Annotated in this window: 38 protein-coding genes and 5 pseudogenes (1 of these 43 running past the window's edge); 17 read left to right on the forward strand and 26 right to left on the reverse strand. The window is 41.7% G+C overall.

Annotation, left to right across the window (positions count from 1 at the left end):
• Positions 1 to 48: 48 nt before the first annotated feature.
• Positions 49 to 174, reverse strand: a complete 126-nt coding sequence (locus RMY00_RS28820) for a hypothetical protein (RefSeq protein WP_322650818.1) — start codon at positions 172 to 174, stop codon at positions 49 to 51.
• An 11-nt stretch (positions 175 to 185) separates the two neighbouring features.
• Here RMY00_RS28820 and RMY00_RS28825 point away from each other — a divergent pair, with 11 nt between their 5' ends.
• Together RMY00_RS28825 and RMY00_RS28830 are read left to right on the forward strand one after the other, a co-directional pair.
• Complete coding sequence (locus RMY00_RS28825) at positions 186 to 881, forward strand: hypothetical protein (RefSeq protein WP_416212113.1); 696 nt, start codon at positions 186 to 188, stop codon at positions 879 to 881.
• A gap of 187 nt (positions 882 to 1,068) precedes the next feature.
• The gene (locus RMY00_RS28830) at positions 1,069 to 4,923 is read left to right on the forward strand and encodes a CHAT domain-containing protein (RefSeq protein WP_322650820.1); all 3,855 of its coding nucleotides are present in this window, start codon (positions 1,069 to 1,071) and stop codon (positions 4,921 to 4,923) included.
• A gap of 242 nt (positions 4,924 to 5,165) precedes the next feature.
• Here the strand turns inward: RMY00_RS28830 and recR are convergent, their stop codons facing one another.
• Together recR and RMY00_RS28840 are read right to left on the reverse strand one after the other, a co-directional pair.
• Positions 5,166 to 5,723, reverse strand: a complete 558-nt coding sequence (gene recR, locus RMY00_RS28835; RefSeq protein ID WP_244919309.1) for a recombination mediator RecR — start codon at positions 5,721 to 5,723, stop codon at positions 5,166 to 5,168.
• Positions 5,724 to 5,888: 165 nt separating this feature from the next.
• Positions 5,889 to 6,239 (reverse strand): histidine triad nucleotide-binding protein, encoded by a 351-nt coding sequence (locus tag RMY00_RS28840; RefSeq protein WP_229497609.1) that lies wholly within the window; start codon positions 6,237 to 6,239, stop codon positions 5,889 to 5,891.
• Between the two features lie 210 nt (positions 6,240 to 6,449).
• On the opposite strand from RMY00_RS28840, the pseudogene RMY00_RS28845 reads away from it, so the two are divergent.
• Positions 6,450 to 6,920, forward strand: a pseudogene (locus tag RMY00_RS28845) (Uma2 family endonuclease); the annotation flags it as partial.
• A gap of 101 nt (positions 6,921 to 7,021) precedes the next feature.
• Positions 7,022 to 7,450, forward strand: a pseudogene (locus tag RMY00_RS28850) (ISKra4 family transposase); the annotation flags it as partial.
• Positions 7,451 to 7,474: 24 nt separating this feature from the next.
• Here RMY00_RS28850 and RMY00_RS28855 read toward each other — a convergent pair.
• A pseudogene (locus RMY00_RS28855) lies at positions 7,475 to 8,102 on the reverse strand (ISKra4 family transposase); the annotation flags it as partial.
• Between the two features lie 98 nt (positions 8,103 to 8,200).
• On the opposite strand from RMY00_RS28855, the pseudogene RMY00_RS28860 reads away from it, so the two are divergent.
• The 5 genes and pseudogenes from RMY00_RS28860 to RMY00_RS28880 all read left to right on the forward strand — a co-directional run.
• Positions 8,201 to 8,311: pseudogene (locus RMY00_RS28860) on the forward strand (Uma2 family endonuclease); the annotation flags it as partial.
• A gap of 581 nt (positions 8,312 to 8,892) precedes the next feature.
• Complete coding sequence (locus RMY00_RS28865) at positions 8,893 to 10,839, forward strand: amino acid transporter (protein ID WP_322650821.1); 1,947 nt, start codon at positions 8,893 to 8,895, stop codon at positions 10,837 to 10,839.
• Positions 10,840 to 11,398: 559 nt separating this feature from the next.
• The gene (locus RMY00_RS28870) at positions 11,399 to 11,569 is read left to right on the forward strand and encodes a CopG family transcriptional regulator (RefSeq protein ID WP_322650877.1); all 171 of its coding nucleotides are present in this window, start codon (positions 11,399 to 11,401) and stop codon (positions 11,567 to 11,569) included.
• Between the two features lie 359 nt (positions 11,570 to 11,928).
• Entirely contained in the window at positions 11,929 to 13,041 is a 1,113-nt protein-coding gene (locus tag RMY00_RS28875) for a histidine decarboxylase (protein WP_322650822.1), read from the forward strand.
• A 250-nt stretch (positions 13,042 to 13,291) separates the two neighbouring features.
• The gene (locus RMY00_RS28880) at positions 13,292 to 16,114 is read left to right on the forward strand and encodes an ATP-binding protein (protein WP_322650823.1); all 2,823 of its coding nucleotides are present in this window, start codon (positions 13,292 to 13,294) and stop codon (positions 16,112 to 16,114) included.
• Positions 16,115 to 16,626: 512 nt separating this feature from the next.
• On the opposite strand, the gene RMY00_RS28885 is transcribed toward RMY00_RS28880, so the two are convergent.
• The 3 genes from RMY00_RS28885 to RMY00_RS28895 all read right to left on the reverse strand — a co-directional run bounded on the left by RMY00_RS28885 (position 16,627) and on the right by RMY00_RS28895 (position 19,792).
• The gene (locus RMY00_RS28885; protein WP_322650824.1) at positions 16,627 to 17,511 is read right to left on the reverse strand and encodes a hypothetical protein; all 885 of its coding nucleotides are present in this window, start codon (positions 17,509 to 17,511) and stop codon (positions 16,627 to 16,629) included.
• Positions 17,512 to 17,581: 70 nt separating this feature from the next.
• Complete coding sequence (locus RMY00_RS28890) at positions 17,582 to 18,172, reverse strand: DUF1517 domain-containing protein (protein ID WP_322650825.1); 591 nt, start codon at positions 18,170 to 18,172, stop codon at positions 17,582 to 17,584.
• A gap of 45 nt (positions 18,173 to 18,217) precedes the next feature.
• Positions 18,218 to 19,792 carry a pentapeptide repeat-containing protein gene (locus RMY00_RS28895; protein ID WP_322650878.1) on the reverse strand — a complete coding sequence of 525 codons (1,575 nt, stop codon included), beginning with the start codon at positions 19,790 to 19,792 and terminating at the stop codon, positions 18,218 to 18,220.
• 67 nt (positions 19,793 to 19,859) lie between these two features.
• Between RMY00_RS28895 and RMY00_RS28900 the strand changes: the two genes are divergently transcribed.
• Positions 19,860 to 20,699, forward strand: coding sequence for a prephenate/arogenate dehydrogenase (locus RMY00_RS28900; protein ID WP_322650879.1), 840 nt, complete (start codon positions 19,860 to 19,862; stop codon positions 20,697 to 20,699).
• 119 nt (positions 20,700 to 20,818) lie between these two features.
• Positions 20,819 to 21,109 carry a hypothetical protein gene (locus tag RMY00_RS28905; protein ID WP_322650826.1) on the forward strand — a complete coding sequence of 97 codons (291 nt, stop codon included), beginning with the start codon at positions 20,819 to 20,821 and terminating at the stop codon, positions 21,107 to 21,109.
• Positions 21,110 to 21,257: 148 nt separating this feature from the next.
• On the opposite strand, the gene RMY00_RS28910 is transcribed toward RMY00_RS28905, so the two are convergent.
• The gene (locus RMY00_RS28910; protein ID WP_322650827.1) at positions 21,258 to 21,770 is read right to left on the reverse strand and encodes a DUF3122 domain-containing protein; all 513 of its coding nucleotides are present in this window, start codon (positions 21,768 to 21,770) and stop codon (positions 21,258 to 21,260) included.
• Positions 21,771 to 22,247: 477 nt separating this feature from the next.
• Here RMY00_RS28910 and RMY00_RS28915 point away from each other — a divergent pair, with 477 nt between their 5' ends.
• Positions 22,248 to 23,165, forward strand: coding sequence for a polysaccharide deacetylase family protein (locus tag RMY00_RS28915; RefSeq protein ID WP_322650828.1), 918 nt, complete (start codon positions 22,248 to 22,250; stop codon positions 23,163 to 23,165).
• A 209-nt stretch (positions 23,166 to 23,374) separates the two neighbouring features.
• Here the strand turns inward: RMY00_RS28915 and RMY00_RS28920 are convergent, their stop codons facing one another.
• Positions 23,375 to 23,962 (reverse strand): 2OG-Fe(II) oxygenase, encoded by a 588-nt coding sequence (locus tag RMY00_RS28920; protein WP_322650829.1) that lies wholly within the window; start codon positions 23,960 to 23,962, stop codon positions 23,375 to 23,377.
• Positions 23,963 to 24,480: 518 nt separating this feature from the next.
• Between RMY00_RS28920 and RMY00_RS28925 the strand changes: the two genes are divergently transcribed.
• Both RMY00_RS28925 and RMY00_RS28930 read left to right on the forward strand, forming a co-directional pair.
• A complete protein-coding gene (locus tag RMY00_RS28925) occupies positions 24,481 to 25,389 on the forward strand; it encodes a nucleotidyl transferase AbiEii/AbiGii toxin family protein (RefSeq protein ID WP_322650830.1) in 909 nt (302 codons plus the stop codon).
• A gap of 102 nt (positions 25,390 to 25,491) precedes the next feature.
• Positions 25,492 to 25,653 carry a hypothetical protein gene (locus RMY00_RS28930; RefSeq protein WP_322650831.1) on the forward strand — a complete coding sequence of 54 codons (162 nt, stop codon included), beginning with the start codon at positions 25,492 to 25,494 and terminating at the stop codon, positions 25,651 to 25,653.
• Here the strand turns inward: RMY00_RS28930 and RMY00_RS28935 are convergent.
• The 6 genes from RMY00_RS28935 to RMY00_RS28960 form a co-directional block, all read right to left on the reverse strand.
• Positions 25,643 to 31,045 carry a translocation/assembly module TamB domain-containing protein gene (locus RMY00_RS28935; protein WP_416212111.1) on the reverse strand — a complete coding sequence of 1,801 codons (5,403 nt, stop codon included), beginning with the start codon at positions 31,043 to 31,045 and terminating at the stop codon, positions 25,643 to 25,645. The two genes, RMY00_RS28930 and RMY00_RS28935, sit on opposite strands and share 11 nt — an antisense overlap.
• Positions 31,046 to 31,750: 705 nt before the next feature.
• On the reverse strand, positions 31,751 to 32,587 hold the full coding sequence (locus RMY00_RS28940) for a carbohydrate ABC transporter permease (protein ID WP_322650832.1): 837 nt from the start codon (positions 32,585 to 32,587) through the stop codon (positions 31,751 to 31,753).
• The gene (locus tag RMY00_RS28945; RefSeq protein ID WP_322650833.1) at positions 32,584 to 33,492 is read right to left on the reverse strand and encodes a sugar ABC transporter permease; all 909 of its coding nucleotides are present in this window, start codon (positions 33,490 to 33,492) and stop codon (positions 32,584 to 32,586) included. Before RMY00_RS28945 ends, RMY00_RS28940 begins: the two co-directional genes overlap by 4 nt.
• 180 nt (positions 33,493 to 33,672) lie before the next feature.
• Positions 33,673 to 34,539, reverse strand: a complete 867-nt coding sequence (locus RMY00_RS28950; protein ID WP_322650834.1) for a proline iminopeptidase-family hydrolase — start codon at positions 34,537 to 34,539, stop codon at positions 33,673 to 33,675.
• A 41-nt stretch (positions 34,540 to 34,580) separates the two neighbouring features.
• Positions 34,581 to 35,801: an ABC transporter substrate-binding protein gene (locus RMY00_RS28955; RefSeq protein ID WP_322650881.1), complete on the reverse strand. Its 1,221-nt coding sequence runs from the start codon at positions 35,799 to 35,801 to the stop codon at positions 34,581 to 34,583.
• A gap of 263 nt (positions 35,802 to 36,064) precedes the next feature.
• On the reverse strand, positions 36,065 to 36,262 hold the full coding sequence (locus RMY00_RS28960; protein ID WP_118166258.1) for a hypothetical protein: 198 nt from the start codon (positions 36,260 to 36,262) through the stop codon (positions 36,065 to 36,067).
• A 202-nt stretch (positions 36,263 to 36,464) separates the two neighbouring features.
• Between RMY00_RS28960 and RMY00_RS28965 the strand changes: the two genes are divergently transcribed.
• The gene (locus RMY00_RS28965) at positions 36,465 to 37,760 is read left to right on the forward strand and encodes a chloride channel protein (protein ID WP_322650835.1); all 1,296 of its coding nucleotides are present in this window, start codon (positions 36,465 to 36,467) and stop codon (positions 37,758 to 37,760) included.
• A 185-nt stretch (positions 37,761 to 37,945) separates the two neighbouring features.
• On the opposite strand, the gene uvsE is transcribed toward RMY00_RS28965, so the two are convergent.
• The 9 genes and pseudogenes from uvsE to glf all read right to left on the reverse strand — a co-directional run bounded on the left by uvsE (position 37,946) and on the right by glf (position 51,573).
• Positions 37,946 to 38,902: a UV DNA damage repair endonuclease UvsE gene (gene uvsE / locus RMY00_RS28970; RefSeq protein ID WP_322650836.1), complete on the reverse strand. Its 957-nt coding sequence runs from the start codon at positions 38,900 to 38,902 to the stop codon at positions 37,946 to 37,948.
• Between the two features lie 179 nt (positions 38,903 to 39,081).
• Positions 39,082 to 39,726, reverse strand: coding sequence for a hypothetical protein (locus RMY00_RS28975; protein WP_322650837.1), 645 nt, complete (start codon positions 39,724 to 39,726; stop codon positions 39,082 to 39,084).
• Positions 39,727 to 40,485: 759 nt separating this feature from the next.
• Positions 40,486 to 43,026 (reverse strand): calcium-binding protein, encoded by a 2,541-nt coding sequence (locus tag RMY00_RS28980; RefSeq protein ID WP_322650838.1) that lies wholly within the window; start codon positions 43,024 to 43,026, stop codon positions 40,486 to 40,488.
• A gap of 677 nt (positions 43,027 to 43,703) precedes the next feature.
• Positions 43,704 to 44,108: pseudogene (locus tag RMY00_RS28985) on the reverse strand (GDP-mannose 4,6-dehydratase); the annotation flags it as partial.
• A gap of 131 nt (positions 44,109 to 44,239) precedes the next feature.
• Positions 44,240 to 44,515 carry a hypothetical protein gene (locus tag RMY00_RS28990; protein ID WP_322650883.1) on the reverse strand — a complete coding sequence of 92 codons (276 nt, stop codon included), beginning with the start codon at positions 44,513 to 44,515 and terminating at the stop codon, positions 44,240 to 44,242.
• 162 nt (positions 44,516 to 44,677) lie between these two features.
• Positions 44,678 to 45,268: a transposase gene (locus tag RMY00_RS28995; protein ID WP_322650839.1), complete on the reverse strand. Its 591-nt coding sequence runs from the start codon at positions 45,266 to 45,268 to the stop codon at positions 44,678 to 44,680.
• A 44-nt stretch (positions 45,269 to 45,312) separates the two neighbouring features.
• Positions 45,313 to 45,963: a hypothetical protein gene (locus tag RMY00_RS29000; protein ID WP_322650840.1), complete on the reverse strand. Its 651-nt coding sequence runs from the start codon at positions 45,961 to 45,963 to the stop codon at positions 45,313 to 45,315.
• Between the two features lie 350 nt (positions 45,964 to 46,313).
• Complete coding sequence (locus tag RMY00_RS29005) at positions 46,314 to 48,578, reverse strand: family 1 glycosylhydrolase (RefSeq protein WP_416212112.1); 2,265 nt, start codon at positions 48,576 to 48,578, stop codon at positions 46,314 to 46,316.
• 517 nt (positions 48,579 to 49,095) lie between these two features.
• Positions 49,096 to 51,573 (reverse strand): UDP-galactopyranose mutase, encoded by a 2,478-nt coding sequence (gene glf / locus RMY00_RS29010; protein WP_322650842.1) that lies wholly within the window; start codon positions 51,571 to 51,573, stop codon positions 49,096 to 49,098.
• A gap of 813 nt (positions 51,574 to 52,386) precedes the next feature.
• Between glf and RMY00_RS29015 the strand changes: the two genes are divergently transcribed.
• A complete protein-coding gene (locus tag RMY00_RS29015) occupies positions 52,387 to 52,608 on the forward strand; it encodes a hypothetical protein (RefSeq protein WP_322650843.1) in 222 nt (73 codons plus the stop codon).
• 127 nt (positions 52,609 to 52,735) lie between these two features.
• Here RMY00_RS29015 and RMY00_RS29020 read toward each other — a convergent pair whose 3' ends face one another.
• Positions 52,736 to 53,731 carry a glycoside hydrolase family 43 protein gene (locus RMY00_RS29020; RefSeq protein WP_322650844.1) on the reverse strand — a complete coding sequence of 332 codons (996 nt, stop codon included), beginning with the start codon at positions 53,729 to 53,731 and terminating at the stop codon, positions 52,736 to 52,738.
• Positions 53,732 to 54,099: 368 nt separating this feature from the next.
• Entirely contained in the window at positions 54,100 to 54,909 is an 810-nt protein-coding gene (locus RMY00_RS29025) for a phytanoyl-CoA dioxygenase family protein (protein WP_322650845.1), read from the reverse strand.
• A gap of 932 nt (positions 54,910 to 55,841) precedes the next feature.
• On the opposite strand from RMY00_RS29025, the gene RMY00_RS29030 reads away from it, so the two are divergent.
• Positions 55,842 to 57,671, forward strand: partial view of a glycoside hydrolase family 2 protein gene (locus RMY00_RS29030; RefSeq protein ID WP_322650846.1) — the 5' portion only. It continues 30 nt past the right edge of the window; 1,830 of the gene's 1,860 nt are visible here — the first part of the coding sequence; it begins with the start codon at positions 55,842 to 55,844; the stop codon falls past the right edge of the window.

Raw genomic sequence — 57,671 nt, forward strand, 5'->3', positions numbered from 1 at the left:
TATTGAATTCGGGCAGTCGTTTATTGAATTCGGGCAACCTCCAATAATTTACATACAACCATTCAAGATATTTGTAATAATTAAGTCAATGCCCAATGCCCAAAGAATTTTAATGACTAAACTAGCGCCATAGTCCAGTGCGATCGCTACAATCTTAGGATAAGCAAAACTCAATGGTGCAGCAGATGCTCAAGCGGCTATTTCAATGGCTCAAAAAGCTTTTTCAGAGCTTGTTCGGTGGAAAACAGACTGCCTCAAAATCTAGAGGAAATGTGCCAAAAGAACCAGCCCCACCCCTAACCGATACGGATCTGGAATTTCTTTTCAACGAACTGTTGCAAGGAGTACATCAAGCACGAGGGGAAGCATGGGCGCAAAAGTGGCTGCATAATATTGAACATCGGATTTCAACTGAAGACTGGGTTGGGTGGTTAAGGCGTTTTGGCGACAGATTACTAGCATCACCTACACCTAATAATGAAATAGCTGCACGCTTAGTGCAATTGGGTGAGTTGAACATCGGAGAAATCGGAGATGTTGCCTATAGTATCGGAATGCAGTTGTTGACACGCAATCAAGGCGAACCGATTTGGGAATATGAAGGGCCAGATGCTTTTAGCACAACGATACCATCTGAGCCAACTAACTTCATATCAGAGTCAGTAGATACCCCAGAGAACCCCCCAGAGGCCCCAGAGGGAGAATACCAAACTGTCACCTTAGAAGAGTTGTTTGTGATGTTGCAGCAGGATGAAAACTTACGCCAGCAGATTGCTCAACAGCTTGGCGTCGAAACAGACGAGCCAGAACTGCTTGTCCAGGCATTAATCAATCAATTATATCCTGCTGGTCAATCGACTACAGAGCAAACAGAAAATTAACTAGTTGGCATCAAGGTCGAATCAGGGAATTGTAACGTTGTAATACTCTACTCTTGAAGTTTTGTATATTTTTTGCTAGCCTGCGACGGAAGCCCTGTCCCGATCTAATGGATTTTTACGTAATTGATGATTTTTTTAACACAACGATGGCTACAATCTAGAAAAACAAAATCCAATAGTGTGGCAGATGCTCAGGCGGATATCGCAGTCGCTTAGAAGGTTTTTAAAGCGCCTCATTGCAAGTAAGCAGGCTAGTTCTCTCAAGGGTACGAGAGAACAAAATCTGGTGGAGATGCTACCAGAACTAACCAATGCGGATCTGGAACAATTGTTTATCCAATTGTTAGAAGGCGTGCATCAAGCACGAGGACGACAGTGGGCATTGAGGTATCTGCAACGGGTAGAAAATCGCATTCCGGCTGAACGCTGGATAGACTGGTTGGTGATGTTTGGCGAAAGCTTGCTAGCTTCACCAGCACCAAATCCGCTTTTAGCAACAAAGATGGTGCAATTGGGAGAACTTGGTGTTGGCAGAATTGGAGATGTTGCTTATGACATTGGCATCCGGCTGATGCAAAACTCACCTACACAGATAGAGTATGAGGAGAATTATCCAGAAGAGGATTTAGAAATCACTCCTGGGCAAGAACTGATCCGCAATTTAGGCGAACAGTTATGGGAGTATGATGAGCCAAATGTAATAGAAACTACTCCAGGTCTTGAACTAATCCGCAGTTTAGGCGAGCAGTTATGGGAGTATGATGAGCCAGATGTGGTAGAAATCACAACCAATGAAGAAATTATCCCAACTTCGCCTGGGCAAGAGTTAATCCGCAGTTTAGGTGAGCAATTATGGGAGTATGATGAACCAGATGTTGAACCAATAACGTCAGCACCTGAAAATACCTCTTTTGAGGAAACATTCACTGAAAATTTAGAGGAACTGGTATTGGAGTATGAAAGGGATGATGCCCAAACCACAATACCCGAAAATTTCCCTCTCCCGGCAGCAGAAGATTCAATCACCTCATTAACCCAACTGAGGTTCGATAATCGTGATGAAGTTGCTCAAAATACAACACAAGCAAATCTCCTCTCTACTAGACAAAGAAGTGAATTAATAACTTCTCCCTCAGTAGAAACCTGGGATAACACTTTGACCAATTTAGAGCCAAATGTGGCTAATACATTAGATGAATTGTGGGTGAAATTGGATCAAAGTACCAATTTAGTCCAGCAACTTGCTTCTAACTTGGCAGTTCAAAGCAGTAATTCCCCTGGTATAATTGAGCAACATGGCAATGATCCTGTTACCCAGGCTCAAGGGTGGTTTTATCAAGGTCTAAGCCAAGCGAAAACAGGCGATTTGTTAGGCGCGATCGCATCTTATGACCAAGCCATTGAACTTCAACCAGAATTTTCAGAATATTGGTTTAACCGAGGCTTGACGCTGTTCCATTTAGAACGTTTTGATGAAGCGATCGCATCTTACGAAACCGCTACACAACTCAAACCCGACTTCTACAAAGCTTGGTACAATCGGGGTGGGACTCTCGGAGAATTAGGATATTTTGAAGAAGCGATCGCTTCTTTTGACAAAGCCATAGAAATCAAAGCAGATTACCAAGAAGCGTGGTCTAGCAAAGGTTTGGCACTGCTGAAATTAGGTTGGCTACCCGAAGCTATTTCTAGTTATGATCAAGCCCTATATTTGGAACCAGAAGACCAAGAAAACTGGTATCACCGTGGTATAGCTCTAGCTGTAAGCGAACAATTTACAGAAGCGATTATATCTTACGACAAAGCCCTAGAAATTAACCCAGAGTATCACGAAGTTTGGATAGACCGGGGTGTAGTGCTGTTTAATTTAGGAAGATGGTCAGAAGCGATCGCCTCCTGGGATAAAGCACTGTCAGTTCAATCCGACTTCTACTTAGCTTGGTACAACCGGGGTATAGCGTTAGACAACTTAGGACGTAGACAAGAAGCGATCGCCTCCTATCAACAAACGATCGCCATTAAACCCGACTTTCACTTAGCTTGGTATAATCAGGCAGTAGCATTGTTTTATTTAGAACAATATGCCGAAGCGATCGCCTGTTATGACAAAGCTTTGCAAATAAAACAAGATTATTGGGAAGCTTGGATAGGTCGGGGAACTGCGATCGGTCATTTAGTCAACTCTGAAGCATTGCAGATTTCGAGTAGTATAACAGCGACAAATCCCGCCTTACAACAGGGCGGCTACGAAGGAAAACTAGCCAGCTACGAAGAAGGGTTAAAGCATCTGCGGACAGATACCCATCCAGAAGGTTGGGGTAGATTGCATTTTGCGATCGCTAATACTTACTATGACCAAGGCAAAAAAAATACTAATCCCCGTGATTATTGGCGCAAAGCCGCATCTGAGTATCATCAAGCGCTGTTAACCCTCACACTAGAATATTTTCCTCTATTGCACCTAGAGGTTTTACAATCTTTAAGTAAAGTGCTGATGGGTTTAGGACAAACAACACAAGTTCAAGAATTACTACAACGTGGTACAGATTTACTGCGGCAATTGCTGAGTGAAGAAACTCGTTCAGACGAAAGTAAAAAACAGTTAGCCCTGAAATTTACAGGCTTTGATCAATTAGCAGTTGATTTAGCCGTAGAGTCCGGTGATTTAGTTGAAGCCTGGGAAATTGCCGAACAAGGCAAAAATGCTTGTTTAAACTGGCTGCTTTATGGCTGGAATGATAATATTTACTCGCCTTATTATGGCGCAATTCAACAACTATTTAATCCTACAACAGCAATTATTTACTGGCATATTAGTCCAGTCGCCTTACATACATTTATTCTCAAAGACCAAGCGCCATCACCGATTCTTCTATTTACACCCATGCAAGATACTGGGGCAATACCTTTAGGAGAAGACGCTATTCGTCTCAATGAATTACCTTTACCCGAAGCAGTACAACGCCTAATTGAATTTGAAACTTGGCTAGAAGATTGGCATCAACAATACCAGGAATATCACACCACGGCCCAAGATAAAGAAAGTAAAAGCCAGCATTCTTGGCGAGTTGATATGGAACAGAAGCTGTTTCAATTATATGAAATTCTGAATATTTCCACAATTGCACAGGAACTTGAAGGTATCACCCAACTGGTTTTAATTCCTCACCGTGACTTGTACAGATTGCCCATTCATACCCTTTTCCATCTTCCTTCCCCATCACCGGAAGCATTGCCGAATGTGGAGTCAAATTTCAGCGTTACTTATCTACCTAGTGCCCAAATCGGTTTATCAATAAGAACTGAAGATATCTGGCAGTGGCAAAACCAATTATTGCTCAGTGTTGAACATCCAGAAAATACAGCTTACCCCCCGTTGAAATTTGCCAAACTTGAGTCGGAAGTTATTAGCCAGATGTTCAATAATATCCAACGAATTCAAGGTTTAGAAGCCACAAAAGATATTGTTGAAAATGCCTTATTTAATAATTACAATATCTTTCATTTTACAGGTAATGTAATTAATAATCTGGCTGAACCCAAAAAATCAGAATTAGCATTAGCAGGTAAAGACAAACTTACTCTAGATGAAATCTGCCAACAAAACCTGGCAAGTTACAACTTGATTACCCTCTCTGCCTGTGAAAACTTAACTACTAGCAACCACACTATCAGCAGCGAATATGTAAGTTTAGTTACTGGTTTTGTGAGTCAAGGCGTTCCTCATGTAGTAAGTACTCTCTGGAGTGTAGAATCTTCAGCTAGTGCCTTGGTAATGATAGAGTTTTACCGACGATTACAGCCCAATAAATCAGCAGTTACAGCCTTAGCTGAAGCAACCAGATGGCTGAAAGAATTAACTGCTGGAGAACTGACAAAATGGTATGAAGATGTCTTGAATAATCTGCATCCTGAAGAAGTACGAATTCAAACTTATTTAGCGACACAACTATATAGAAATAGTAAAATGGCATCAGATAAAAATCTTTATAATCATCCTTACTACTGGGCAGCATTCACGATTACAGGTAAGCTGAATTAGAATAATTCGTAATTCGTAATTCGTAATTCGTAATTCGCAATTAAGTTTTGCAACGGGGATTTAGCGCAAAGTGCGGTCTTGGGATCTCCCCAAGAGGAGCAACTTTGCAAGATAGACCCCGCTACAAAACTTACCGCTTGTTAGAAGGGCGCATTAGTTATGAGGGGTGAAAAAGTTTGTAGTAAGGACTTTAGTCCTAGATTTTTAACCCAAGCGTGTTAGTTTATAATCTTTAGTTAAGCCTAATCTAACTCCCTGCGTCCTTCCAATGCCCTTGCCAGAGTCACCTCATCGGCGTACTCCAAATCACCACCTACAGGCAAACCAAAAGCAATCCGTGTCACCTTGGTAAATGGTTTCAATAGCTGACCGATATACAGTGTTGTTGTCTCACCTTCTACACTTGGACTAATTGCCAGAATTACTTCTTGAGGTTTTTGCTGACTCACCCGGCGCTGCAAAGCCAGTATAGTCAACTGTTCTGGGCCAATTCCATCAATTGGCGAAATCACCCCACCCAAAACGTGATATTTGCCTTTGTACTCGCGGGTTTTTTCCAACGCAATCACATCGCGGGGATCTGACACGACACAAATAGTTTTGTTGTCACGATTGGCATTGCGGCAGATTTCACAAACAGGTTCAGCAGATAGGTGAAAGCAAACAGAACATAAGCCTATCTGTTTTTTTGCCTCAATCAGCGCATGTGCTAAAGCTTCTACTTCTGCTTCTGGTCGCTTCAAAATATGCAAAGCCAATCGTTGGGCAGATTTGGGGCCAACTCCTGGTAGGCGTTGCAATTGCTCAATTAACCGTGCTAAAGGGCGTGCGTAAACCGTTGTCTTATCTCCAGAGTGTGATTACCTTAACTATGATGACATTCCTACAGAATTTTGGAAGGAAACGTTTTTGATTTAGTGATGAATCGCGTCTAGAAACACAATTCATCTGGTTTTATAGCTTTATCAACCAGGCGGCCAGTTCAACTGCCGTCCTCCTAAAATATGCAGATGTAAGTGGTAGACTGTCTGGCCACCATCATCACCAGTGTTGATAACAACTCGATAACCATTTTCCAGTCCAGCTTCTTTAGCAACACGTTTGGCGGTTAACAAAAGATGCCCCAACAAAGCATGATCCTGAGATTCAGCATCAGCTAGTGTGGGAATGGGTTTTTTGGGAATGACGAGGATGTGAACAGGGGCTTGGGGATGGATATCTTTGAATGCCAAGGCTAAATCATCCTCATAAACAATATCAACAGGAATTTCCCGACGAATAATTTTGCTGAAAATCGTTTCTGTAGTTTCACTCATACCAATCTACCTAATCATCTGCTAGAGATTTTAAAGGTTTACTGTAGCGACTAGATCATTTACACAAAAAACTTTTGCAAGAGTTTTTGTCATTAGAAGTACATATAACCAAAGCGGTGATGGGGTCGCAGTTTTCTTTTAAAGGGAGACACTAAGAGCGATCGCGGTTAACTTGTAATCAAAACAACTTGCCTTTAGGAGATTGACTTCATAACATATATCTCCCCGAAAAGCCTCACTTTTGAAAATTTTCTTTCCCAATATCGAGATAATCCCCGCTATGAATTAGCAGACGGAGAACTAATTGATATGGAACCCACTGGGCCACACGAAACGGTAAGTGGCATTGCAACCCAAGTTGGCATCTACCTTGTTGCAGAACAACTCCCCTGGTTTATTCCTCGCACTTGTTTAATTTATCCTTTTGCAGATACAGCTACAGCTCGCCGTCCTGATGTTGTAGTTCTTGATGAAACTGTTCTTGACGGTTAACCGCTTTGAGAGCGAGAACCCGTAATTACAATGGGACGCTCAATTAAATTGGTGGTGGAAGTTGTTAGCACCAACTGGGAAACCGACTATGCACGGAAAGTTGAAGAATATGCACTTTTAGACATTCCTGAATATTGGATTGTAGATTATCGGGGATTGGGCGGTGTAGCATTTATTGGTAAGCCTAAAGGGAGCATCCATTTTCGGCGGATTTACTTTTTTAGATAAACCATATAGTAGGGTTTTCGGAGTATCAAAATTATGTTTCTTCCAAAAGTGGATGTTCCCGTCATGATGGCGTGTGGAATCTGGTCAAAGAGTTTGGTCAAGGAGAGCATTTTCAGCGTTGGGAAATATTAGATTGGTATCATCTCAAGGAAAATCTTTATAAAGTTGGTAGTTCTCTAAAGCGGCTCAAAGCTGCTAAAACTTTTTTATGGCATGGTCAACTAGAAAAAGCTAAAGCTTTATGTGAACATTGTCGGGGCAAACAAGTTAAGAACTTTATTGCCTATCTTGAAAAACATTGCTCCCGCATTGTCAACTATAGCTATTACCAAGCTGAACAACTTTGTTCTATTGGTTCTGGTGCGGTTAAGTCTGCGATTAAACAGATTGGCGCTAGGATTAAAATTTCTGGCGCACAGTGGAATGTTGAGAGTGTCAACCAAATTCTTTCTGTTCGTTGTGCTTATCTCAATGGTTTGCTTGCTATTTAAGTATTTCTGCCAAAAGTGGATGCTCCCATCATGACCATCTCCCAAACAAACTAACGGGTTAACCAGACGCTGACTATTAACATAATCTAACTAATGATTGATTGTCATCAAAAAATGCACCACAGTAAATTCCTTGCAATCGAACGGTTTTATAGTCTCGCCAGTGACAGCCTACTTTAGGTTTACCTCTGAGTCGGACTTTTCCACCATCTACACTCACTTCTGAAACTACTTGCAATGCTAGCGGTAGTTGAAAATCTTGTTCGAGAACTAGTTTTTGTTGCGTTGAGTGACCAACTTTCACTCCTGTTAATGCCTCAATCTCAATTTCTGCTTTTTGATATGAAACATTAGCTGATAGCCTCAAACAACACTTTTGAAGTAATGGACTTAACCTACTTCTTGCTTTTAAACCTAGTCTTTGTAGCTGTTTGGTTTTAAGAGTCAATTCCCCTACTAGACTTTTTATTTTCCTGGTTTTACCAAATGATTGTTCCAGTTTCTTGTTCGATAAAAAAAGGGCTATTTCTGGGCTGACTAGTTCTAATACTTGACTGCGAACTGTTTTTTCTATGCCTTCGAGGTCTGTCAGCTTACTTTTGTCTGCTTCTTCATACAGGAGTGTTGACAATTCTTGTAAGCAGGCTTTGATCTGTTCTTCTTTGTCTTAGTTCATTGTCAGCGATCGCACAGGGTTATTTCCCTTTACATTTTCGCATAAGTGGTAAATCTTCCAAAACTGGATGCTCCCAGCCTAAACAACCTACATTCACCATTTGTCAATTAGTTGAAGACACCTATATTCAACAACAATACCGACTAAATCAAGCAATTAATTCGCCGCTTTTACCTGGCTTATAACTTCGCTTAGATGATATTCTCCCTCTTTAAATACATGATAAAGTTGAGGTGCGTAGGCGTAGCCCGTTGTAGACATCGCATCAAGCTAGAGTATGATTATTAAGGGTGAGTCACCTGCTTGAACCCTATCATTAGAGGTGCGTAGAAGCTCTGCTTCTTGTCGCCAGACATCGACCATAGTAAATTATTAGATGCATAGACCCTGGTTTTACAAGACCTAGATGTTACCAAAAAAACTGACTTTTTAAATATTCTTTTAGAACAATCTCTTAGGACAAATTTACTAATTGCGTAAGTGCCTTATTTAGCAATGACCTTTTTTTATAACTGATGTAGCTTGAAGATACAAAGGGTACGAAAGGGTTAAACCGAAAATATACGGTTACAGTATTGATTATTTATATACTTAAATCTGCAATTTAACTTGATACCCTAGACGGCTACGAACATCCACGATATATTTTGCAAATCGGACAGGATGCTTAACATACAATAATAATGCTATACCTTTGTAGTTGAAAATTTTAATAAACCACAAAGGCTTAAAAATCACAAAGCCGATTGCAACACAACCGTATTTGATGGCTAAATCAATTCTTTCAACAAAACGGCTCGGTAGCCAGTTAATCGACTGGTTGCTTGAAGAACATCGACCAGAGAAAAAAGGGTCTTACCGCAAGGAAGAACTACATCGCCAGCATCCTTGGTGGCAGGTCATGTGCTTGACTGGTGTAGATTATTTCTCAACCCTTGGCTATCAACCTGGGATTGCAGCACTGGCTGCTGGCGCTCTTTCTCCTGTAGCTACCCTAATTCTAGTTTTACTGACGCTCTTTGGAGCATTGCCAATCTATCGGCGCATTGCTGCCGAAAGCCCTCATGGTGAAGGGTCGATCGCAATGTTAGAGCGTTTGCTCCCTTGGTGGCAAGGCAAATTACTTGTACTGTGCTTACTCGGCTTTGTAGCAACTGACTTTATTATTACCATTACTTTGTCAGCTGCTGATGCTACAGCCCATATTATCGAAAATCCGCTAACGCCAAATTTGCTTCATAATCAGACGATCGCAATTACCCTAATATTAGTTGCATTACTAGGCGCAGTTTTCTTGAGAGGTTTCCGAGAAGCGATAGGTATTGCAGTCTTTTTAGTGGGAGTTTATCTGCTGTTAAACTTCATTATCGTTGGCCTTGGCCTGTATCAGATTTTAACTCACCCAAATGCGATCGCTAACTGGCAAACTGCACTTTTTGCCCGCCATTCCAACCCTTTGATATTATTTGGCATAGCTCTCCTTATATTCCCCAAGCTAGCACTGGGATTATCAGGGTTTGAGACTGGTGTAACCGTTATGCCCCTGGTAAAAGGTAGCAACAACAACACTCCGCACCATCCCAAAGGGCGGATTCGGAATACACGCAAGCTGCTTACCAGTGCTGCTCTAATTATGAGCTTCTTTTTGCTTACTACCAGCTTCATAACCACTTTACTAATTCCAACCGCAGAATTTGCTTCTGGGGGGAAAGCCAATGGACGGGCCCTAGCTTACCTGGCACATCTATATCTAGGCAATGGCTTTGGCACAATTTACGATTTAAGTACTATTTCGATTTTGTGGTTTGCAGGTGCATCCGCAATGGCAGGGTTACTGAATATTGTGCCTCGCTACCTACCGCGCTATGGCATGGCACCCAATTGGGCACGAGTAACGCGACCTTTGGTATTAGTCTACACAGCGATCGCCTTTGTTGTCACAATTATCTTCAGAGCAAATGTGGAAGCCCAAGGTGGAGCTTATGCAACTGGTGTGCTTGTGTTAATTACCTCAGCCGCCTTTGCCGTAACCTTATCAGCCCACCGTCACAGACAGAAGCGAGCAAGACTAGTATTTGCCATTATCACACTGTTATTTTTATATACCACTGTTGTTAATATCATCGAAAGACCAGAAGGTATTAGGATTGCTGGGTTTTTCATTGGTGCAATCATTTTTACTTCGTTGGTTTCTCGTGTTTGGCGTTCAACAGAACTACGAGCAGAGCGGATTGAAGTTGATGAACTTGCTGGTCAATTCATTGCCGAAGAGAGCCAGGGAGCAATACGCTTAATTGCTAATCGATTTAATACGGGTGATGTCCTAGAGTATTTTATGAAAGAGAAAGAAGTGCGCGAGGACAATCATATTCCACCCAACGATCCAATTCTTTTTCTAGAGATTCAGGTATCAGATGCTTCAGAATTTGCAGATATCATAAAAGTAAGAGGGGTGCAAGTTGGTGATTACCGCATCCTCCGGGCTGAGAGTGCAGCAGTACCTAATGCGATCGCGGCTTTACTACTTTATATTCGTGACCAAACAGGTAAAATTCCCCATGCTTACTTCGGCTGGGTTGAGGGCAACCCCATACAATATTTACTGCGTTTTATCTTGTTTGGGGAAGGTGATATTGCTGTAGTCACCCGTGAAGTACTCCGTCGGGCTGAAAAAGATCCCCATAAACGTCCTGGCGTTCATGTCGGGGGGTGAGGAAGAAAGGAGAGCAGGAGAGGGGGAGGCAGGGCAGGGCAAACGCATCTAAAGTACTCTTGATCACGATAAGACCCAACGAAAAATCAGTATTTCTGGCTTGATTTATTTTCCAAGGCTCAAAGTGATCCCTAAAATCTTTGTCAATAAGTAGGGATTAATGAGATTATTTTTGAGTTTATTCTCATTTATTCTCATAGACTAGTCTTATTGACATGATGCGTCCGCCCTGTTGGTTTGGCGGTATCGTGATTGAAATTATGATAGATGATGATTTGGCTAATTAGTAGAAACGCGGTGGCTATTACCCTCTACTGTAGTTACCGAGTATTTCCACTGAATGCTTAATTATAGAAAAACTTTTAGCTTATGCTCTATTCATAATTGTTATTTATAAAATACTTAAATTTTATAATTTAAACTATATTTGAACTCTTCACTACGGCTTCAAAGTTAGTAGTGTTTCCTTTACAGCTTCTTAAAGCTAATATCATTAATTTTATCATTGTGATAACAGCTCGAATGATTGATATTAGAGAAATAGTTTCAAGTAGAGTCAATTGAATCAGTGAATAAGAAATGGGCTATCAAACGCCTGACAATCAATCTTACATCAAGCGAAGCAGAGACGTTAGAGAAATACTGCTCAATAACAGGACGACCAGCAACGGATGTAATTCGAGAGTTAATCCGTTCTTTAACTGTTGAATCAACACCAAATACAAATTGAAAAGCATAGTTATAGAGCGTAGTTACTCATACCATTTCTTTGTGAGGCTGCGCCAAACCCTCTTAAATTGTTTCTTTCTTTGTGTCCTACCCTGCGGGAAGCCACTTCGTGTCTATGCGTCCTTTGTGGTTCGTTTTTCTTCCTTGTACTTAAATATGGTTGAGCGCATCTTCATACAGAATTGGTATCAGTAATTAAATGTACAAGTAAATGTTAACTTTCAAGAAGTAAATGTCCAAGCTGGTGGTTTTGGCACAGAAGCTGCTGATGCAGAAATGCGCTTGGTGGTTCTACAGCTACTTTAGATTATTTGAACGCGTTTAAAAGAATTACTTAACAACAAGATTTGGAACAATAAAATGAATGTTGACTTTCTTTCTGAGTATCAGCTAATTCTTAATGAAGCATCTGAGTTTCATTTAGGGTATCCCTATAACTTAAAACACGATCATACATTTTTATTACCTTTTCTTAAATACTCAATTAATAACCTTGGAGGAGATTGCTTTACTAAATCGCATTATCGAATTGATTCCCGAGATTTTGAAAAAGAGGTGTTGCAATTTTTTGCAAATTTATACCACCTTCAAGATTGGTGGGGATACGTAACTACCAGTGGAACCGAAGGTAACTTATACGGAATACTCTTAGGGAGAGAAAACTATCCTAATGCTATTTTGTATGCATCAGATGCTTCACATTACTCTGTGACTAAAGCAGCTAGGTTTTTTAGAGTTCCGTATCGCAAGATTGGTGTACAAACACCTTCGGAAGAAATGGACTATAGTGATTTCTATAAGCAACTTGTACCTAATCTGCCTGCGATTATTTGCCTTAATCTAGGTACTACTTTTACAGGGGCAATAGACGATATTGAGCAGATTCTCAATGTTTTGGAGATGAAACAGGTCAGCCAATTCTATATTCATGTTGATGGCGCTTTAGGGGGAATGCTTCTTCCCTACTTGCGTTTGAACTGGATTGATTTCAACAGACCTATCAGTTCGCTGTCAATCTCAGGACATAAATTTATTGGTAGTCCTTTCCCTTGTGGCATTATTATTACTAAAAAACATTTGGTTGAAGCTCTCACATCTGATATCGAGTATATCGGCGCTCAGGATATGACGATTGGAGGTAGCCGCAACGGCCATACTTCACTTTGTTTATGGCATGAAATCTCCAAAAGGCGTTCAAACTTTGGATTAGAAGTAGCTGATTGTGTAGCCAAAGCAGAGCATTTGTATACACAACTAAAGTTAAGAGACTTCAATCCATTTCTCAACCCTTATTCAAATACAGTTGTCTTCAATAAACCCTCCGATAATCTGGTGAAAAAGTATCAACTCGCAGCTAGAGGAGATTATGCACATGCAATTATCATGCAAAATCACTACATTGAATTTCTAGATTATTTTGTTGAAGAACTTGTTACAGAAAATTTTGATTTGGCAAAAATAGGTAAAGAGTAAAGTAATTCGCCAGTAGTCAGAGTAGAATTAGCATACGATGCTGTTGGCAAAGTTGACTTTTTTCTAAATATTTATGAGAGCCTATATCCGCTAATTATAAAAAGTTATTTATCAAATAAATCTTTAGATAAACCGGAATTTATTATTGATTCGCGGATAATTCATCTTCAATAAAAGTCTGCCTTCAGAACAATTATGAGGTGGAAACTCTAGCTAATAAGGTTAACCAAAAAGCTTTGCATTGCCTATCATGCTCAAACAAGACAATACATCTGTAAGTCAATCTTCATACCCTCGCTTAACTAGAAGCCTAAATGCTGTTGAAAGCTGGGGCTTCGGTTTGACAGCTCATATTTCATGGGTAGCATTAGTTCCTGCAATTCATGCTGCTCTTGGTTCACAAGCTATTTTTGTTTGGATACCTGCTGTAATTGTCGGGATGCTGATTAACTATCAGGTCAAGCGTTTAGGAATGTATTCTATTAATGTGGCAGGAGGAACGCCCAACTATGTGAGCCATCTGCTCAAACGCTACCCTGGACTAGCTCGCTATGCTGCTATTGGATACCTTCTTAACTGGGTTTCTTACTTATCAGTTAATACTCTCGTTCTCACTGATTTAATTAGAGTGAATTTAGAATCACTAGGCATTGCCTGTCCTAAATTATTTTTAGACATTGCCTTTACGCTACTGCCGTTTGTAGTGGCGTTTAGTGGTACTCGTGCGCTGAGTATTTTGCATTTATTTTTTGCGATTCCAGCTTTTGGGCTACTAACTACCTTTTGTGTACAAGGTCTTGGCTGGTTAACTTTCTCTAGTGCTAGCCCTGGGTTTTTTCCTAACAGTTGGTCATCTTTGAGCTTTGTGGATTGGGCAAAGTGGTTCTTTTTCGTTTCCTACGCTACTTACAGTTGTGAAACGGCTTCTTCCTTTGTCGCAGATAGCCGTCATCCCAAGCAAACGCTGCGCTTTCTGGATATTGCTGCTTGGATGATGCCACTTATTTTTATCGGCGGGTCTTGGGTGATGATGCGGTTAGCAACAGCGCCAGGTCTGGATGATAATGCTTTTTTGAATCTTGTGGCGGCTTCTAAACCCTTTTGGGGAAGCTGGGCGCCAATTAACATCACCTTTCTATTGGTGTCTGCTTCTCTGTTAGGTTCTGCAACAGTAGTTTCTAATTGCCCTAGAATTTTGTATCAACTTGCCTTAGATAACCATATCTCACCAGTCTTTTCTGCTGTGTCACGTCGGGGCGTATTTGTGCCTGCTCTGAGCTTAACTTTGGTGCTTTGCTCCCTTTATCTGATTTGGGCAAATGTAACCCAAATTGTAGCAGTGGGAAATATCGGTTGGTTTGCCTCCTTTATGTTGTTGCATTTAGGGCTTTGGTTGGGGCGCAATCGTCCAGAAGTTTTGTTTCCCCGAATATCCTTGGGCATTCTGCTGTTAGAAATTGTGGTTTTATTGGTGGGGGGGATTGCTTGGGGTTGGATAAATTTTCTGATTGGTCTAGTGTTTCCAATTGGGATTATCGGAATTGATGCGCTAATCCGCCACGTTAACTTCCCGCCTTTTCATTTAAGTTGGTGGAGGCGACATTACCGCGCACGCTCTTCGGTAATTATTAAGGATTCTGTTATACTCCAGGTAAGCATCCTAATTATCTTAATATGCAGTGCAGTCACAACGGGCTGGTTATTTGGTGCTAACCTTAACACGGCGACAAAGGCTACAGATGAAAATCTATTCGTTGTGTTGTTGATGACAGCTGCATTTATAGGAGTAGCTATAGCCTGTTGGACAACCTTACCCCAAGTAGTAGCCATTACAGAGGCACGAGAAGCTGCCGAACACCTGTTTACTGTTGCCCAGGATGGTATTTTGGTCTTGGATGAGCAGGGTACTATCAGGCAGGCAAACCCAGCAACTGAATCTATTTTTGATATCAAACCATTTGAGTTACTAGGAAATCACCTCAGCAAATGGATATTTGGATTTCCTGACTATCCAGAGCAATGGACAAAGCGAAGTGAACACACTCTGTTCCACAAAGCTGGTGTCCAAACTTTGGAAATTTCTATTTCCGACCGACCGCATCAAGATTTTCAAGAATATGTCGTTATTCTCCACGACATTACTAAACGCAAACAAGCAGAGGAAAGATTACGACAATCACAAGCACAATTACAACAAGAAGCAAGGCTGCTGGCATCTCAATTAGTGCAGAGTGAAAAAATGTCTAGTTTGGGGCAGTTAGTGGCAGGTGTAGCTCACGAAATCAATAACCCCGTGAATTTTATCTATGGTAATTTAACCCCTGCCAATGAATACACCCAAGATTTACTTGAACTGCTGCAACTATACCAGCAATACTATCCTAACCCAGTAGCCCAAATCCAAAAGCAAGCACAAGCCATAGATATTGATTTCTTAATAGAAGACCTACCAAAGTTACTAACTTCTATGAGAATTGGTGCTGAAAGAATTACAGAAATTGTACAATCTTTACGTAATTTTTCCCGCCTAGATCAGGCAGAGATGAAGACGGTAAACATTCACGAGGGTATTGATAGTACCTTGATGCTTTTAGAGCATCGCCTCAAAGCTACAGCTAATTATCCAGCGATTAAACTCATCAAGGAATACAGCAATTTACCGTTGGTAGAATGTTACCCTGGACAACTCAATCAGGTGTTTATGAATATTCTTGCAAATGCAATCGATGCTTTAGAAGAATCGATAGTCAGTGAAAAAACTATTAATATTCCCCAGATTTGCATTTCTACTAGTTTTATTCCTGACCAGCAGTTAGTAGTTATTTCTATTGCTGATAATGGTTGTGGTATCCCGGAAAATATTCAAAAGCAACTATTTGACCCTTTTTTTACCACAAAACCAGTCGGGAAAGGCACAGGCTTAGGCTTATCTATTAGTTACCAAATAATTACTCAAAAACATGAGGGAACATTAGAATGTATTTCCTCTCTTAATAAAGGTACAGAATTTATAATTACAATTCCCCTAAGAGGCAGGGGGAGCAGGGGAGGCAGGGGAAGAGAAAATTTATAGGGATATTTCATTTGAATGGGTACTGGTTAAGGACACGCCATTACCGTGTACTTACGAGTATCTGTCTTATCTGAATTGGGCTATATTAAAGCTCACATAACTTCAGAAGTACTCACAATGAATCAGATACAACTGACTTTAAGTATTGTTTACCTGTTTATGACATGCTATTTTCTAGGCAATTGGTTAATATTTTCCTTACGTCATCCTACTTCTAATCCAGAATATAAATTTTTATCAGGTGTGATGTTTTTGGTAACAACTATCTTCTGGCCTCTAATGATTCCGATGTCTTGTTTAGAAATGCTTCAAAAAAAGCAAATAGACTTTAATAAAATGGTTCCTGTTCTTTTAGCAATATTTGTATTTAGCATTTCATATTATTTAACCGAATAAGTCATAATTAATCCTCACAATTTGTATATATATAAAGAGAAGCCGGAGGCTCATAGGTCAACTCTCCGACTTCTTTACACACCAGACTACCTTTACTTCTTAGGCAGTCTATTTATTTAACGGCGTCTGCTACCAAAACCAGTTGAGCGGCGGGGTGCTGAACTACGCCCACTACCAAAACTACTACCAGAATTGCGTCTGGGTGAAGTAGCTCTACCAGAAGGTCGTAAAGTACTACCACCGAAGCCAGAACCAGAAGGACGGTTATTACCTGTAGTGCTACGCGGTGTGTTACGTATAGTTGAATTTCCCGGATACGATCTTCTAATTGTTCCCGTACTACGGAATGCAGTGCGATTTCTCACAGCTGCGGGTGGAGCATTATAGCGACTTTGGTAGCTTTCAACTGCTTGGCCATAACTTCCGCCATATCCACCGAAGCCAGTTAATCCTCGACCTGATTGATAGACAGGCGGTACATAATATTGAGGTCTAAACAACATACTACCAATTGCCTGACCAGCCAAGCTACCAGCTACAGATCCAGCAAATGGTGCCCAGAAGCTATTTTCTCGACGGACTACAACTGTCTCTTGCTGTCCTGTTTGAGGATTGGTTTTATTCTCGGTAACGTTGTGGACATACTCAATTTTAAAGTCTTCTGTCAAATATAAAATTGGTTGGCCTTTATCTACCTTTAGATAGGTTTTTTTACCTTGTTTGATTTCATCATCAGTTAACCGTGCCATTTGCAAATTTTCGGTTGCAAAGGTTGGGGGATTATTGTTAAGTAAAAACAAGCTGTATTCACCAGTTGCATCGTCATAAGTAGCTTGTTGTATTTGATACTCTCCGTCACTCAGCTTTGTGTTAGTAGAGGTTTGACTAACGTTCCTACCTGGGGGATTAGCTTCGTTTCCTCCACCACAAGCAACAGTTGTCATACACAAACTCAGAGCTAAAAAAACGGCTGTAAATTTACGTACTATGGTCATGATCATTGGATTATTGTCCTATCTCTGAGCTTAACAATTTATCGATGCGAGTAGTAAGTACGGACTACCCAACATATTATAAAGGAATCAATTCTGGGTAATATTGCAACAATTGGTCGCTAGTGAGTTCATCGCCTAACTGTGCTGGCGAAAAATGTACTTGGATTGCTTGGAATTTATGTTTATAATGCAAATTTATCAATGCTTTCAAGCCTTCCTTGAGTGCTTGAATATTAGAAAGATCAGTTTCCAACTCTGGTACTTCTCCTTCATAAGCTGCTGTAATCATCACAATGATATTCTGGGTTACAGGTATAGATAAAGGTTCATTTGATCTATCAGAACTGTAACTTGGTTCACTGAGATATCTTTGGGCAGAGTCAGTAAATAATTCATTCACGTAATCTCCTGCCTCACCTTCATCAAAAAATACGTCACCTTCGTTAGCAGCAGAAAGCCAATATTCATCGTATTGGAGTAGGGTTTGGCTAATTTCTACCAATCCTTCTCCCAAAACTTCTAAATCGCCATCGGCATCGATCGCATCTCGTCCAACACTATTTAATACTCCTAAAATTGGGGCTACCTCGCCTCCCCCTAAGTGCAGAAATAGGCGTAAGACTACATAGCGAGTTCGACCGATCATTTTATTAAAGGTATCGCGCATTCTTTCCTCCAAATTTTATTTTCTCATTACTTATAAGTTTAATAATTAATGAGCAATATAGTGAAATCCTTTGACAAAATCTATAACCATATTTAACGAAGGCAATATATATTTTGTTGCTTCATTAGATGTATCATTATAAGCTGAAGCATTCAGAACAGAGCGATTAATAAATCTTTTTCCAAACTGGGGATTGTCCTGAGCAATTAAAGTCTGGGCGCTAGAATTGGTTAAAACTATTTGGGTTGGTGCTTTACAAAAATTTAACTTCGCAGCTACTTCGAGATTTTTTTTCATCTGTTTAATTGTTGTAGCCTGACTCATTGCTTGCTCTATAAGAATATTTAATTCTTTTACGATATGGGGTGATTTTAGCGATTTTAAATTTTGGTTTGCAATAATTTCATTGTTAATCATTTCTACCATCCTGGAAATATTCTTTTGGGTAGATACCGCATCTAGAAAGGGAAGAATCGCAATGTAAGCAGTGGGGAATAATGCTTCGTCCCTATCTACATGAAATGTAAAAACAGTTCGACGAGGCCCACTTTCCATGCTTGGGGGTTGTTTCAGCGCCCGGTATTCCTGAGCAATTTGATAATAAGCGCCAGCAAGAGCAAAATTGGCTTCGTGTTCTATGGCTGCATCAACAATAATTCGGATTGTTGGCGGTGTTTCGTTAAAAAAATCTCGTGAATCTTGGGAATGGAAGTTTTGAATAATGGAGCGATCGCCTGCCGGGCTAAGATCAACCCATTCACAAATCATGCTTTCGGTTTTTAAACCAAACCTAGAGGTAGCATAAAGCTTTGCCCCAGTTAAAGTTGATCCTGTTAAGTCAGCACCAATCCATTCCGCCCTGATTAATTTTGCCTGAGTTAAATCGGCGTGGATGAAAATTGTATTCGTTAAATTGGCATTGCTTAAATCTGCGCCAATTAAAGTAGCCCCGCTCAATTTTGCGCCGCTCAAATCTGCCCATCGGAGATTTGCACCGCTTAAATCTGCCCACCGGAGGTTCGCCCCGCTCAAATCTGATCCGCTCAAGTTAGTATGTCTGAGATTCGCTTGTCTGAGTTCGGCATCTCGCAAATTTGCGCCGCTAATGTCACAACGACTGAGATCACTGGCATTTAAGTTAGCCATCTCCAAGTTGGCTCCCGTCAAGGAAGCGCCTTTTAATAGGGCTTCACTCAAGTTAGCGTGGCGGAGATTAGCTAGGCGGAGTGTCGCCTCTCGCAGATCGGCACTGGTGAGGTTAGCCTCCAACAGATCGGCGCGACTGAGATCAGCACGAACTAATTCGGCGCGGATCAATGAGGTTCCTTTAAGTTGAGCGCGACTAAGATCCGCTCGAATCAGATTAGCGACGTTGAGACTGGCATTATTTAAGATGGCGCTAGATAAATTTGCGCCACTGAGTCTTGCTACATTTAGCTTGGCATTGCTCAAGTTAGCTTCACTCAGATTCGCGCCGCTCAGGTTGACTATACTCAAATTGGCATCGCTAAGATTTATGCTACTGAGTTTCGCCCCACTCAGGTTAGCTTCCGAGAGGTCAACACCATTAAAGTTTAAGACTCCTGCCGCGTATTGTTCCAGTAATTCCTCTACAGTCATTGATGCTACCCCTTGGATGCCAACTTTAATAGTTGGTATCATAAAAAACGAAATGTCAAAATCAAAAATGAATATTGGGATTTTAGGACTGGGATTGATAGGCGGATCTTTGGGTTTTGATTTGCGATCGCAAGGACATCATATCTTAGGAGTTAGTCGCCGTGAATCCACTTGTCAAAAGGCAGTTGCTCTCGGCAGTGTTGATCAAGCATCCGTTGATCTGAGCCTATTGGCAGCCGCAGAGGTTGTATTTATTTGTACACCTCTAGGGCTTATTGTGCCCCAATTTAAGGAAATGATCGCTCATTTGTCTGCTTCTTGCGTTGTAACTGATGTGGGTTCAGCGAAAGCACAGATAGTCAAGGCAATTTCTCCCCTTTGGGATAATTTTATCGGCGGTCATCCAATGGCGGGAAGGACAGACAGTGGCATAGAAGCTGCACAGCGAGATTTATTTGTTGATAAACCTTATGTACTAACACCGATAGCTACAACCAAAACTAGTGCAATTACGGCTGTAGAGGAAATTGTGCGATCGCTTGGGGCTAAAATTTACTATTGTCAACCTGAGCAACATGACCGCGCTGTTAGTTGGATTTCTCATTTACCTGTAATGGTCAGTTCTTCGTTGATTGCTGCTTGTTTGAGTGAAACTGACCCCGATGTTTTGGAATTAGCCCAAAAGTTAGCAAGTTCAGGTTTTCGGGATACCAGCCGTGTGGGTGGTGGGAATCCAGAGTTGGGTGTGATGATGGCCCGGTATAATCGTCAGGCATTGCTACGATCGTTGCAACAGTATCGTCATAATCTCGATGAGTTGACTAACTTAATTGAGCAAGAAAATTGGGCAGCTTTAGAGCAAAAGTTGAAATCAACAGGAAAGGCACGACCTGATTTTGTTGATTAGTTTTAGGGTGCGTTACATTATTTACAACGCACCCAATACTGCGTAGGTTTTGCCTAAAAAAGCACGTTTTATAGTCACAAAACCGATGTACTATACAGATAAATTTACAAAAATCAACAATGGTAGAACGCCCAATTAAGAAATCGGAACGTCAGGTCCAAGCGAGCACTGACAACAATTCCGAAAATACGGATTCTATACCTTCTATTGAATCCAACCCCAAAAGCTCAAAACCGAGCCGTAACCGCTCATCCGACAAGGGGAAAAAAGCATCTTATGGAGAAGAAAACAGGCAGCAGGGAAATCCTGCCCTAGCACGCGGGCCAAAACCTGTTAAACCTCCAGTCAAAGTCCAAACAGAAGAACTTGAAGCCGAATCGGAACCTACTTCTGAGGAATCTCAAGACTAATATTACAAGTGTTACGTGTGATGTGGGAAGCTATCAGTGTATGAAGACTGGGATTTCTGGCTTGAAGGCAGTTATCATACCCCACATCATCATTGGTTTATTTTTATGTTGAATGTTTTTGATTAAACTTTAGCATTGGTGGATAAAGTCAATCAATTTCTGTAACTAGCCATTGCCACTCAGTGACTACAGTGTTAGATATATTGAGAACCAATTGCTGTCCACTAGAAAGTGGTACATAGAGTTTGAGCGCATCAGTTGTTGGCAGTTTCGGTAAGATATCAGTTAAGTTATATTCGCCTACATTAAGGACGGGTGCATTTAGAGTATATGCATCCGATGCATTCAGCAATCTTCCTGCTGTTGTCTCAATCAACAATGGTTGGGGGTGATCAATTTCAACAACACCCGGAAAAGCAACCAAGCGCAATCGCAACTCTTTTACCGGACTATTGTAATTCTGTTTGAACAGTAGGACTTGCCAAGCATATCCTTTTTCATCTTTGATAGATACTTGGGAGTGGTAGTGTAAGACACCAGGAGAATCATGGTGTTGACGCAGCAGTGCTTGTGCTGACTGCATACTCCATCCACATCCAGTTAATGCCAGAAACACAACTAGGGCACAACACCAAAAATATTGTTGGAATTTTCGCTTCATCTGATACATTTTACAGCACAATTTAGGAGCAGATATAAGGACGCTTCCTGCTCCCTGCTCCCCTGCCCTAAAAGCAATGGGATGTTTTTTTATTTATCAGTCCCTTAGCTGGTGTATGCAAAGTTTTAGCCTCTTTTGTTAACTTACGGACTAGCATTTCTCTTGGTTACGGTTATACTGCCTTTATTGGTCAATTAAATCCACTAGGTATTATTGTATCTAGGTTACTAGTGTTACTTTGGTACGTAGGCGGTCAATTAGTGCAAATTAAATTGAGACTTTCTTTAGCTTTAGCTGGGATGTTTCAAGCTATTTTATTGTTTTAGCAAGATATATATTAATTTAAAACCGAGTACGAGTGGTGTAACAGGGAATTAGGGAATAAAAAGTGGGGGGAGCAGAAAAAGCAGGGGAGAGTAACTCTTGACTAATGACCAATGACCAATAACTAATGACTAATATTTAAGGAGATTTAATGTGTCTAATCGGAAATTATCGCTGTTACTAAAGGTACTAACTATTATATTGGCTGTTGGTGTAAGTAGTGTAAGTATTAGTCTGCTTGTAGGCATAACTAGACTTGACCAACTATTGGGAGTTCAAAAGCCAAAAAGCGAGACTGCTAAAACGAGTTTAGATAGGGCAATGGGTGCATCTGCTCAGTCTCCCACCCCAGCCACAGTCCAGATAAATGAAGTGCCAAAGCCTTTTGAGGGAACAATCATTTATCAAGCGAAACTAAAAGCAAATGAGAAAGTCATAGCTTTGACTTTTGATGATGGCCCTAGCCCCAAAAATACGGCACAGATTTTAGAAATTTTGAAGAAAAATAATATTAAGGCGACATTCTTCATGGTTGGGCAAATGGTGAAATATTTTCCCCAAGTTGCCAAGCAAGTCGCTGCTGATGGTCATGTAATTGGTAATCATACATGGCATCATTGGTATTTTCAAATGGATGGAGCCACAGCATCTAGTGAAATTGATCGTACAGCAGACATCATCTACAAGACGACAGGAGAGAAAACGACTCTATTTCGTCCCCCCGGCGGCTTTCTGAATAATGGACTAGCCCAATACGCCAAAAACGAGAAGTACGCTGTCATGATGTGGTCAGAACAGTCGGGAGACGCTGAACGTCGTTCGCCTCAAGTGCCAATGCTGGTCAAAAATGTGCTGAAACAGGCAAAACCAGGTGCGATTGTACTGTTGCATGATGGAGGCGGCAATCGTTCCAAATCTGTCAAAGCTTTACCAGAGATGATCGCAGGTTTGAAGTCCCAAGGCTATCGATTTGTGACGATTCCCCAATTGCTAGAAATGCAAGCCAAAGAAGAAAGTGCGGTAACAGCATCATCTGTTACCACAAATCATGAACATCCAAATCATCAGTGATAGGCTAGGGCTGGTTACACCTCTAATTTTGCTAGCAATATTGGTCTGTCTCATTAATTTTGTTGGGTTCGTAGTAAGCACTTCAGTGCTTAAAAATCTAGGACTAAAGTCCTTACTACAAACTTGTTCACTTAACCCATTGCAAATAATATATTTGCTGAGTTAATTAAAGTTCAGTATGGTGGCAGTGGTTCTTTCTCTGAAAAAATCTAAAAATATTTCAATTGACGGTACATAATATCTGAGCGTAAAACGTACTTTCGTCCTTGGATAATAGGAGCGCCTTCATGTACTAGGTCATGGACAAAACACAAAACCATACCTGTTGCTGGAATCACAGCGATATTAGGTAAATCTTCATAGTATCGGCGAGAAAGATGAAAAAGGGTATCACCGCCTTCAAAACCTTCATTAAGGTAAATCATGAAAGTCAATAGACTTTCCTCACCATTAGGTCGCCGATAAGAACCATCATGATGAAGCGCAAATCTCTGACCTGGGTCATAGCGATAGAAACGAAAACGCTCATTCAGTCCAATGGCTTGCCATCTGCCAATAGTACTGGGTATATAACTTGATACACGCTGCCATAAATCAAAAGCCCGTTCTTGGTCATCTAAAATTACACGCTGATTATTGCGAATGTCAGGACGTATTTCAAAACCTCGAATGGTATTAATAGGAGCATCTGTATAACCAATGTTTTCGGTTAACGTAATATACTCAGCACATTCTTTTGGTGAAAGAATATTGTCTAACGTGAAAATTTCGTTGCCAAGCAAGTTTCTCTTGGTCATGGTTGAGCTGATTAAAATTTAAGTTTTCTGATAGTGTAAACTAACCATTTGTATTGGAAAGCACAATTAGTTTCCATAATCTATTTTCAAACTATAACCCCAGCATTACCGAGATATCCTTCTACAGTTGTTTAATCCGTTTCAAATCTTTACATACAATCTAAAAGATTTCATAATGCGACACCTCATAAGCTCCAGCCCTACGATCGCAAGCACACGCGATCGCAGGGTTTTTTATGTTGAATGCTTTTACCCCACATTCCGCACTTCACTTTGTAATATTGTAACCATACAAAGATTTTCCTAATGATACTTGAATAGCAATGTCTACGACGGGCTATGACGCTCGAGCGTAAGAGCGTGCCCTAGGCAAAACTCGCTATCGGCATCGCTAAAGGTCTATATTGCCAGAAGGACATTGAATAAATATTCTGAATCGAGAATTAAGGCAATGGAAACCCTCAACAAAGCCTGCAACAGTATATTAGGTTTATATTAAGAATATATCTATTAATTTTATGCTCAATCCTAAAAAGCTACCATTTCTAGAGTCTATTGGTTGGCAACTAAAAAATGTATATCAAATGAGTGAGAAAGAAATTGTTCAATTGTATCAACGCAATTGGCATCATAAAACTACTTTCAACAATTTAAAACCAGAAGAAAAGGATTTTATTCATTATTTAGCAAAAAAGTATAACTCTTGGATATTACCGGATTTTGAAATGTTTCATCTCGCTCATCACAATAATATACTTAAAATCCTTAATACTTTCAATCCAGAAGTTTTCAAAAAAGCTTCTGCATACTTTGGCGGTGGTACACTCTTGACATTAGAGTATGATGAATACAGGCTAAGTAAAGATATTGATTTTCTCTTCCCTTATGGAACTGAAAATTACAGATATTTAAGAAATTTGATTTACGATAAAGGAATTGTAGCATTATTTCAAAGTACAACAGATATCGAATTAGGTGACGCTACAATAAATCAATATGGTGTTCGTTTCGCTGCTGTAGTCAATGAAACAACTATTAAAGTAGAAATTGTAGCCAATGGTATTTTTACTTTAGATCCTCCTGTTTATCCGGAATGGACAAAAATTCCTTGTTTAAGTATAAGCGATAGATTTACATCAAAACTAATGGCTAATGCTGACCGATGGAACGATTCAAGTACACAATCTAGAGATTTGATTGACTTAGCAATATTGCGTGTAAATAACGAAATACCCGCATGTGCGATCGCTAAAGCTGAAGAAAGCTACGAAGTAAAAAAGCCATTAGTTAAAGCCATCACTAATTTTACTGAAAAAGAAAGGTATAGAGATAAATGTTTTCAGGAGTTAAACATACCTGAAGAAAAATTTCCAATAATAATGGATGGAATAAATAGGCTTCTTGTTGATTGTGAATCTATGAATTAAAGTAACTTAAAATGCAGTCATCACTACCAAAAGAGTATTCACTGAATTCGCCATCGCGTAAGGGTGTTTGACAACATACCCCAACAAAGAACAACCTAGAAGATGGCAATAATTATTCTCAAAATTAGACTTGTTGACTCTGGAACGGAAGTAATTATGAATGATTTAGCGATCCGTCGTTGTGCTGCAAGTTTGGGAATTCCGGCTGCACGTTCAGTTTACCCCGGCACTACGAAAGTTGAACTGTATTTATCTAAAATCTAGTTTCATACTCAACAAAGAATTGATTTTCATCTCCTAAATTAGTTGAGCCTCGCATCAAAATTTCATCATTGAGTCGATAAAGCACGTTATAACGGAAAGACTCATCTGTAGATAAAGGCCGTGATAAAGAGGCAGAGAAATTTCTATTGATGTCAAAGACACCCTCTGCTGATAAATTCAGAACTGAAGCTGTTGTTTTTTCATTACTAGTGGTTGGGGTGGGAAATATCCGAAATTCGCTGAAACCAACAGCCTGTCCGATCGCAGTAATAGTTCCTTGCAAACCACCTAAAATAGTAGAACTAGCAAAATTAGTCAGCCCTTGGCCTGCATCTGCTTTTTGACCAAAAGAATTGAGAATCGAGCCACCCAATAAAGCAACTATTTCTCCTTTACTACGGCTAGGTTCACTCGTCAACTCTAGATTGTCACCCAATTTACTAGCTGGGCCGTTGACCCTGGCTTGAACGGTAACGGTACGTAAAGTCCCGAAGTTACTAGCAGAAACATCGCTAACTTCAGCAGACAATGGTGATTCCAAAGTTTGACTGTTCCTTGCTGATGTTTCCGGTACAATTGCGGTAAGTCGGACATCCAAAGTAGGGTCAAGTCCTTGACTTGGACTAAACCGCGCAGTTTGTTCGTAGCCTTTCGCCAAGGTAAACTCAGTGGAAAATAAGCTGATTCGTCCTCCTGTCAAACGAATCACTCCTTCAGGAAGGGGCTTGGCTAATGTACCATTAATCGTCAAGTCACCTTTGGCGTCAAAGCTCAATAGCGGCTGACTGAATGCGGCTCCTCCTGGTATAAAGTCGAATGGTGACTGAGTGGTAACACGAATATTTTTATCTAAATTTAACCTTAAATCTGCAAACTGTACAGGTAAATTGGGTGGAGTTACTGCACTAGCCTTAGTATCTGCTGTAGTCACTGAGGTAGCATTACTCTCTGCTGTAGGTGTGAGATTACTAGCAGCATTATTCTCTGCTGTAGGTGGGAGATTAACTTTAACCTCTTCTCTATTTATGGTGTTAGCGTTAGTTTGAGCTGTAGCTGCTGATTTTGTCTTAGCAGTAGTATTTCCAATAATTACCTGACCATCACTTAGCTGAATATCTCCACCAATTACAGGTTTTAGTGCTGTTCCGCGAATTACAACATCGCCGCCTACACCGCCTTGATACAGTCCCGGAAGCTTAAAATTGAGTTTGTCTGCTATTGATACTGTCAGGGGATTCGTTAGGGCTTGCTGAGGCTCAAGAATTGGTAGGATACCTGATGCATTTATTTGACCTTTATTGTAAGTGCCTTGAATACCTTGGACATTTACTGTATTGCCATTAAATTGCGCTGTCCCGGTGACATTCGTTAGGGGTTCAGATAGGGCTTCAGCTCGAAAAGTTGCATTATTTAGTGTGGCATTTCCGTTAATAATTGGTTCGTTTAAAGTACCGCGAACGTTTAAATCTACTTGTCCTTGACCGTCTACCCAAGCAACTTGATTGTTGGTAAACACATTTAACAGTGCCAATCCTTCATTATTCACGCTAGCGTTGATGCTGATTTGATTGCTATCTGGTTGCACTTTGGCAGAAGGCAAAGCAGCAGGTATGCTACCTGTAATTGCAACTGGTTGGGTTCCAGTTACTAACAAGGTACTGTCAAAATTTAAGCGAGCATTGTTGTAGTCAAAGTTTACTTGTCCTGTTTGCACAGGTTGCTTGTTGAGAGTCGCATTAGCTAGTGCCACTTTCCCTTGAACTCTCGGATCTTGTACACTACCTCCCAAGGTCGCATCAGCATTGACATTACCAGTTATATCTATCGGGTATTTTTCTATAAAAGGTTGTAAAAGCGATAGAGGTAGACTTGCTACATTCAACTTTCCAGATAGTTGCTCAGTTCCTAACTGTCCGGTAAAAGCCACCAGTCCTTGATTTATCCCAACACTCAACGGCGAAAGTGTGACAACACCATCAGCAAAATTGCCTTGAGCAACGACTTGATTAATGGAGTATTCACCCCATTGCCAATTAGCACCTTGGAAATTAAAGCCGACATTTAACCCAGATTTTAAAGAGCCATTAGCTGTAATTCCTCCGCTCAAAACACCCGTTAATTCTGCAAGGGTGGGTAAAGATACGTCTTTTTTGGCTTCCTGTTGCTGCTGTTTTGCTACGGATGTTGCAATATTTGAGAAATACGCTAACTGTGTTTTCAAGTCTGCATTGGGCAAACTGACAGGCTGGGTATCAAGTACTTCTGCTCCAGCCAACTTCGGAGGCTGCAACCCGGTATTAAGGTCTTTAAAATCAAAGATATTAAACGCTTGTAATAGTCTCTCAACTCTAGCTTGGTCTAAATTAGCTTGGAATTGAAATTGCGGATCATTCCCTGTTTTTACATTTCCACTCAGGGCGATGTTGCTATCTGCAATCCGTAATTGACCATTAGTCAAGCTAGCAGTACCATCAGCATAATTGATGCTGCCGCGAAATTCGTCTGCTGCAACTCTGGCAACACGAGGCCCTAAGATCGCAACGTCTCCCGCAATGGCATAATTATTCAGATTAACAACTAAATTCCCCGATAGTTGCCCCGCCAAAGGTTTCAATTGATTGTTCGGTAAAAAACCCCCAACCAAAGCTATAGGAAACTGTTGAGCGTTGATGATTAAGTTCTCTCCCTCAGTTCTACCTGTAGTAACTGCATCATCTCGCTTGACTAAAAATGAAGTCGGACGATAATCTGCACCTAAGTTAAGGGCAATCCTATCTTGCTTCCCGGCTAATCGCAGACTTGCCCCTTGTCCGCCTTGAAAATTCACTTTTCCAGTTAAAAGTGGGTCAAACTTCAAGTTACTTACATTGAAATTCCGCAGCCGGATATTACCATTAGCTTGCGGTACATCTGGGGTACCTGTAACTTGCCCATTAAAATCAAGTAACCCCGCTAATGCTACGTCTCCAGGAACTTGAAAGCCTGTATTTTTTAAGTTGAAATTCTGCGCCAATACATTTAAATTAAATCCGGCAATCTGGGGTGCGCCATTTGGTGGAGACTGAATAGCGATCGCACCATTAGCAGTCACTCCTTGGGTACCTGCATTCTCAATGATAATCTGCTGCCCATTCCACTGAAATTGTGCAGTCAGTGGTTTTGCCAGCTGCGCTACTCCTTGGGGAAGGCTGATTTGTCCACCAGCGCGAATATCTGCAAGCTGAAAAGATTTTGTTGTGCCTGCTAACTGAATATTGCTATTAAGTCGTCCTCGTAGTTGTGGTGAGAACCGATTGAGTTGAATTTGGGAAGCGTTGACAACTCCTTGCCAGCGTTCTTGTGCAAGTTGACCACTAGCTCTGATTGTCCCACCTGCGACGTTCACTACAGCATCCGGGAAAAAGATACTCTGTCCTTGTTTGGTAACAACAACTCGTCCGCTAGTGGGATAGGTAGCTTTCGGTGCTTGCACCCGCGCCACTGTTTGCAGATTATTTAAAGTACCAGAAATATTAGCATTTGCTGATACATTCCCAATGGTGATGGAGGGTGAAGAGTTGTATGCTTTTGCGATCGCATCTCCTGGTAAATTTTGTGCTTGGACATTCAACGCCACCCTACCTTGGGGTGCAAGCTGAAGTCGACCGCTAGCTGTGACTTGTCCTCCCACCTCTGGATTTGCTTGAACGCTAGCAACATTTACGTTTAATGGGCTACCTAGAGAACCAGTAACTTTGGCGTTAGCAGATATACCACCAACATTAAGCGGGGTTGAGATACCGTAACCTTGAGCGATCGCATTTCCTGGTAAACCTTGAGCTTGAATACCTAAAGCGACTTCACCTTGAGGCGCTAGTTGAACTTGACCACTGGCGGTAATTTTCCCCCCGGTTGGCGGCGTTACTTGAACACTGGAAACATCAAGTCTCAATGGTTGTTTGCCAAGTGAACCAGTAACTTCTGCTTTTGCTGAAATATTGCCAACTGCGATCGGTAGAGTAACGCCATAGTTACGCGCTAGTATATCCCCGGATACACCATCAACTTGAGCATTAAAGATTACATTATCTTTGGCTCCGATATTTGCTTGACCGCCTCCTGTGATTTGACCACCTGCTGCGGGGACTATTTTCAGATTGGAGACAGCAATTTGAGAAGCAGTTTGAGATGCATTCAATCGGAAGTCAGTATTGACGGCTGTGAAGAGAAGGCGGTCAATTTGAATAGGTTTTGTGTTGCTTAATGTACCGTTAACGACTGGTTTCTGTAGTGCGCCGCCTACCTTAATATTTGCTTGAATTTCGCCACTAGCTGGGACTGACGATTTTACATTCAGCGTATCTAAAATATTTTTTGCGCTAACTGGTTTTATTTGAGCAGAGAGATTAAAACCTGTTTGGGTATTAATTGTTCCATTAGCCACAATAGGAACTTTGCCAAAGTTCGTATTCAGATTTTCTAAAGAGACTGTCTGACCTTGAAATAGAAATCTGCCATTAAAATTAGAAACTTGCTGAGGAATCTTAGGAATTTTAGCAACGATTTGATTAGCTGTAGCTGTTCCTGTAACGGCTGTTTCTGACAGTTTCGGTGGAATCTGAACCCCTAAGTCAGCTTCTATTTGCCCTGCTTGCAAAGCAATTGGCAACTCAATTAATCGACTTATATCAGATGCTTGTATAGTTTGTGCTTGCAGCTTGAGGTTAGTTTGTTGAGCTTTTGTTTGTGTTTCGCCAGAGATTTTAACTGCGCCTCCCCTAGCAAGTTGACCATTAATGTCATAATCAATTCGTTGATTTTGATCAAAAAATCGGGCAATACCACCAAATTGATTTAATATTACTGACCCTTTCGGTCTAGTTGCCCCGGAAGCTGGCGATAACTCTACATTTCCATCTTGAATTTGAAGTATCTCCAAGTCAGTTTGAATAGCACCTTTTCCTTCCCCAGCCTTGACTTGGGCTGTAACCCAACGACCATCCTGATCCTGTTGGATGTAAACATTGGGTTGGATTAACGTGACATTTAATGCTAGTTTTCGGGTAAGGATGAGTTGTAAGGGCGAGAACTGCACATCTAAGGCTTTTGCTACTACCTGATCTGGATCAGTGGAAGTTGCTGGTATTGATAGAGAGCTAAATCTTAGACTATTTATTGAAAAACGTTCAACCTTCCCTACTTTTACTGGTCGCCCAAGCAATTGTTCGAGATTTTGCTGTACTAATGGCGCTAAATCTTTATATATATAGCTTCTAGCCCACCAAGCACCGACTGCAATTCCAACCAGGAAAACTACACCGAGAGCCAAACTGGTACGTCCTAAGAGGAGGAGCCATAAACGACGATTAGGTGGTTTCTGGTTATTTTCTGATTTTGGAGAGTGCGTCATCATCGTTACAATACTTTTATCTGGAATAAGCCAAGAGACAGGCCAGAACCGCAAGGCTAAAGTTAAAAGTCAAAAGCCTTTAATTTTGAGCTTTATGGCTGTAATAAACAGTCTGTGTTAGTAGCAGTTGTATCAGCCAGTCACAAGCAATATATTGAATATCAACATATTACCCGAATTAGTTTTTCTCGCCTTTCAATTTGGAGATTTAATCTAGAGTATGGTACTTAATTAGCACTTCCTCAATCTGAGCAGTAATTAAAGCTATTTTCTGCTTCACCTTTTGAAAGTCTATAGTCATCCAAATAGTTGTCTGACAAATGCTGCCTCCTTTCTGTTAGGCAAAGTAGATGATTAGTATGTTTTTTCTCACAATATATATATTGCCAACAACTATCTTTTGTACGAATAATTAATATCTTAAGATAGATTTTATTTGTTTAAAGATTATTTTTCAGAGTTTAGACAAGAAAACATTGAATATTAAACTACTCCGTGAGAACTCTTGTATATACTGCGATGGTTATAAAATTCAAGTTTGTATAATCTTACCAAGTAGTGATGACTTTATTATCGTTTTGTGTTTAGGTAAAATCCCCGTTACAAGACGTAATTGCGTTAGCGTTAGCGAAGCGGTAGCGATAGCGCAGCGTTAGTGAGGAACGAACGTCGGAACGAGCGTCCGTAGGAGCATCATTGCGAATTGGTTTAACCTTTTCCTCCGGTAAAGGTGACGCTTTGAATAAAGTAACGATTAAAAAAAGCGTAAATGCCTAAAGCTGGCAGAGTGAAGACCATAGAAGCCGCCATAATGTAATTCCAATAGCTGATATATTGAGCTTTGAAGGTGTTCAGCCCCAAAGGAAGGGTAAACATTTCTGGGTCAAATAGGATAACTATAGGCAGTAAAAAATTATTCCAACTGCCCATGAACACAAAAACTGCCTGTGCTGCTAATGCTGGTTTTGCTAAAGGTAAGACAATATGCCGGAAAATTCCAAAAGTATTTAAGCCATCGAGTTGAGCTGCTTCTTCTAGTTCTTTAGGAAAATTAACGAAAAACTGCCGCATCATGAAGATAAAAGTGGCATTAACCATGCTGGGCACAATCATGCCTTGGTAAGAATTCAGCCAGCCGATCGCTTTTAAAATCAAAAATGTGGGAATTAGGGTGATTTGCGTTGGGACTGCTAGTATTGCCAAGATTAGAAAGAACCAAAAGCGCTTACCCACAAAACGCAGTCTTGCCAAGGCATAACCAGCCATTGAATTTAACAACAAATTTAAAAGCGTGACGCTGATGGCAATCACTACACTGTTGAACAACCAGCGCCAAAATAGCGGTTCTTGGAGAAAGATTTGCCTGTAGTTGTCAAAAGTAAAATTCTTGGGGAGAAAGTTGGATTCACCACTGACAATCTCTGATAGCGGCTTAAATGATGCTGAAAGTGCCCAGAGAAAAGGAATTAAAGTAATGATCGCATAGAGTATCAGCAAGACGTATAACAAGACTTTGAGCCAGGATAAGCCAGAGATGTTAGTCAAATCCGTTCACCTCCAAAAAGTCGTCGCTGAATTAAAGTGATGGTAATGATCACTGCTGCTAATAAAAATGCGATCGCAGCTGCATATCCCATTTGTAAATTCCGAAACACAGCTTGGTAAATTAGCAGCACCACAGTTAAAGTAGCGTTGTTTGGCCCACCAGTACCACCAGAAAAGATGTAAGACTGGTCAAAAAGTTGAAAAGTGCCAATTACCCCCACTGCTACCACAAAGAAGGTTATAGGTTTCAGTAAGGGAAGAGTAATGTAGACAAATTGCTGCCACCCATTAGCACCATCAAGTTCCGCCGCCTCATAAAGTGTTTGGGGTATATCCTGCAACGCCGCTAGATAAATCACCATGAAAAAGGGCGCAGTTGACCAAATGTTCATGATCATAATCCCTTTGAGCGCAACTTCTGGATTACCCAACCAGTTATAAGTGGGTAGCCCTGCAAAAGCGAGAAAATCGTTTAGTAGCCCATCAGTGTTATAAATCCACATGAAGATGAGCGTCAGCACTGCTGAAGAAGTGACTGTGGGTAAAAAGTAGAGGATACGCCACCAGTTTTTACCATGAATCCCTGAATTTAGAGTTACTGCCAGAATTAAAGCTAGGACAGTTTGAGTTGGCACAACAATGGCGACATATTCTGCTGTGTTTCTCAAAGCAATCCCAACTCTTTCATCTTCAAATAATCGCGTGAAGTTCCGAAAACCGATGAACTCGTACTCAATACCGCCAAGTAGTTGAACTTTTTGCAGGGAAAGAAAAACGGCTAAGAGAATGGGTAAGACTACAAAAGTCGCTAAAACTAGGATAGTGGGCATCATGAACAGATACCCAGCTAAATTTTCTGTGATATTCCACCTGAGGTTTCTGCGCCGCCTGTTAATTTCAAACACTACTGAACCTCCACTTAATCCAGCACTAACCCGACTGTAGCGATGGGTAGTACATGATTATTTATCGTACTTCGTATTCAGAACTCGGAACTTCGACCTCAGAACTCGGAACTTCGAGAATTCAAGAATAAATGAAGACTTAGGTTTAAGGAATATGAAACTTAAACTATAATCTCACCTTTACAGCACTGTTTCGACACGATTCAAAAATTCGCTCAAGACTTGCAAGAATCGTTCCGTCTCTTCCAGATGAGGCATATGTGAACTGTTTTCAAATAGTACCCACTCAGAGCCAGAAATACCCCGATGAACTGTTTCGATACAAGTGGGTGTAACCTCATCGTAGCGACCTGAGAGCAGCAGTGTAGGCACAATAATTTCACTTAGACGATCTTCAATATTCCAGTCGATAATTTTGCCAGCACCTCGAAACTCTGTACCGACTTTGCTGTAAGCACTAGTCAAGCAGCTAGGCCAAGGGTCTATTCGGCAAAGAAAAGAATGATTGAACACCTCCATTGCCTGTTTGTATTCGGGGTCTTGAGTGCTACCATCAGCTTCATGCTTACGAATGATCTGTTGTACTTCGATTGGTAGCTGATTCATTAGGCTATAAGCTTCAGTTACAAATTGTTGAATGCTAGAAGGCGTGCTAGCGAGAATCAGACTAACTAATCCAGTGGGTTGAGAAAGGGCATGTTCGAGTGCTAAACAACCACCCCATGATTGCCCAAAAAGATGAATTTGGTCTAAATCTAAGGCGCGGCGGATGGCGAAGAGTTCTTCTTTGAATAAATCAATGGAATACAATTTTGGATCTGTAGGGCGATCGCTATTACCACACCCTAATTGATCGTAAAAAATCACTCTACGTCCGGTTGTGGCGATCGCTGACAAAGGTTCTAAATAGTCATGAGGTACTCCTGGGCCTCCGTGAATACATAGCAGTGGTAGCTTTTTAGAATCTTCTTGGTCTGGTTTAACAATCCGATACCATACCTGATGACCATGAAATGAGATAAAGTCTTCAACGGCAGAAATTGTCATGGTGGAGTTAATATTTTTACTTTTTAAACAAGTATACGTAATTACTCCAATGCTTTAATCTGTTGATTAGCTTCTTTTTGTGCTTGTACCATTGCCTGCTTTAATGATTGTTGTCCCAATAAGGCGCTGACAAATTGGTTATCAAAGTTATTGACGATCGCAGATGAATACTGACCTACTTGCCACGGTGTAGCATAATCAACACCCGCTACTAATGGCGATCGCATCTGGTCTTGATCGTAGCCCAAATTCTTTGCTACTGATTTACGTGTTGGCAAAGCAAACCCTGTTTTTGTCCATTTTTGCATCCCTTCTTTACCCGTGAGATACTCAATCAACTCCCAGGCTTCGGTTTTATGCTGTGTAAGATGATTCATCACATAGGCAACTGTAAAAACCATCGTGCCTTTTTTGCCATTAATAGTAGGCACTGGTGCCGTAGCAAACTCTACTTGGGGAAAGGTTTCAGTTAAATAGGGAATTGCCCAATTTCCCTCAATCACCATTGCCACTTTACTTTGACCAAACATTTCACTACCTGAGTTTGTCCCCACATCAGATTTTTGAGCAGAGGAACGGTCTTTTTGATACTGGTCTACCACTAACTCTAAACCCTGTAAACCTGCTGCACTGGCAAAGGTAGCATAACCATTTTGATCAACGAGTTGTCCCCCAAAAGCTTTAATTTTATAAGCCTGACGCGCCAATTCTGGGATTTCTCCAAAGCCGTATTTGTTAAGTTTGCCTGTCAATTGTTTCGAGTAGTTACGTAATTTACCCCAAGTAGCTGGTGGACTACTCAAGCCTGCGACAGCGAAGGCTTTTTTGTTATAAAACAGAGCAAGGGTAGAATAATCTTTGGGTAGTCCATAAATCTGATTCTTGTATTTGAAACTATCGAGTAGGGTATCTTCAAAATCCGATAGGTCAAATTTGGGGGTAATGTAAGCATCTAAGGGTTCCAGGACATTTTGACTCATTAAAAAAGGAGCTTCCAGCGCATCTAGATAAAAGACATCTGGCGCGGCTTCCCCAACCAGACGAGTTTTAATTACATCCATATATTGGTCGGAGATTACTTCATATTTGACCTTAATAGTTGGATGTTGGGCTTCAAAGTCTTGCAGTACTTGCTTTAAGAGTTTTTGTTCAACAGGAGAGCCTCCCCAACCACTGAGTTTAATGGTGACTGCGGTAGATGCTAGCGGTTTCCTTGGTAATTGTAGGCTTTGACAAGCAATAATAGCGATCGCGATCGCCATTACCAGTCCCAAAAAATTAAACAACCTTTTTTTGATCACAAGACAGCCAATAGTCTCTTTTTTCTTAACTTATACCTTCTGTTTCTAAAGAGTCATATCAATACTTGTCGGGTTTTGGGGAAAAGGGGAAGGGGGAAGGGGAAAGAAAAAACCTTTAACCTGATTCATTACTGAAGGCAAGTGATACACATTACTAACAAGATTCCCGGCTTCTCTAAGAAGTCGGGAATCAGAGCATTTCAATTACTCTTTTGCAAACCCAATCAATCATCAGTTGGATCATCGATCATTTCTGGTACTAAAGCTGGGTTACTTTTACGTTCTTCTGGTGATTGCTCCCGAATAACATCGTCTATTCTGGCCGGGTGTTTGATTTTGTCTAGTACCTCTGGATCTAGTTGCGATGGATCGCCTTCTGGACTAGACTTTTCAGCTTGACTAGGAACTGTTTCCTTATTCATCACTATTTCCCCAAACTTATACGGCAAGCTTAAGTTCTTTTGTAGTCAGCTTCACACTATCTGGAGACTTAATTTCACACAGCAATAAGTGAAAAAAGCGATAGCCCCTTGTAGACCAAAGATGATTCACTAAACTAAATAGCCTTTACTATAAAAAACATAAATATTCTGTATTCTCTGTTTCATAAATAGGAAATAAGCAGTGTTACCAAAAAAGCCTCCCGCTAGCAATCAAACTCAACGCTGGACATTTGCTCAACTTTTTGGACTGGTAAAACGTAATCCCTTGATGATTTCGCGGTGGGTGATCTGCTGGGTAGTTGTAGGTATTGCTGGTGGTCTATTTGCTGCGTTGTACTGGAATGTTTTAGAACTTTTAACTCACCAGTTGCAAAAAGTTGAGGGTTTTAGCCTTCTGATAGTAATGCCACTAGCTGGTTTAGTTATCGGGCTGGTGATTCATTTTTTAGGAAATCCCGGTGAAATCGCCGTGATTGTTGATAATATCCATTTTCGTGGCGGACGCCTAGATCCTCGTAAGAATCCCTCAATGATTCTTGCTTCTCTAATCAGCATATCGGCAGGCGGTAGTGCTGGCCCTGAAGCACCACTGGTACAGGTAACAGGTTCTTTTGGTACTTGGGTTGCCGATCGCCTAAAACTCCAGGGTGAAGACCTTAGAACCATGAGTTTAGCGGCGATGGCGGCTGGCTTCACTGCCTTGTTTGGCGCACCTCTTGGCGGTGCAATGTTCGCCCTAGAGATTTTACACCATCAGCATATTGTGGAATATTACGAAGCCTTGATGCCAGCCATTGTTTCAAGTTGTGCTAGTTATTTGGTATTTGCAGCAATTACACATTTAGGAATTGCGCCGACTTGGCATTTTCCCCAGTACCACCTAGACAACATTGATGATTTTGCGATCGCTATCATGTTCGGCATCATCGGGGCGGTGGCGGGATGGATTTTCATGGGCATTTTTCGGAGCTGCGATTACTTGTTTGTCCGAATTCCCGGGCCCATTTATGTACACACAACACTAGCAGGGTTCGGGCTTGGCACTTTAGCAGCTTTATTACCCCTAACCCGTTATTTTGGACATGAAGAATTGGAGTCAATCCTCAATACTAACTTTCCTGCTGTTTTTCTCCTAATTCTTGCTCTTGGTAAAATCGCTGCCATTAGCATTACAGTAACAGGTGGGTGGCGCGGTGGATTCATCATCCCTTTGTTTTTCACTGGTGCTTGTATTGGTAAAGCTGTAGCAGTTTTAATTCCGGGGATTAATCCGTCCCTTGCGATGATTTGTACAATGGCGGCTATCAATGCAGCTGTAACGCGTACACCTATAAGTACGACTTTGTTACTGTCAAAACTAGCTAATTTAAGTCCTTTTACGCCAATCCTTTTTGCCAGTTTAATTGGATTTTTTTTCGCGCCCAAAGTTCCCCTAATTGCAGCTCAATTGAAGTCCCAGAGAGAAGCTACTGAATGAAAGAGTAGCCAGTAGTCTAGTCAGGGAAGCTTGAAAGGTAAAGGAACGAACCGCAAAGGACGCAAAGAGCGCAAAGGAAGAAGGGAAGTTGATGAGTAAGTTCGTAGTAAGGACTTTAGTCCTAATTTTCTAAGCACTAAAGTGCTTACTACAAACCTTCAAAACTAGCTAAGTATTGGGTTAATTTAGGTACAATTATTGTTCATTAGCCACCAAGAGCGCAAATGTGCGATCGCTTCTTCTTTTTGTTTGGCTTCGACTTCGATCCACGGTGCTTGGTGGTAGACGTTGGGCATATCGGTAATCAAGTTGCTGTGTTTTCTGTCATTGAAAGCTTGCTCACCATTGGAAATATGGACTAATTGCCAATCTGGATTTGTCCAAGTTTCTCGTGCTGCGTAAAACATGGATGCTACACTTGGATGATCGTAGCTATCTAAATTTTCTTGGCAAATATGGTGATGGGCATCAAATACCATCGGCACGCCAGCTTGCTGACATACTGCTAAGATTTCGTCGGCGCTATAAGCGTATTCATCGTTTTCTAGCGTCAAGCGACTTTTGATGTTTTCTGGTAGCTCGGAAATTACTTTTACTAGTTGTTCAGGACGTTGAGATTTGCCACCATGAATATTCATCAATGACCAAGGCGATCGCGGTAAGCCTAGTAAGTCAAATATACGTGCATGCCATGCTAAATTATTGATGCTTGCTTGTACCACTTCAGGAGAATCAGAACTCAGCACTACATATTGATCTGGATGCAACACCACTCTTATGTTTAATGCATTTGCTCGTTCACCGATTGTTGCTAAATCAGCCCTCATTGTTTCTAATATATTTGCGCCGATTTCGTCCTCTAAGTCACTTAGAGGGAATATTGCTGAAGACATCCGGTAAAGCTGAATTTGATTCTGCTCACAAAAGGAAAGGGCGTCATGCAAGCGTTGTAAGTTATGCCTATACAGTTCAGTTAAGGCAATTTTGCGATCGCTAAGGGAAAGTTTTAAATATCGGGTACGCGTCATTGTCCGAAAGCGCACTTGTTTGTCAGAGGTGATGCAAACTAGCCCTAAATGAGGCAGTGTACTTTTATGACACTGCTGTGCATTAGGTAAATTTGGAAATTCGATTACGGTCATTAACTAATACTAACTGTTGCCTGTTTTGAGCCATTTTTTGATTTAAACAAGTTTTACCATTAGCTTACAAGTACCTAAAGAATGAAGTCTTAAGGCTTAGAGGATGTTTGAAAAGTTATAAGGGGTAAAATTTTATGCCAATCGTCTCGCCATAATTATTGCATTTATTAGACCACGCTTTATCCAGCGAATCGATGGTAGCGCCTACGCACGATAAAACTGGCTCCAATCAGACCTATGCTAATCAGTGGCATCATAGTTTTTGGTTCTGGAACTTCTTGGGGAACTTCGATAGAACCGCTTACTAAAGCCTGACCCTTCAAGGTAGTAGTTGATCCCAGGTTAACTATGTCTTCTTCAGAGAATAATAGTGTGCTTGTAGCATTTTTGAATATACCTTCACCATCGGTGATATTTACGACGCCAGAGCCTTTCGCTGTTAGATTTCCAAAATTCACTGAAGCACTAGCATCACTTGTTCCAAACAACTTGTTAATATTACTACCAAATACAATATATCCCTGTGGGAAACCTTGGACGCCGAATACCTCTGGATTGTTATTAAAAGTCAGATTTCCATTGGCATCAAGCACGGAATATGTTAAACCCTCATATAGTCCTAAATCATACGGGGCATCATCACTCAAACCTACCTCAAATACCTGTGAAATGTTGCCTGAGATCGGCTTAATGTTAACTGTTGTGCGATAGTTGCCAGTAAATGGATATATGGTTTGTGCTGTAGCTCTCATTGCATCTGAGCTTATGCTAGTGAAAGTGAGAACTAATGGAACTAGCCACACCTGAAGTGAGCGAAGTATCATTTCAAACTTCTAACCTCAAAAACTATTGATTTTGACAATAAGTAGAATATTTAATTTTCGGAAATATGCGACTTTTACAAAAGTCTTTCAATTTGGGTCAATTGTGTAAATTGTTGTCTACAGGAGACAATCTAAAAATTTTGAAATTAAAAAATTAATATCAATTGACCCTACGGGATTAAAGGTTAGAGAATTTAAAGTGCAGTTGCAATGAATAATCTTTTGATCAACTTGTCAATTTTTTATTAGTTACTAGACTGCCTTTCTAGGGAATTTAAGAATCCCACAGGTTTATTTAAGATGCTAGAAAATTAATGCCCATGACTAATGACTCGAATAAATTTTCTAACATTCTGACCGGAGGCGGAGCGTCTTTGGCTTTGCTCCTGAATTCTGACTCCTAAATTCTTGCTAGAAATTACCTTATGTGTTCCTACGCAAATAAGAGGTAGTAATGATGTTAACCGCTCAATAATCCGGGGTAAATCGCTCAGTAACAAGGCTCAAATGGCGTAAACTCGTTCCTGAACTGGTAGTTCGCCCCGATTTATTGAGCGGATAGTAATGATGGACGAGCAGAATAATCAAAATCATCGTTCACAAAGTCGTTACTGACCGTCCCGCACACAGGGAACCACCAGTTTAAAAACGTTGCCCCAAAGCTTACCCCTTCATGACGAAACCTCGACAAGAATTACGTAAACAGCTGCAAACTTCTTAATTGGCAGCTGTTTCCGGTTTTCTTAGTACTATTTGTCTTTAGACTACAGTAACTCCTAGCGTATAAGAACCAGGATTAAAAAAGCCAGAACTGAAAGTCCCGCCATTTTGCGGGAAGTAATCATAATCACTTACTGAAATGGAGTAAGTACCTGCCCCTAGTGAAGCAGTGATTGATTGAGAAGTACTCGAACTCTGTAAGTTTCCAGCACTATTAAATAGGCCAAGAACTGGAAAGTTACCACTGTAATTCGGCGTACTAATAGTCACAGTTCCTGGGTTAGCTAAAGAAAATGTGAAAAAGTCGAAATCAGGATTGTTCCCTGGAAGTCTTGCCAGTTGAGCAGAGGTATTAACTTCTGAACCTGATGTTAAAGTACCTAGCTTCTCAGCAGTGGCTAGTGTATTGTTTGTCCCTTGTCCAGCATCTTCTTTCTCGTAGAACAGGAAGTTGTCACTATCAAGCTTCAGAGGCGATGCTTGCACAACACCAATGAGTTCATCTAGCTCTCCCCCTGATTTGCCTAGAAATACCCTTGTATCGGCTCCCACAGTCTCCAAGCGATAGTCTGCCAGCGTTCCTTTGAGCTGGATTGTATCTTCGTTGGAGTTGAAGCCACTGATGGTAGCGTAATCTGCAAAACCACTACTTCCACTCTTGTTATCGTCATAGAAGACATTAGTAGCATCTCCAAGTAAGAACTTATCTTCCCCAGGCCCTCCAGTTAGGGTATCAACCTCCCCTAATCCAGGAGAATCAGAACCGTTAGTATCAACGCCTATGAAGACATCATTTCCAGGCCCCCCAAGGAGGTTGTCATTGCCGAACCCGCCATTAAGGGTGTCATCGCCTTCCCCTCCTTCGATTTGGTCATTGCCAGCTCCGCCAAACAGGCTGTCATTCCCATCTTCGCCCAAGACAAGATCATTACCTTCCTGACCATCAAGAAAGTCATTGCTATCCCCACCAAGCAAGGTGTCATTGCCGCCTCTGCCAAAGAGGGTATCACTGCTGCCTCCTCCAATCAGGGAGTCGTTAAAACTAGAACCAAAGACTTGCTCGATATTTAACAGGTCATCATTCCCATCTCCCCCACTGGCACTTCCAGTGCCAAGGTCAACGGTGACTCCGGCAGTGGCATTTAAATAATCAGCAGTATCAACGCCATCTCCACCAAAGAGTTGGTCATCCCCACCTCCACCAAGGAGAATGTCATTGTCACTTCCACCAAGCAGAATGTCATTGCCGCTACCGCCTAGCAGGGTATCATTGCCTTCTCTACTAATGAGAGTGTCATTCCCGTCCTCACCAAGGAGAATGTCATTGCCAAGCCCACCAAGCAGGATGTCAGTGCCGCTACCGCCAAGCAGGGAGTCATTGCCGTTCCCGCCATTGATAAAGTCGTCGTTAGTCCCGCCAAGGAGGGTGTCATTGCCGTTATCGCCAAAGAGGCGGTCATTACCAGCCCCACCATTGACAGAGTCATTCCCGTCCCCACCACTGAGGAAGAAGTCATTGCCAGCTCCGCCCAAGAGGGTGTCATTGAATCGAGAACCAACGACTCTTTCAATCTCCAACAGGACATCATTCCTGCCCTCCCCAGTAACAGTTCCAGTGGCAAGGTTGATTGTGACTCCGGCAGTGGCATTTAAATAATCAACAGTATCAACGCCATCTCCACCCAAGAGTCGGTTATTGCCAGTCCCACCACGCAAGGTGTCATCGCCCAACCCACCACGGACAATATCGTTGCCTTCCTCGCCATCAAGCAGGTCATTGCCAACTCCACCATCAAGCAGGTCATTGCCACCTCTACCAAAGAGGGTGTCATTACCGCGCCCGCCAGTTAGGGAATCGTTGAAACCAGAACCAAAGACTTGTTCGATATTAAATAGGACATCATTCCCAGCCCCTCCACTGGCGGTTCCAGTCGCTAGGTTGACGGTAACACCGGCAGTGCTATTTGAATAGTCAGCAATATCATTGCCAGTCCCACCAAAGATTTGGTCATCCCCGTCCCCTGCTTCGAGTTGGTCATTGCCAGCCCCGCCAAGGAGGATATCATTGCCCAACCCGCCAAGGAGGATATCATTGCCAGCCTCGCCATCAAGCTGGTCATTGCCAGCCCCGCCATTGAGCGTGTCAACCCCTTCTCCGCCAAAGAGTTGGTCTTTACCGTCTTCTCCAGAGAGTCGGTCATTTCCGTCCCCGCCTTCGAGAAGGTCATTGCCAGACCCAGCAAGGAAAGCATCATTACCGAACCCACCAAGCAGGGTGTCGTCACCGGCTCTACCAAGGAGTTGATCGTTCCCCTCCTCGCCATCGAGAAGGTCATTGCCAGGTCCACCAAGGAGGATATCATCGCCTAACCCACCAAGCAGGGTGTTCTCGCCGCCCTCACCATTGAGAAGGTCATTGCCGTCCTCGCCATTAAGCGAGTCATTGCCAGCCCCACCCAAGAGGTCATCATTGCCGCTCCGACCAAAGAGGTTATCATCACCGCCCAGACCAAGAATAGCGTCATTGTCAAATGTGCCAATTAGAGTGTTATTGTTGTTGTCTCCAATAATGTCTGCCATATCAATCCTCTCGGTTATAAGTTTGATTCAGAGATATCCGCTGGCAGAGGTGTCATTTATGAGTAGCCCTGCCACCGGGGAGAAACCCTAGATGGGTAGTTAAAAAAATGCAGCATCTACTTAGACTAGTTTCGTAACCGCTCAATAATTCGGGGTAAATCGTTCAGTGACAAGGCAGGCTCAAATGGCGTAAACTCGTTACTGAACTAGTAGTTCGCCCCGATTTATTGAGCGGATACGTGGTTTTTTGGTCTAGACACTGCCTAAATAGCCATCACTAGCATAGGGCAAACGCATCTTATTTGCTAGTAAAAACTATGGAGACCTGGAAGTATAATTAGTTTTTTGAAGTGACGTCGTAGATGAGCCAAACATTTCTGTTGGTCGGCCACTGCACAACCATTGTAAACACTAAAGTCTAGTTCTTGAGGCAGGCTTTGGTTCATATTTGTGATACTCCCCCCCAAGTGTCCCTTTTATCAATAGACTTCTTGCATAAGTCGGGAACTGGGGTTGGGGGAAGGGGAAAAAGTTCTGTATCGTCCTTTTCCCCTTTAACCTTTACCCTTTTCCCTTTCTTGCAAAAAGCACTTTTGCAAGAGGTCTAATACTCTGCTACCTGAATCCTTACCTTTCTTGGGCATATATCGTGAGGATAATAGTGAAATCTTTTGTCTTTACCTATGTAGTCGCTGATGCCATTGCCAAGCATGGGTGAGGATTTCCTTAACATTGGGATATTGGGGATGCCAACCCAAAACTTTAGTTGCTTTGTCACTGCTACCAACTAAAATAGGAGGGTCGCCTGGTCTGCGATCGCGTTCCTCTATTTTGATTTCTTTACCTGTTACTTATTGAGCAGTTTCTATCACTTCTCCCACTGAAAAACCACTACCATTTCCAAGATTAAATACTTCACTTTCTCCGCTTTTGAGCAGATATTCTAAACCCAAAATATGAGCTTGCGCTAAATCATTTACATGAATATAATCCTGGATACAAGTACCGTCTGGGGTAGGATAATCAGTGCCAAAAATAAAGATAGATTCGCGTTTACCCAATGCGGCTAATAGTACTAAGGGATTGGGGAATGGGGACTGGGGAAGAAATATTTTCATTCCTTCGTTGTGAACCGTGTTCATGGAGTCTCTTGCAAAAGTGGAGAAAAGGTTAAGGGGTGAATGGCACTAAGAAAAGCCGAAACGCTTGTGGATTAAGCAGTTTGCAACTGCTTTTGTAATTCGTGCCGGGGTTTGGTCATTAAGGGATAAGCTTTCGGGCGACGTTTACGGACTCGTGGTTCACTTCTACCGGGGCGATCGCTCACAGCTTTGTGAGCAATAACTTTTAGCAAAGTGCGATAAAATTGGTGACGTTTTTGAGAAGTTGCTGCTAATAATTTGGGAATAAAGTTAATTAAGTGGTGGCGAGTACCTTGTAGTGATAGGCGATTTGGAGGAGTATTGTAAATAGTCCCAGCCGACCACATTAAGCTCCGAAGTAAATTGTAAGCCAGTAATTGAAGAAGAATCCAGGAGTCAGAATTCAGGAGTCAGAATCAATCAGTCGGGGATTCAGACCCGCGACTGATTGAAGACCACTAAATTGAAAATTTAGTGGGGGGTCTTAAACCCGATTATTCATCCGCCAGTCATACAGAATTCATTCTGAATTCTGACTCCTGACTCCTGAATTCTGTTCGATAAACATGAATTTCTTTGCGGATCATTGGAGGAGTTTTACATCGTAAAATATCCATACCCAAGGTAGTTTTTATATGTCTCAAATCCAATTCAACATCCCAACGTTTACCGTAAAGTCCAACAATTTCAAGAGTAGAATAAGAAGATTTATCTAAAAGAGTAGTAATTAAGCTGACTTGTTGAGTGCGAAAACCAGGAATAAGAATGTAGTAGTAAATTTCTCTTACAGTTATGCTAGAAGGTAGAGCATCAAAATCATCCTTGCTCAATCCTTGTGGGCATCGTTTAGGTTTATACCAAGTAACTAATTTGTCGCAATCCCCAACAATTTTGCCTTTTCGTATGGTTGTTGTCCGAGATTGATGCTTGCGGAATACCGCATCACAACCGAGTTGTGTAATAGAAACCATGTCAGCATAAGCGCAAAAAGCTCTATCACCTAAAAGAACTTGAACAGGGTGTAGGGTGTGGGGTGTGGGGTGTAGTGAAGACGGTGTTGGCAGAGGATTCAGACCTCTCCCAACACGTTCGACCAACAAAGGGCGGGGCTTGTATCCCGACGGTTGTTGGGGCTATATATCCCCTACACCCTACACCCCACACCCCGCCCCAACGGGGCTTGGTCACTGGGTTTAAGAAAACTGTACAGTTTTCTTGCTAATTTAATATCGTGAGTGTTCAGGACATCGATGCATAAAGCAACGGCGGCTCCTGTAACTAAACTGAATATCACACCAATTTTTGCAATTGGAAATCCACATCCAGCTTTTTGAGTACTTGGCTGAGGATACTCCTTCTGGTTCTCTACAGTGTCCGGCATAGAGACAGTTGACCCATCTATTACTTTCACATTCCGTCCACACCATAAATGTTCTTGAGTTACTCTTTCTTCTAAATTATGTGCAGAATAATTGAAAAGCTTCTCTAGTAATTTTTCTGGTAATCTTGCTCGTGCTTGACAGTATGCACTCGTATCTGTTGACGGAATTTCTACTTCTGATTCTGCCAGATGTGCAATTATTTTACTTACAGTATTGTGGCAAGTTTTATCCGTATCTAAAACCTGCGATAAAAACGCCCACAACGTTATAAATGGGTCAAATAATCGCTTTTTATATTTGATTTTTAGCTCAGATATTGCAAGTCTGATCACCGATTCCGGTAATAGTTCTTTGAAAGCTAAACCTAAACTTTGGTTAAATTTATCCTTGAGGATTTGTACTCTTAGTGTCACAGTAGTGTTTATGATGTTGGCTTATTCGTCTCAAAAAAGTATTTCACGGACGAGTAAGCTTTTTCTACCGACAAAAATTTTTTAGGCAACTGTGCATCATCTCTTCATCAGCGTTCGTCGTTGACGTTGCCGTTCGCGCAGCGTCAAGGACAGGAGAAGGCATCGCAGCTACTTGTGCCATTAATTACTGCGCTCTCTGGCATTAAAAGCTGTAACCCTTATTCTGCATACCTTAGAGCTTTTCTTAGTGCCATTCGGTTAAGGGGTAAAGGGGAAAGGTTTAAATCCCTTACCCTTTAACCTTTCCCCTTTCCTCAACCCTCACCTAACAATTTTGGGTTTTCAGACAACTAGATTCTTTCTTCCAAGTAGCGAGAAATTGCATTGTCAAGGGATGGCATAAATTCACCCCGGCTGCTACCAAGAACGCTGTAAGTTGGGCGAGGAGCAGTTAAACCAAGCTCTTCTGTGGGTACAGAAATCAGATTGGTAACACTGACTCCAGCTTGTTTAGCCGCTAACCGCGCGAAATCAGCCCAGGCGATCGCACTCTTATTCGCCAAATGCCACAGCCCACATTCACCGTCAATTAATAAATCTAGGCTGGCATGAACTAAATCTGGTACATAAGTAGGTGAAACAATTCCATCCTCTGCGGCAATGAAATTATTACCAGCACTAAGCTGACGCAGAGCGATCGTGACGAAATTATACTCATCCCACGGCCCAAAAAATGCACTGGTGCGAATTACCAGCGATGCAGGATAAGCCTGCAATACCAGCTTTTCTGCCAAAACTTTGCTACACCCATACACATTAAGAGGGGCAACGGTATCAGTTTCGACATAAGGATTAGATACAGCACCGTCAAATACCAAATCTGAGGAGAAAGTTAATAGCGGTATGTTATGTTGAGCGCAAGCAGCAGCTAGAATCGCTGGGCCTTCGGCGTTCACCTGTAAGCAAACATGGGGTTCATTTTCGGCATCGTCCACCCGCACGTATCCGGCAGCGTTCACAACCGCCCACGGCTTAAACTGGGTAAGTGCCGCATCCACAGAGGCAGGATCGGTAATATCCATTTCTTGGCGTGTCAGCAGCTGATATGAAATTCCGCGCACTTCGCACAAGCGAGCAAAAGCCTTTCCAAGAGTTCCTCTAGCACCGACGATCGCCAGGGGACGAAGGGAGGCAAGGGGCATTAAGGAAGTTTTTTTCCTTGCTTCTCCCATCATCGCATTGCAACTTAGTGCAGGGTATAACAGGCGCTCTTGTCGATGCCACCAGCCTGGAGTTTCAAGTAGCGGGTGATTTAGTTGATGCCCATTTGCTAGATTCTGCACCATTTTTGCGATCGCTGTCGGTCGAGGATGTGGCAATTCTCCTTCGGAGACGCTACGCGAACGCAAATCAAATACACCTGGCTCGTAGTAGCCGTTAGCTTTTGTAACTAAACTATTCCAATCGTAGCTGCCCAGGAGCGCCCAAACAGTGACAGCGCGGATATCCACACCCTCAGCTTGTAATTCCTTCGCCGCATTCCACACCTCATAAAGCCAGCGTAGCTGCTCCTCACGGGTGCAGCTAATATGAGCTTCGGTGACAGCAAGGGGCAGGTGATAGCGTTCCCATGCTTCTAGTAATAATGTGCCTGGGCCTGCCAAACCCTCAGCACAAACTCGCACCGCCTCTACATCAGCATACTTGTCATGCCCATTACCGCCATGCGTCCAAGCTGGATAATTTTCTGTGTGTTCATCCAAAAAGCGTTCGCTGGTTAAATAATGGTTAATCCCTATGATGTCAGGGGGGCAGGTATTTTGCAAAAATGTCTCAAGTTCAGCCTCGCTAATACCACATTTCTTTAAGTAACCCCACATTGAATGAGTAGGGTTAATTCGACCGCACAATAAATCAAGGCTCAACCAACGGCGATCGTTCTCAAATTCTGCTTGATATTCTAATTTCGGTGTACTGTAAATCTTACCTAAATCCTCAGTTTGCACTAATTGAGCGCCAGGGTTGACTTCTCGGATTGCCTTCATTGCCAAGGCTACTGCGCGACACTCTCCCAACAAAGCACGGGCAAAAGTTAAATCATCCCGCCCGTGAGGATACCAGTGACCATACATTCCACTGAATCGCGCCGTTGTCAGTGGTTCGTTTACAGGCGTGTAATGTGTTACCCAAGGATAGCGATCGGCAACCGCACGGGCAAACACTGCTAGTTTCTCTGGAAATTCTGGGTCTACCAAACTTGTATCTCGTGGGCCGCTACCATGATGCACTAATCCCACAATCGGAAGGATGCCGAGTTCGCGCAAGCGCCCCAGTCTTTCATCAGACCAAGACCAATCGGCAGTTTCTAGCCCATTAGGTGCTATCTTCTCCCACAATACAGGGTAGCGGATAGCTTTTATCCCTAGTTCTGCAAATAAATCTAAATCATTTAAGCGCGTTGCATGACCGTTGCGTTCCAACTGGTCTAAATATTCATCACCCACGCGATTAACTGTACACTCTACACCAGCCCACACTTCCAAGGGGAGTTGTGAATTATTCTCTCTCAAAACTTTATTTGTCACGTCTTTACTTGAGTTAAAGAAAAAAGACATAATTTACACAACCAAAGCTTTTATTACCTTTATCAAGACTTACGCGAACAATAGCAAAACCTTTTTTCAGTTAGGGGCAATTCATGAATTGTCTCTATAGCGTGTAATTTTGCGTAAGTTTTACTTTAATAATTCCGCGTTTTGATAACGCAGATATAATATCTACTCTTTGCGGATCGTTGACCACAAAAGCATGAAGAAAAATACAAAATTCAAAATCAATTAGTGGAATACTCAGATCCAACAGTTTCTTAGTACAGCTTTGCGTCAAATCGTAGCGTTGCGTTTTTAATGCAATGGGATGCATTGGCATTGTCAAGTGATGCATTAGCATTGCAGGGTATTGCCGCATTGAATTCGCTACGAATTAATGAAATGCTATATTTAGTAACCACTAAATCATCTGCCAGTCACATAAAATTGCCAACCTAACTTTTGTAGAGACGCAATCCATCGCGTCTCTACTTTAAAAAAGTTTAGCCTGGGCAGCACCTGCCCACGAGCAACATCAACAAACTTAAGCCTTAACCGCTATTTGTTTGTATGTTGCTAAAGCCTGCGCCACACAATGATCCATGTTGAGATACTTGTATGTAGCTAGCCGTCCCACAAAATGCACACCTGGTGTTGACTCAGCCAGGGCTTTGTATTGTTTGTAAATTTCCTGATTTTCAGGACGTGGCACTGGATAATAGGGGTCGCCCTCTGCCTTGGGAAACTCGTAAACAATACTAGTTTTGGAGTGTTCCTGTCCAGTTAGGTACTTAAATTCGGTAATACGGGTATACAGTTGTTCGTTGGGATAGTTAATTACTGGCGCTGACTGAAACACAGGGGTGTGATGCGTTTCGTGTTTGAAATCCAATGAGCGATAGGGTAGTTTACCGTAGCGACAATCAAAAAACTCATCAACTGGCCCAGTGTAAACCATCTCGCGGCAAGGTATAGCTTTCTCGATTTCGCGGTAATCGGTGTTAAGCATTACCTTAATGTTCGGATGATTTAACATATTCTCAAACATTCGAGTGAAGCCGTGCAGTGGCATTGCTTGGTAACTATCTGTGAAATATCGGCTGTCGCGGTTGGTACGGGTGGGAATTCGGGCAATTACTGTTTTGTCAAGTTCTGAAGGATCGAGTCCCCATTGTTTGCGAGTATAGTTTTTGAAGAACTTTTCGTAAAGCACTTGACCAACTTTACTAATTACTACATCTTCAGAAGTACGGATGTGTTCTCTCGGTTCTGCAACTGACTGAAAAAATTCTTCCGCCTGGAATGAATTGAGGTTCATTCCATAGAGTTTGTTGATGGTGTCAAGGTTAATGGGGATGGGAACGAGTTGTCCATCTACGCTAGCTAAAACGTGATGCTCGTAAGAACGCCAGGGAGTGAACTGTGAGAGGTATTCAAATACTTCACGGGAACTGGTATGAAAGATATGAGGGCCGTATTTATGTACGAGAATCCCGTGGTCGTCGTAATGGTCGTAAGCATTGCCACCGATGTGGTTGCGCTTGTCTATAACCAATACTTTTTTACCAGAATTTCTCGCCAATCGTTCAGCAATAACGCTACCAGAGAAGCCTGCACCAACAACTAAATAATCAAATATAAAGTCTCTGGTAATGATACTTGGTGCTTCTGGGATATTTGTTGAGATGGGAGATTTCCCATTTTTACCATTAGTTGTGGTATCTGGTGTGGTTGCGAAGTTCTTAAAGAGCGGCTGCGCTAACGCAGATTCTATCAACTGCATCATCGATCCCCAAGTCCGATCCCAAGAAATCTGTTCTAAGAATGCATCTACTCGACTCAACCATCCTGATGTTGGAGTATCTTCTTGCAATGCCTGTTCTGCTGCGGCGACAAACTCTTGAGCAGTGTCTGCAATTCGTACTAGCTTCAAGTCTCCATAAGGACGCACCACATCTCGAATTGAGGTAGAGACCACAGGTTTACCTGCGGCTAAATACTCTGGTGTTTTTGTCGGGCTAATAAAACGTGTTGACTCGTTTCGCGCAAACGGCAACATTGCCAAATCCCAACCCCCTAGATATGCAGGCAAGTCTTTATAGTCTTTACTACCAAGGTAATGAATATTTTCATGCTGTGGCAGAGTTGCTGGGTCAATTTTCACAACTGGCCCAATTATCACTAGATGCCAATCAGGACGAGCTTCGGCAATTCCAGCTAATAATTCAATATCCATCCGCTCATCAATTACACCATAAAAGCCAAGGCGCGGATGAGGAATATTTGCTTGATCTGCTGGTTCTTCTTTAACGCTTCTTCCTTGTCCAAAGTGGGGTACATCTACACTACTAGGAAAGGCATAAACGTTTGGATGCTGGTTTACTTTACTTTCATAAAGGCTTTGCCCGCCTGTAAATACTAGATTTGCCCGACGAAATAGTTCTGCTTCATACTTCTTTAAAGTAGGCGATGCTCCTTTAAAAGCAGACAATTCATCCATGCAATCATAGATAATAGCTTCAGGTTTTAAATGGCCTGCCCATGCGATCGCCATTGGCGTATAGTACCAACAAATGTACTTAGAGATATTATGTTCTGCAAATAACCCATCAAGCAATACTTTTATATCGGCATTTATTGCTTCTTCACTTAAACCTTCTGGTAAATATGGAACGACAACTATCACTCCACTTTTGTCTTCACTAATGTCCAATCGTCCCAATGGTTCCCGGCTAAAAATTGGCTCTTCGATAAAGAATACTCTCTTTTTTTGAGCGCAGCGACTTAAAAGATGTTGTGGTCTTTGATAAACAAAATTCCAGCGCAAATGAGATAAGCAAACTATATCAGGCGTATCGGTAAAAGCTTTTGTTGAGCGAGAGTTTTTGTTGAATGAGGATAAATTTATTGATGTCCCTAGCGATTGCGATTTCGCTATCTCCGGTGATTTTGCTTCATTTACCGTTGGCGACACACTATGGCTCACACCGTTATTTTGTACTTGCACTTTATTGCTTGACATAGATTATTAACTCAACTTGCAGAATATTGGACTAACAAGTTCTGTTTTTCGTAAAGAATTAGTTTTATTATTCGCTTTTTTGAATTACATATTCATCTATCTAAATATAGTAATTAAAAACTACTGTATTATTCTTAAGTATTAAAATTCTAACGTTATTGACACTAAATTATGTGTAAGAATGTGTAAAATTTAGCCAAATATGTAATTAGATATACGCCAAAAGGCTTACATCCATATTACTTTTGTAAGTAAACATTAAAACAAAGCAAATTAAAAATATAAAAAATTTAGTTTACTCATGTATCTACTACAAATGTTTTATAGTTACTACTCATAAATATATGATGATGTCTAGTTCAAAAATTATTAATATAATTCTGATATCAAACTAGTTTAGGCAAGGCTTCCGCTATATTTATACTTCAACTAATAGGACATTACCAATTCAAAATTCAAGACATTAAAATCTACATTTATCAGAACTTTAGACTTTTTGTTGATCACCTAAACTAACTAGAATTGTACAAATTTCCGGCTTTATAGTGTAAATTTTGAGCAATTGCTCAATAATATGGTTTATATCGTTTGGTTGGATAAAGCCGAGCTAAAAAAAAATTACTTTTTATTTAGGGTGCTAAACACACCTCAAGAAAGATGGATGTTTCTCGCAAGGAGAAGAGTATTGGAGACAGCGTACTTTTCCAAACATGTCAAGTTATTTACAAAATTATTAATCTTGCCAAAGAATTTTGAGCAAATGATCTAGTGGAAATACACGCTGGTTTAGCCAAGCTTTCTTAGGAATTGATCATGATTAAACGAACCTTAGTTACTATTGCTCTCCTTGCAGTTGGATTTTTCGTCTCATTGGGATACTCAGCATTACTTCCCAATAGTGAGTTTGTGAATGCTCAAACAAATCGAACAACCCCAACCCAAAATACCCAAGTTAACGAGGTTGATCGGCAGTTCTTTATAGATGCAGGTAAAGCAGGCTTAGGTAACATCGCGCTGGGGCAATTAGCATTGTAACGTTCGACTAATCCTCAAGTTAAACAATAGAACAAAAAAGCCAAAGAACTTTAGTTCCAGGCGGGTGAGCTAGCCAACAGTTAAGCTATTTCAAGGTTTTCATGAATTGGTATTAATCCTTGGCAAATCAAATTGATTTGGAGGCGATCGCCTGTGGTGTCCAGGTGGGGCCTTCGCAATATGGCCCATCTGCCGACCAAATAAGTTTATCCAAGCACATTCGCCGCGCATCCATGTTTACATCCCAAGCATGGTAGACAATGTAATCAGTCTGACCGTCGGGGCCTACAACGATTGAGTTATGTCCAGGCCCTTTCACACGATCAGGAAGCGAACGTAGCACCCGTGGCCCCATTTCGTTACCCACATCAGAGTAAGGCCCCATCACACTATCGGCAACACCATAATCTACGCCGTAGTCCTCTGTTTCCCAGCGCCCACCACTATAAAAGCAATAATATTGGCCTCCATGTTTACGGACACAGGGGCCTTCTAAGGTATGCCAATCAAAATGTTCACCATACATCAATCGGTTGGCTAAAAATCGTTGCCAATCGGAACGCGCCCGTAAGACGACTTTACCGACACCACAAAGTTTCGTCATATCTTGAAGCCGATCTACAAAAAGGGCAGTACCAGCCCGCACGCCGCCCTCAGTGTCTAAAAAATCACGAGCATAAAATAAATACCACTGCCCATCGTCATCACGGAATGCGTGGGGGTCGATGGCGAAGGAGCAAAAATTTGGATCTACAAGTGGCTCACCAACATCTTTATAGGGGCCCAGAGGATTATCGCTTGTGGCAACACGCAACTGATGATTTTTATCCTCGTGTCCTACAGAGTAGTAGAGGTAAAATTTACCATTGGAATAAGCAACTTCGGGGGCCCAAAAATTATTGCCAAGGGAGGGGTCTGGCCGCAACAGTGCGTTATCTACAAAATCCCAATTCACGAAATCAAAGGAGCGTAATAGAGGGAAGACACGTAGTTTTGCGATTTCGTCTACCATTCCTTCCGCTTCGGCTGCACCAGTGCCGATCGCGTAGTATACACCCTCAAATTCCCAAACAAAAGGATCGGCAAAATAGCCTTTGTAGACTGGATTGGTATAAGTTAACATCTCGGCGCTCACTATAGCGTGTTAACTCAATTCTTGAGGAAGTGCGATCGCAAAAACAACTATCTTTATGCTGGTTCGCACCCTTGAATTGTCCGACATTGCTGAATTTGAGTATGAATGATTCCAAACTCCTCTACAAAAATACGAAAACTCTAAGACTACCCCTTTCAACGTAACTCGTAAAATAAGATTATTTTTTCTCAGCGCTCTCTACCCCTCTACGGTTTAAAAGTAATTTATTTAACCGCAGAGGGGTAGAGAACCAGAGTAAAGAGGTTAAAGAGATGCGATAAATTGCCGTCTCTACTCTTAATTTATCCATCAATTATTTATTGACAGACTAATAGCTGTAAAATGGGAATAACTTATTAGTACTTAAAATTTACGTAAGTTTCAACCTTCTCCTTTGGCAACTGTTCCACCACCTGACAACGAATCATTTGCCTTAAATTCTCTGGTAGGCTCTCATAATAGTCTCGTTGGAGAGTCAAATCTACCTTCGGCGTATGTAACCAGTGCATAGCATAGCCCATAACTACCATCGGTCTTGGCTGGTTAGTCCGATTTGGTGAACCCCGATGCAGTGCCAAAGGTGTCCGAATCATGGCATCCCCTAGCTCCATATAAAAAGATTCCATCGGAATTTCACCAGTGGCAATTTTCCTTAATCCCTCTTCACGCGGCAAAAGATGCGTACCACGCGCCATCTGGAATGGCCCGTTTTCTGCGGTTACTTCCACAAGTGGGAAGTTAACGGCAAGAGCGTAGAGTGGCGTTACTATTTGATCGGAGAACAAAGGGCGATAGTCCCGATGGATTTCCTGATAATCCGAACCCTGTACTGGAAGATCAACCCCCATCTGAACCATCACATATTCCTGATAAAATACTCGCTCCAGCACACCCATAATCACTGGATTAGCAAAAACTTCTACGTTAGCAAAGGGGGAAACCCAAGGCAATGTTAGATAGTAACGCGCAATTTCACGGGGAGCCAGTCCACCTGGTTGATTTTGACGTTCTTGGAATAAATTATCAAAAGCTTTTGCCCATTCGCTAATCAATTCTTTGTCAAAAAGACCGGGAATCACACAAATTCCGTCTCGATTTAGGTCTTCGGCAAATTGGTTTAGGTCAGTATCTGTATATTTATTTACTCTACCTATACTTTGAACCATTTTCTTATCCTCGCCAATTCCTCATGTTAAAGTCAAATTTAAATCGGACTCTCAATAGCAGTTTTTGCAATTGTTCGTCGATAATAGCGCACCATTTCTGGAATTGACTTATCAGTTTTTGTAGACTTAGGTTATCCAAATCTCTTTATAGATAAGGCTTTATGTTGGTTAGTTGCTAGGGTTTTTCGGTTGTGGGGAAGGTGCTGAATCAGAAATACAGCAATGCTTTTTAAGGCAATTCACTGCCCAAATTGTGATATTATAAATGTAGTAAGAGGTGATAAAACTACTGAAGGTAAAAACTGTTGCCTTTGCCGCCAAGATGGGAGTTTTCGCCGCAGATTCATAGGATGACTGTTAAAAATCAGCTACAACTCCGTAATGTAGAAATTAAAATAATTTGTAATACTTAATTAAGTTTTGTAACGGAGATTTAGTGCCAAATTGAAGCAGAACTTTCCTTCAATGTGGATTTTGCAAGGCACACCTCGGCACTTGGGAGTTGATATTGAGTTAAACCTCCAGAATTAGTTAAAAAATTCCAGCGTTATGGGGCAATAGGGTTAAGTTACAAAACCAAATTCAGCAGAACTCTTATGGGGTGGGCGTTTTGCCGCCCAGTAGATGCAATTTAAATATGGAACAGCTTACCTAATTATTTCCTGCCAACTTGGCAAATATTTACAATATGTGTGCCATAATGTCACGAGTTAATAGTCTATACCTAATTTTGTATCCCCCATACTAGGGCGCTTAATGTATTTTATGTTTACTATTAAGCGATAAATAGCATTATGTCAATATAGGTATAAAGTTATATAGATTACGGTAAAAGGAGCAAAAAACTCCTGGAATGTCTCAAAATAGCCTAGTTTAGTCTAAACCGAAGGCACAGAAAATTTGTTCTATTGTAGTTACATTAAGAGGTTTTAATGAAATTGTTGGATATACAAAAGCGTAAGACAGAGTTGCCCTCTAATACAGATAATCAAAGGGTTTCTAGCTTTCCAGAAGCTGGGTATCCACGCCCACAGTTACAGCGATCGCACTGGCTAAATTTAAACGGTGAGTGGAAGTTCGCTTTTGACAATGAAGGACGATGTGTTCAACCAGGCGATATCCAGGGGTGGACTCATCATATACAAGTTCCCTTCGCTCCCGAATCTACCAAAAGTGGTATTGGTGATACAGGTTTTCATCCAAATTGCTGGTATGAGCGAGAATTTGAAACGCCTGAAGGTGAGGGCAGATTATTACTGCACTTTGGGGCTGTAGATTACCGCGCCCGTGTATGGGTGAATGGTCAATATATGATAGAGCATGAAGGGGGACATACTCCTTTCACACTGGATATTACCGCAGTTTTGAATGACACTGGCATAACTAAAGTAACAGTCTGGGCCCAGGATGATCCTTGTGACCTTGCCAAGCCTAGAGGAAAGCAAGATTGGCAATTGGAACCGCACAGTATTTGGTATCCTCGCACCAGTGGTATTTGGCAAACAGTCTGGATTGAGCGGGTGGGTAGAACTTACATCGATAATATTCGGTGGAGTCCCGATTTCGAGCGCTGGGAAGTTGGTTGTTATGCTGCGATCGCAGGTGATGCCCCTGCTGGTATCCAAATCAAGGTAAAACTGAGCATTGGCAATAACGTGCTGGCAAACGATACTTATGAAGTGTTTAACGGAGAAATTGGCCGTCGCATTTCCCTTTCCGATCCAGGTATCGACGACTACCGTAACGAATTGCTATGGAGTCCAGAAAAGCCCACTTTAATGGATGCCCACGTTCAACTTTGGCATAACAATGAACTTTTGGATGAAGCAAAATCCTATACAGCAATGCGGACTGTGGGGATACAGCGCGATCGCTTTATGCTCAATGGTCGTCCTTATTATTTGCGCTTAGTTTTGGATCAAGGCTACTGGCCCGATTCGCTAATGACAGCACCGGACGATGGGGCATTGCGGCGCGATGTCGAACTTGCCAAAGCAATGGGTTTTAACGGAGTCCGTAAGCACCAGAAAATTGAAGACCCGCGATTTTTATATTGGGCAGATGTGCTGGGGTTGTTAGTATGGGAAGAGATGCCCAGTGCATATCGTTTCACACCGAAAGCAGTGGAACGCACAACGCGAGAGTGGGCTGAGGTAATCAGGCGGGATATCAGCCACCCCTGTATCGTAGCTTGGGTAACGTTTAATGAATCCTGGGGAGTTCCGAATTTGGTTGAGACTGCGGCTCACCGAAACTACGTTTTGGCAATGTATCACTTAACTAAAACTCTCGATCCAAGCCGTCCAGTGATTGGCAACGATGGCTGGGAAAGTACAGATACGGATATTCTGGCTATTCATGATTACGACACTCACCCACAACGATTAGGTCATCGCTATGGGCCGGAAGTGAAGCTATCAGATTTGTTTGACCGGAAGCGTCCTGGAGGGCGCATCCTGACACTGGATAACTTTCCGCATCAGGGACAACCAGTGATGCTGACTGAGTTTGGTGGTATTGCCTATGCTCCTGTTGATAACCCCGATGCAGATAAAGCTTGGGGATATGAGCGTTGCTCCAATATTTCCGAGCTAGAAATTAAATACGCTACTCTGCTCGAAACGATTAATGATATCGAGTTGTTTAGCGGATTTTGCTACACCCAATTTACAGATACTTTCCAAGAAGCTAACGGTTTATTATACGCCGATCGCACACCTAAATTTCCCATTGAGGCGATCCGCGCTGCGACCCTTTCAGGA

Origin of the sequence: Nostoc sp. ChiVER01, from assembly GCF_034531155.1 — a bacterium.
GTDB lineage: Bacteria > Cyanobacteriota > Cyanobacteriia > Cyanobacteriales > Nostocaceae > Nostoc.

Bases quoted from the DNA above. Each gene is read 5' to 3' on its own strand.
- RMY00_RS28825 (WP_416212113.1), top strand. From the start codon at position 186: ATGCTCAAGCGGCTATTTCAATGGCTCAAAAAGCTTTTTCAGAGCTTG.
- RMY00_RS28830 (WP_322650820.1), top strand. From the start codon at position 1,069: ATGCTCAGGCGGATATCGCAGTCGCTTAGAAGGTTTTTAAAGCGCCTC.
- RMY00_RS28840 (WP_229497609.1), bottom strand. From the start codon at position 6,239: ATGAGTGAAACTACAGAAACGATTTTCAGCAAAATTATTCGTCGGGAA.
- RMY00_RS28865 (WP_322650821.1), top strand. From the start codon at position 8,893: ATGGCTAAATCAATTCTTTCAACAAAACGGCTCGGTAGCCAGTTAATC.
- RMY00_RS28875 (WP_322650822.1), top strand. From the start codon at position 11,929: ATGAATGTTGACTTTCTTTCTGAGTATCAGCTAATTCTTAATGAAGCA.
- RMY00_RS28880 (WP_322650823.1), top strand. From the start codon at position 13,292: ATGCTCAAACAAGACAATACATCTGTAAGTCAATCTTCATACCCTCGC.
- RMY00_RS28885 (WP_322650824.1), bottom strand. From the start codon at position 17,511: ATGATCATGACCATAGTACGTAAATTTACAGCCGTTTTTTTAGCTCTG.
- RMY00_RS28890 (WP_322650825.1), bottom strand. From the start codon at position 18,172: ATGCGCGATACCTTTAATAAAATGATCGGTCGAACTCGCTATGTAGTC.
- RMY00_RS28895 (WP_322650878.1), bottom strand. From the start codon at position 19,792: ATGACTGTAGAGGAATTACTGGAACAATACGCGGCAGGAGTCTTAAAC.
- RMY00_RS28900 (WP_322650879.1), top strand. From the start codon at position 19,860: ATGAATATTGGGATTTTAGGACTGGGATTGATAGGCGGATCTTTGGGT.
- RMY00_RS28905 (WP_322650826.1), top strand. From the start codon at position 20,819: ATGGTAGAACGCCCAATTAAGAAATCGGAACGTCAGGTCCAAGCGAGC.
- RMY00_RS28910 (WP_322650827.1), bottom strand. From the start codon at position 21,770: ATGAAGCGAAAATTCCAACAATATTTTTGGTGTTGTGCCCTAGTTGTG.
- RMY00_RS28920 (WP_322650829.1), bottom strand. From the start codon at position 23,962: ATGACCAAGAGAAACTTGCTTGGCAACGAAATTTTCACGTTAGACAAT.
- RMY00_RS28925 (WP_322650830.1), top strand. From the start codon at position 24,481: ATGCTCAATCCTAAAAAGCTACCATTTCTAGAGTCTATTGGTTGGCAA.
- RMY00_RS28930 (WP_322650831.1), top strand. From the start codon at position 25,492: ATGGCAATAATTATTCTCAAAATTAGACTTGTTGACTCTGGAACGGAA.
- RMY00_RS28935 (WP_416212111.1), bottom strand. From the start codon at position 31,045: ATGATGACGCACTCTCCAAAATCAGAAAATAACCAGAAACCACCTAAT.
- RMY00_RS28950 (WP_322650834.1), bottom strand. From the start codon at position 34,539: ATGACAATTTCTGCCGTTGAAGACTTTATCTCATTTCATGGTCATCAG.
- RMY00_RS28955 (WP_322650881.1), bottom strand. From the start codon at position 35,801: ATGGCGATCGCGATCGCTATTATTGCTTGTCAAAGCCTACAATTACCA.
- RMY00_RS28960 (WP_118166258.1), bottom strand. From the start codon at position 36,262: ATGAATAAGGAAACAGTTCCTAGTCAAGCTGAAAAGTCTAGTCCAGAA.
- uvsE (WP_322650836.1), bottom strand. From the start codon at position 38,902: ATGACCGTAATCGAATTTCCAAATTTACCTAATGCACAGCAGTGTCAT.
- RMY00_RS28975 (WP_322650837.1), bottom strand. From the start codon at position 39,726: ATGATACTTCGCTCACTTCAGGTGTGGCTAGTTCCATTAGTTCTCACT.
- RMY00_RS28980 (WP_322650838.1), bottom strand. From the start codon at position 43,026: ATGGCAGACATTATTGGAGACAACAACAATAACACTCTAATTGGCACA.
- RMY00_RS28990 (WP_322650883.1), bottom strand. From the start codon at position 44,515: ATGTGGTCGGCTGGGACTATTTACAATACTCCTCCAAATCGCCTATCA.
- RMY00_RS29005 (WP_416212112.1), bottom strand. From the start codon at position 48,578: ATGTCTTTTTTCTTTAACTCAAGTAAAGACGTGACAAATAAAGTTTTG.
- glf (WP_322650842.1), bottom strand. From the start codon at position 51,573: ATGTCAAGCAATAAAGTGCAAGTACAAAATAACGGTGTGAGCCATAGT.
- RMY00_RS29015 (WP_322650843.1), top strand. From the start codon at position 52,387: ATGATTAAACGAACCTTAGTTACTATTGCTCTCCTTGCAGTTGGATTT.
- RMY00_RS29020 (WP_322650844.1), bottom strand. From the start codon at position 53,731: ATGTTAACTTATACCAATCCAGTCTACAAAGGCTATTTTGCCGATCCT.
- RMY00_RS29025 (WP_322650845.1), bottom strand. From the start codon at position 54,909: ATGGTTCAAAGTATAGGTAGAGTAAATAAATATACAGATACTGACCTA.